The following is a 57,295-nucleotide window of genomic DNA, read 5'->3' on the forward strand; positions in this document are numbered from 1 at the left end:
ACTCGATCAGCAAGTCGGGCCGCTCGTCGCCCAGGCGCGTGACCACCTTGGCCGCCGGCGCCAGCGAGGACACCACGCCGCGCGCGCTGTCCATGTGCGCCTCGGGCACCACCACCATGTCGAAGGCGACCTCGGGATCGCACTTCAGGATCTCCATCACGCCGGCGCCGATGGCGCCGCAACCGATCATCGAAACGTGCAGCATGACCGGCTCCTTATGCCGCCGTGGCGGCGTTGGTGGCGGCTTCGACCACGGCGGCGGCGGCAGCGGCGGCCTTTTCCTTCTCGTTGACCGGCGGGCCGGCGAAGGCGGTCTTGAAGCTGCCGATGGAGAGCATGTCGATCTCCAGCAGGAACGGGCCCTTCTGCGACAGCGCCTCGTCCAGGCCGGCGGCGACGTCGGCGAGATTGCTGATGCGCTTGTGACGCAGCTTCAGCGCGGCCGACAGCTGTTCGTAGTCCGGCGTGTGCAGGTCGACGTAATGACGGCGGCCGCCGTATTGCACGTCCTGGATGTTCTTGATGACGCCGTAGCCCTTGTCGTTCATCAGCACGATGACCATGTCGGCCTGCTCTTGGACCGCGGTGGCGAGTTCGCCCAGGTTCAGGATGAAGCCGCCGTCGCCGGCCAGGGTGAAGGTCTTCTTGCCCGACTGCGTGACGGCCGCGCCGATGGCCGCGCCGATGCCCATCGCCAGGCCCTGGCCGATGCCGCCGCCCAGCGCATGCACGCCGGCGCGCGGATCGAAGATGCGCAGGTAACGGTTGCCCCAGGTGCTGTTGGAGACGGTGACGTCGCGCACCCAGTTGAATTCGCGGCCGGCCGCCTTCTGCAGTTGCTCGACCAGCGCGCTGTAGGGGCCGAGACCATCGACCAGGCCGCCCACGGCGGTGTCGCGCGCCTTTTTCAGGTCGCCCATGAAGGCCGGGTCGACCTTGAGTGCGGCCAGGCGATCGGCCAGGCCTTGCAGCACCAGCGCGGAGTCGCCGCAGACGAAGTAGTCGCTGGTGTAGCAGCGGCCTTCGGCGGCCGGGTCGGCGTCCACGCGGTACAGCGGGCGCGGCAGCTTCAGTTCGTACTTCAGGGTCTCGTTGCCGCGCAGGCGCGAGCCGATCACCAGCATGGCGTCGCAGCTCTGGTAGAAATTCTCGACCGGCTTGTGCAGGTTGAAGGCGCCCAGCGAACGCGGATCGTCTTCGGCCACGATGCCGCGGCCCTGGGTGCTGGTGACCACGCCGAAGCCGAGTTGCAGCAGGCGCTCCACCTGTGCGCCGGCATGGCGCGCGCCGCCTCCCAGCCACAGCAGCGGACGCTTGGCCTTTAGCAGGCGCTCGGCCAGTTCGTCGAGGGCGCGCTCGGAGGGCACGTTCTGCGGGATTGCCAGCGGCTGCAGGTCGGACGGCATGGGGATCAGCGCGGCCTGGATGTCGATGGGGATTTCCACCGACACCGGCCCCATCGGCGGCGTCAGTGCGGTCTGCACGGCCAGCTTGATGGTGCTTACCGCGGTCTCCACGCTGCGGATGCGGAAGGCGGCCTTGGAGATCGCCTTCAACATGGTCAGCTGGTCCGGCGCCTCGTGGATATAGGCCAGGCTCTGGTCGAGGTAAGGCGTTTCGATCTGGCCGGTCAGGTGCAGCAGCGGGGTGCCGGCGGTCAATGCTTCGACCATGGCGCCCGCGGCGTTGCCGGCGGCAGTGCCGGTCGAGGTCAGGCATACGCCCAGGCCACCGGTGGTGCGGGCGCAGGCGTCGGCCATGTTGGCGCCGCCGGCTTCGCCGCGCGCCGGGATGAAGCGGATCTTGCCGCGCTCGCCGAAGGCGTCGAGGATCGGCATGTTGTGGATCGAGATCACGCCGAACGCCGCCTTGACGCCGACTTGCTCGAGGAAGGCGGCGATGGCGCAGCCCACGGTTACTTGGTTGGTGGTATTAGGCATGGCGGGAAAGTCCTCCTGAAACATCGATATGGCTGCCTGTTGTGTACGAGGAAAGCGGCGAAGCGAGAAACAGAATCGCGCGCGCGGCTTCCTGGGGAAGGCCGAGACGGCCGAGTTGGATATTCTTTTTCTGCGCCAGCGCAGCGGCCCATTGCTGCCAGCTCTGGTCTTGCTGTTCGGGAGGACGCGCCTGGTAGCGGCGGCGCCACTGGCCGGATTCGACCAGCCCGATCAGGATGCCGTTGACGCGCACCCGGGGCGCGTCGCCATTGGCGAATTCGGTGGCCAGCGAACGCACCAGGTTGTGCACGCCGGCGCGGGCGGCGGAAGTGGCCACCATGTGCGGCTCGGGCTGGGTCGCCAGCAGCGAATTGACGCAGACGATGGCGGCGTCGCCGTGCGCCGCGCTGCTCTTCTGCAACTGCGGCAGGAAGGCGCGGGTCGGGTAGATCACCGAGAAGAACTTCAGCCGCAGCTCTTCGCTCCAGGCCTCGTCGGCGGTGTCGGCGAAGGTCGAGACGCGACCCTGGCCGGCGTTGTTGACCAGCATGGCGACCGGGCCGAGCTCGCGCTCGACGGCGGCGGCGAAGGCCTGCACCTGTTCCTGCGACAGCACGTCGCAGGTCGCGGTGTACAACCGGGCCTGCGGGAAGCGCTCGCGCAGCGCGGCCTCGGCCTGTTGCAGGCGGTCGGCGTCTCGGCCGCAGAAGGCGACGGCGGCGCCGGCCTCCAGCAGCTGCTCGACGGTGGCCAGGCCGATGCCCGACGAACCGCCGGTGACTACCGCCACCTTGCCTTGAAGGGAAGTCATGGCCATCTCAGCTCCGCCATATGTTGACGACCTTGCCGTCCGACTTCTCGGGCGAATGGTCGAGCAGGCGCGACAGTTCGCCGGCGGTGTCGCGCACGCGGGCGACGATGCCGTCCAGCTGGCTGGCCTCGATGTGCGGCGACGGAATGGTGGCGCCCATGGCCGCCACCACCAGGCCGGAGTGGTCGCGCACCGGCGCGGCCACGGTGGAGATGCTGGTCTCGAAGAAACCTTCCTGCAGCACGAAGCCGCGCTCCTTGTCGGCCTGGACCATGTCGAACAGCTCGACCACGGTCTTGGGCGTGTTGCTGGAGAAGACCTCCAGGTGCTCTTCCGGATACAGCTCGCGCAGTTGCGGCAGGGTCAGGTCTTCCAGCAGCACGCGGCCCAGCACGGTGGCATGCGCCGGCAGGCGGGTGCCGACATTGACGTGGCTGGTGAAGGCGGTCTGGGTGACCGCCTTGGCGACGTAGACGATGGAGCGGCCGTCGCGCACCACCAGGTTGCAGGAGTAGCCGATCTCGTTGCGCAGGCGGTCCAGCAGCGGGCGGCCGATCTCGGTCAGTTCCAGCGAGGCCAGGTATTCGAAGCCCAGGCGCAGCACCGACATGCCCAGGCGGTATTCGCGGCCGCCGTCGGTGCGCTCGACAAAGCCCATGCGCTCCAGCGTGGCCAGCAGGCGAAACACGGTCGAACGCGGCACGTCCAGGCGGCGCGCCAGCTCGGGCGCGCCCAGGGTCTTGTCCTGGCGGCTGAATTCGCACAGCAGGCGCAGGCCGCGTTCCAAGCCGGGCACGGAATACTTGTCTTGCGATTCTTCTTCTGGCAGCACTGGTTTGTTCATGATTGTTTGTTCTTGGTTGGGTTATTCGGATTGTTCGCGGATCAGCGCCGCGAAGGCCGCCGGCTGTTCGATGTAGCAGGCGTGGCCGGCGGCATCCACCAGCCTGAAGGGCAGCGCGTGGCGTTGCGCCAGCTGCTCGCTGGCCTGCGGCGTGGTTACCACGTCCAGCGCGCCGCAAGCCACCGACAGGCCCTGCCGCGGCGCCACGCTCAGGTAGCCGTCGATATCGTCGCCGCACAGCAGGTGCACGGCCTGGGTGTAGCCGGCCGGATCCAGCCATTGCATGTTCCAGCACACCCAGGCGTGATGGACTTCGGCGGCGTGCTCCGACAACAGGCGCGAGCGCTTGGCGGCCATACCTTCGATGCCCAACGCGGCCAGCGCGCCCAGGCGCTCCTGTTCCACTTCGCGCGCACGTTCGCGCTTGCCCGGCGCGCCGTAGCCCTGCGCCGGATCGGCCAGCAACACGCGCCGCGCACGGCGGTCGCCGCCGGCAAGATAGGCTGCGGCCATCAGCGCCCCCAGCGAGTGGCCGACCAGCACGCAGTCGGTGATCTCCAGCGCGCGCAGCATCTGCTGCAGCCGCGCGGCGTAGTCGGACGCCTTCGGACGCGCCATCGGCAACGGCGTCGAGCGGCCGTAGCCGGGCGCGTTCCAGGCGATCACGCGGGCGCCCGCCTCCAGCCTGAGCGCGCACTGCAACCAGGATGCGGCCCCCGAGCTGATCCCGTGCAGCAGCACCACCGCCGGTCCCGTGCCGCAGCTGCGGTAGGAGGCCACGCCGCCGTCGACGGCGACGGTGCGTTCGGCGAAACGGCCTTCCAGCAGCGCGAGCTGGTCCTTCAGCTCTTCGGCGCAGGTGACGGTGGCGGATGCGTTCATGGCGTGGAGGTCGGTGCGATCAGCGCTTGATCGAGGCCAGCGGATGTTCCGGTGGATAGGTCGGGGTGATGGGCTTCTTGGCGCCCAGCATCACGCACATCAGCGCGTCTTCGTCGCCGATGTTGATCTCTTCGCGGTACACGCCCGGCGGCACCGACACCACGTCGCGGTCAGTCAGGATGGTTTCGAAGCGCTCGCCGTCCTTTTCCAGCACCAGCTTCAACTTGCCGCGCAGGACGAAGAACACTTCCTCGACGTCGATGTGCAGGTGCGGCGGGCCTTCGTGGCCGGCCGGGATGATCATGGTCGAGAAGGTGAAGTGCTCGGACGGGATGACGTTGGTGTCGTGCGACACGCCGGTGCCGCCGGTGCCGATGTAGCGCATCTGCGCGCGGCGGAACTTGGGGTCGTAGTCGGCCTGGAACTTCAGCGCGTTCCAGTCGTACTTGCGCGTGGACAGGCGCGCCACGCGCGACTCCATCCAGTCGGCGAAGCTGGCGCCTTCGGGGCGATCCCAGCTCCGGGCGATGTTTTCTTGTTCGGACATGTCGGTCATGCTGTTCTCCTTGCAATAAATGATGGAAAGCCTTAGTTGAGGACAAAACCGCCGTTGACCGCCATCACCTGTCCGGTGAAGAAGCGCGACATGTCCGACAAGGCGAACACGACGGCGCCGCACACGTCCTCCGGCAACTGGTCGCGCTGGATGGCGCGGCGGTCGAAATAGGTCTGGTGGCGCGCCTGCGGCACGTACTCGGTGGCCTCCACCAGGGTCAGGCCGGGTGCCACCGCGTTGACGGTGATGTTGTCGCCGCCCAGCTCGCGCGCCAGCGAACGGGTCATGCCGATCACCGCGCTCTTGCTGGCGACATAGGCCAGCAGATTGGGCGCGCCCCACAGCGGTGTGTCCGACGACAGGTTGACGATGGCGCCGCGGCCCGAGGCGCGCAGCGCCGGCAGGCAGGCGTTGGTCATCAGCCAGGTGCCGCGCACGTTAACATCCATGACGCGGTCCCACATCTCCACTTCCAGCTGTTCGCTGCTCTTGCCGCCGGAATTGGTGATGGCGGCGTTGTTGACCAGGCCATCCAGGCCGCCCAGCCAGCCGGTGGCGGCGGCGACGCAGGCCTTGATCGATGCCGGATCGGCCAGGTCGACGGCGAAGCCTTCGACCTTCAGGCCGCGCTCTTTCAGCGCGGCCACCGACTTGCCCAGCTGTTCCTGCAGAATGTCAGCCATGGCCACGGCGGCGCCCGCTTCGGCGATGGCGGCGACGAACGCCAGGCCGAGGCCGCGCGCTGCGCCAGTGACCAGAATGCGCCGTCCCGCCAAAAGGGTTGCCGTGCTTGCTACGGACATGAATTCGCTCCTGTTGTGGTTGGATCAGACGGTGCTGGTATTGGCTTTGGGCAGGTAATGCAGGACACGGCGTTCGGCCCATACCACCACGCCATAGGTAACCACGCCGATCAGGGTCAGCGCCACGATGGAGACGAACACGGCGGCAGTGTTGCCCTGCCCTTCGCCGTCCACCAGCAGGTAACCCAGGCCCTGGTTGCCGCCCACCAGTTCGCCCACGGTCACGCCGATCACCGACAGCGTGGAGGCGATGCGCAAGCCGGAGAACAGCGCCGGCAAAGCGGAGCGGAACTCGACCAGCTGGAAGATCTGCCAGCGGCCGGCGTTGAGCGTGCGCACCAGGTTGACCATGTCGGGGTCGACGGTGCGGATCGCGGAGAGCACGTTGATCATGATCGGGAAGAACACGATCAGTACCGCGACGATGATCTTGGGATAGATGGTGTAGCCCAGCCACATCACGAACAGCGGCGCGAAGGCCACCTTGGGCGCGATCTGCAGCGCCAAGATGTAAGGCGAGAGCATGGCCTCGGCGCGCGGCGACAGGCCCAGGGCCACACCCACGGCCAGGCCCAGCAGAGCGCCGAAGAAAAAGCCCAGCACTACTTCCATGGCGGTGATACCGAAGTGCTGCAGCAATTGGGCGTTGTTCCACATCACCACCGATTCGCGCACCACCTGCATGAAGTTGGGCAGGATGTATTCGGGCATGCCCAGCAAACCCGGACCCCATTGCCAAGCGGCGATGAACAACACCAGCAGGGCCAGGCTGCCGCACACGGTGCGGGCTTTTTCGGTGATCGCCGGACGGCGCGCTGGTACGGCGGGCTCGGGGGTGGGCATGGTCAGGTCTTTCGCTGTCGTGGTATTCATGATTACTTCGCCACTCCGACGAACTGATTGGTAAACAGGTCGTTGACCGGCGTGGCCTTGGTGACGATGCCTTCGCTCACGTAAAACTTCTGCACCGCGTCCATGCGGCCAGAGTCGATCTGGCCCAGGGTCTTCTGGTTGGCGTAGACGTACTTGTTGTACATCTCGAAGGTGGACTGAATGCTGGCTTCCTTGCCCTTGTAAGTGGGCAGTGCGGCGACGTAGTCGTCGGCGGCGGCCTTGGGGTCCTTCATGATGTCCTGCATGCCGCGCAGGGTGGCGCGCACCAGCTTCTTCAAAAGCTCGGGGTTCTTCTTGATGGTGTCGTCGGAAGCCAGGATGGCCTGGGCCATGCTCTTGAAGCCGCCGTTGTCGAGCAGCTCGACCTTGGCGCCGGCGTCAGTGGAGTTGACCACCCAGTCAGGCACACCGGCGAAGGCCGACGATTTGCCTGAGGTGAACAGCTGCCACACGCCTGCCGGTCCGGCGGCCTGGATCTGCACGTCGGTCTTGGTCAGGCCGGCGGTCTTCAGGCTACCGAGGAAGGCGTAATAGGTGGTGTCGGTATAGGACATGACGGTGACGGTCTTGCCCTTCAGGTCCTTCAGGCCCTTGATGCCGTCAGCCGGGTTGGCCGCGACCATGGTCACGGAGCCGGCGCCCAGCACAGCGATGGCCTTCACGGGAATGCCGTTGGCGCGTACCACGATCGGGGTGTCGCCGATGGCGCCGCCGATGACGGCGTTGCCGGCGCCGATCTGCTTGGCGACGTCGACGCCGCCCTTGGCCACGATGAAACTGACCTTCAGGTTTTCGTCGGCGTAGTAGCCCTTGTGCTGGGCCAGCACCCAGGGCGCGAAGGCCGGCGAGTTCGGCGGGGCAGGCAACAGGTAAGTAACTTCTTCCGGTGCGGCGTGGGCAACGGCAGGCACGACGGCGGCGCCGATGGCGGCGGTCAGGGCCAGCGCGCTACAGGCGGATGCGAACAATTTTTTCATGTTTCCAGCTCTCCCTTTGGGGTCTTCGTTGACGTAGGTTGCGGCTTGAATCAGTGCAGCTCGGCGGTTTCCTTGCCCACTTTGAGCAGTTCCATCAGGCGCCCTTGCAGTGGTCCGATTTCGGGCAGCTTGCGACGCTCCAGCGGGTTGTCGCGGAACGGCAGGTCGACTGTGATTTCCTCGACGATGGTGCCGGGACGCTCGCTCATGACCAGCAGGCGATCCGACAGGGCGATGGCTTCCACCAGGTCGTGGGTAATGAAGAGCGCGGTCTTCTTTTTCTCGTAGAGCATCTTGGCCAGGTCTTGCTGCAGCACCATCTTGGTCTGCGCATCCAGCGCCGAGAACGGCTCGTCCAGCAGCAGCACCTGGGGATCAACGGCCAGCGTGCGAGCTAGTGCGGCGCGCTGGCGCATGCCGCCGGAGAGTTGGTACGGATAGTGCTCCTCGAAGCCCTTGAGATGGCACTTGGCCAGCAGCTCGTCGGCGATGCGGCGGCGCTCGGCCTGGGCCATGCCATCGATCTCCAAGCCGAGGGTGACGTTGGCGCGGATATTGCGCCATGGCATGAGCAGATCCTTTTGCAGCATGAAGGCGACCTTGCGCACCGGCTTGGTCACCTTCTCGCCGCCGACGAAGACTTCGCCTTCGGTAGGCAGGTACAGGCCGGCGCCCATGTTGAGCAGAGTGCTCTTGCCGCAGCCGGAGGGGCCGATGATGGAGACCACCTCGCCACTCTTGATGGACAGGTTAACGTTGGTGACGGCAGCGCGGGGTTGCGCCGTCTGGCGGTCGACGAAGCTCTTGCCGACCTTGCGGAATTCGATTTCGATCATGTTGCCTCTGCTGATTGGCCTGGCGCCTTGTGGCGCCCCAGCTATTCTTCCCGGCTTGCCGCTTCTATCGAGCGGGTGTCTCCAGCCGGGCACCGAAACGTTCCATATATAAAACAACAATTTATATATGGGAGATATGTGCATTGAATATAGCAGATATTCCCGAACAAAATGATCTATTTTGTTCCATATATAAACTGATGATTTATATAAAAACCGTTTTCCCTTTTCAAAGCAATGTATGTGCCAGGCTGAAAGCGCCGTTTCAGCGTGGATTTCCCCAGCGCCGCGCACCAAACGGGTTCGCAGAAAGCCGCGCAGGTGCAAAAAGCGCCCAACTTTAAACTTGTCGCGTAAAGGAAACGAACGGGCGGAGCCGCACGCCCTCGGAGTCTCGTTATTGAGTTGAGTGCAGATTTGCACCCGCTATTTCCCCAACCTGCCATTGCTACCAAAGGTGTCATGTGGATCGTGCGATCCTAATACCCCACCTCTTTCAAGTCCGGGATAGCTACTTTGGGGTCTTCTTTGCTGGCAGGGCTGGAGGCTGCCGAATGCACTGCTCCGAGCGATGGAACGCCTTGCGATATGTGAGGGGCGGCTCACTTGGGTGCGAATACAGCGAGGGACTATGTTGCGTCGGGCGCCAAGCCTAGGGCGGGCGCCCTTTTTGATCAAAATGCGCTCTTTGATATACAAGCGCCGAACAATTCCTAGTAAGCGCGCATTACTATCTGCGGCCCTCTCCCTCCCAGCTCTGTGGGAGCTCATGGCCTGAACATGAAATAACTATGGAGCAGCTTCCGGCAAAGCTAGGAAGTTTTCAGCCGGCACAACAGCTGCGACAGGGAAGTCTCCGATATATGAAGTCAGCTTTCGGCCAGAAGCAGACGTTCCCTACTAGGAGGAAGATGGAGGCATCAGCTCCACACAGAGCTAGCCGCTAATTCTTCCTGGCTTCGACAGGCCTGACATCCTTTCTGATCTTCGCCACGTCCGCCGCGCTGACCTTGCCGCCGCGGTTGCCCCATGCTGTCTGGACATAGGAAGCGACGTCAGCGACCTGCTGGTCGTCGAGGATGTTCGCATACGGCGCCATCGTCAGGCCGGCGGTGGCGGCGTGCGTGGATGGCTGCACCCCGCCCGACAGGATGATGTGGATGGCGGATGTGCCGTCCTGGCCCTGCAGCACCGGATTGCCGGCCAGGGGCGGGAAGGCCTTGCCGTAGCCGGTGCCGTTGGCGCGGTGGCAGGCCGCACAACGGTCGAGATAGAGCGTCGCGCCGGCTCCCTGCGGACGGCCCTCATACGCGGCGACCGCGCTGGCGTCCTCGTACTTGTAAGCCGCGGCGCCGTTCCCGCCCGGTAGCCCCAGCAGATACTTCGCCATCGCGTTCAGGTCGGCCTCGCTCATGTATTGCATCGAATGCTCGATCACGTCATTCATGGCGCCGAACGAGGCCGCATGGCGATTGCGGCCGGTGCGCAGGAATTCCACCAGCTCGGCCTGGCTCCAGCCGGCCAGGCCGCCGCCGTGCTCATTGCGCAGCGAGGGCACGGCCCAGCCGTCGATGACCTGCCCGCCGGAGAGGAACAATTTGCCATCGTCGTCGGACAGCGCCTTCTCCTGCATCGTGACCGAGCGCGGCGTGTGGCAGCTGCCGCAGTGTCCCAGCCCCTCGACCAGGTAAGCGCCGCGCGCCAGCTGCTGGTCGGTGCCAGCCGGCGGCGTGTAAGGCGCGGCGGTCGGCGCAAACACCTTGCGCCAGATGCCCAACGGCCAGCGCATCGACAGCGGCCAGGGAATGCCATTGTCGCGATTGGCCTGCGGCACGGGCGGTACCGCCTGTGAGAAATACGCGTACAGCGCATGCACGTCTTCGTCGCTCAGGCGCGAATACGAGGGGTACGGCATGGCCGGATAGGTGGTGTAGCCGGCCTTGGTGACGCCGGTGCGCATCAGGCGGGCGAAGTCTTCGTAGCTCCAGTCGCCGATGCCATGGATCTTGTCGGACGTGATGTTGGTTGAGTAGATGGTGCCGATCGGCGAATTGATCGGCAGGCCGCCGGCGAATGGCGCCCCACCCTTGGCCGTGTGGCAGGCAATGCAGTCGCCGGCGCGCGCCAAGTAGGCGCCACGTTGCAGCTCACGGTCGGCGTCGGTCAGCGGCTGGCCGGCGGCGGCCTTCTTATCTAGGCGCTCACTCAACGCCGCATCGGCAGGCTGCAGCGCCAGCGGCTGGTGGCGCGTCACTTCTATTGTCTCCAGCCGTTGGGAAGGTGCCGGGGCGGGCGGCGCGGCCACCGTCAGCGAACCGTCGGCCAGGGCCAGCCCGCAGGCGGCGCCTGCCAAAACGAGGACGACGCCGAAGGCGGCGGACAATCTCAGGGTGCGTTTGCTCATGGCAGCCTCGTCCTCAGGCGTTGACTAGCGGACGCGGGTCTTTCAGGTAGTCCTCGCGGATCGCCCTGGCCGACCAGTACGCCAGCGCCACGGCCGCCCCGGTCGGGTTGTAGCCGATACCCTGGGCGAACACGCCGGAGCCGACAGCGAACACGTTGTGCACGTCCCAGCTCTGTAGGTAGCGGTTCAGCACGCTGGTGCCCGGGTCCATCCCCATGGCCACGCCACCAGCCCAGTGCGTGGTCTGGTAGGAGCGCAAGTCGGGCGCGTCGCCGACCTGCTTGACGGTGACGTTAATGGCCTTGGGATTCAGGTTGTGGGCAATCTTCACCGCTTGGTCGGTGACGTAGCGGCTCATGCGGATGTCGTTGTCCTTCCAGTCGAAGGTGAAGCGCAGCAAAGGCTGGCCGAAGGCATCCTTGTAGGTGGGATCGAGATCGACATAGACATCGCGGTACACCATGTTGGCGCCGTGGGCGTCGAAGGACATGGTGTTGAGGTAGCTGTCCTTGACCGCCGTCTTCCATTGCCGGCCCCACTTTGGGGTGCCAGGCGGCACCGGGATGCCGGAGATCGGCTTGGAACCGGCTGGGTTGGACCAGATCGGCGAGCCGCCGACGAAGCCCAGCGGGCCGTGGTCGAAGTGGTCGCCGTTGAAATCGTCGATGGCCACTCCGTTGCCACCGGCACCGATGAAGCCGTTGATATTCTTGCCCGGCTCGAAGAAAGCGTTCACGGTGGCCATCATCTGGAAAGCGACGTTGCGACCTACAACCCCGCTGCCCGACACCGGGTCGTAGGGCTTGCCAATGCCGGACAGCAAAAACAGGCGCGCGTTATTGTAGGCAAAGGTACTGGCAATGACGATGGTGGCCGGCTGGAACACGGTATCGCCGCGACCGTCGACGTAGGTGACGCCGGTGGCTTTCTTCTTGCTGTCGTCCAGCTCGATGCGCAGCACGTTGCATTCGGTGCGCAACTCGAACAGTGGCGTCTGGCGCAGTGCCGGCAGGATGTTGACGTTGGGCGAGGCCTTCGAATAGTTGTAGCAGGCGTAGCCGGAGCAAAAGCCGCAGAAGGTGCAAGGCCCCATCTGGCAGCCATATTGGTTGACGTAGGGCGCCGAAGCGTTGGCCGAAGGCAGCGTGAACGGATGGAAACCGGCCTCCTCGGCCGCCTTGCGGAACAGCGCCGACTGGTACTGCTCCTTTTGTGCCGGCAGCGGGAAGGCATCGGAACGGTTGGCCTCGAACGGGTTGCCCTTGGCATCCACCACCTTGCCGCCGACGCGGTAGGCGGTGCCGGAGGTGCCCATCATCTTCTCGCCGAAATCGAAGTACGGTTCCAGTTCTTCGTAGCTCACGCCCCAGTCCTGCAGGGTCATGTCGGCCGGGATGAATTTCTTGCCGTAGCGCTCCTCGTAATGGCTGCGCATGCGCAGCTCCTCGGGCAGGATACGCCAGTGGCAACCGGACCAGTGCAGCCCGGCGCCACCCACGCCCTCGCCCGGCTTGAACATGGCGATCTGGCGGTAGGGAATGGCGGTGTCGGCCATCTTGCGGCGGAAGGTGAAGGACGATTTTGCGATGTTCTGGAACAGCTTGAAACGCTGCTGGTATTCAAGCTCATCGATGGTCTTGGGATAGGCACCGTCGGGATAGGTGTCGCGATAGACGCCGCGTTCCAGCGCCACCACGCTCAGTCCGGTCTCGGTCATTTCCTTGGCCATGATGGCACCGGTCCATCCGAAACCAACGATGGCGACGTCCACTGGCTTCATGTTCTTATGTGCCACGTTCTTGTCCTTGTTCTGGTCGATCGGGGATGCAGCGCACGCGCCGCTCAGCCGCGTGATACCGGCGGCAGCGGGTATTTCTTGCCGTACTGTTCGACCCAGTCGAAGTAATCGGCGCGCGCGCCCGGGAAGCCGATCATCTTCCACGACAGCATGCCCTTGTTGCCTCCGTCGGCCGGGTCGCAGAAATAGCCTTCGCGCACGTTTTGCAGCAGCTGCGTGAAGAACGCGCCGGCGGGGATCTCCCCCATCTGCAGCGAACCCTTCTCAAGATTGCCGATTGCTTCGATGCGCTGCGCCTCCGCCAGCGCGGCAAAATCCTTGCCGTATTGCTGGCGGATCGCGGCCGCGAAACCGGCCAGCGCCTTCCTGTAGAGCTCGGTCGGCGGAAACGGCAACTGGTAGCCGAACGCCGCCGGCGCGCCGGGGTCGAATGGGCCTTGCATATACCAGAGCTGGCCTTTTCCGTAGGGGGTATTCATCTGCGCATCGATGAACTCAGGGACGCCTGCTTGGATCGCGCCCGGACCGGTCTCATCGGCCGGAATCATGGTGTCGGCCATGGCGCCGAGCAGCGTGAATTCTTCCAGGCTGAAGAAAGTGGGCGTGTAGGGCGCTGTACCTTGCGCTTGCCCGCGTAGCGCCGGAGCTGCCACCAAGGCTACTGCCGCAGCCGGAGCGGCCGCAAGGGCACCGCGCAGAAAGCCGCGGCGGTTGGCCGAAATGCCGATTTTTTTCATGGGTAATTCCCGCTCGAAAAGAAGTCTTATTGCATTCTTTATTTCATCGCCGCCTTGTTTGGCGAGAAGGGGCGCGCGTTCATTCGCCTGACTAGGATAGGAGATGCTCTCTTGTCCGCTTGAATTGAGGCTTTCTTTGGCCAGATAGTTCCGATAAATCAGTTCACCGAGAAGCAACTCTTAATTGGGAGGAAATGCGCGCCGAACTGATCGACCAGGGAGACCCCTAAACCGCCTTGCGTAAGAAGGGGGGATGTGCCGTTGCGAGAGGTGAAAAGGCAATCCTGGAGCGTAACGACGAATAAACGTTCAGGGAAGGGAGTACGGGATGAGGTTGCCACTACGTACGCTTGATGCCGACCAGATGTTGGAGCAGCGCGGCCAAACAAAAACGGTTAGCGCAAGATCTTGGCCATGCGAACTATTCGGCCGTGTCCGTAACCAACGGCTATTCACTTTTCTACGAGGCCGCCATGTCTGAACGCGCAAAACAGCTGTTCCGCCCCGAATTTCGCTTTGGTCTTGGCGGCGTCCCGCTCGGGAATGAATTTAACAAGCATACCGACAAGGAAGCGGAAGCGACACTGGAGACGGCGTGGGATTTGGGAATCCGCTACTTTGATGTCGCTCCCTGGTATGGATTTGGCTTGGCGGAACGCCGCTTTGGACACTTTTTGCACAATAAAAAACGCGACGAATTCCTCCTTTCGTCCAAGGTGGGCAAGCTCTTCAAGGCCTCACGTCATAACCGCCACACCGAAATCTACCCGCTCTCCGACTCTCCCAATGATGTGGTGTTCGACTATTCTGCCGCGGGCGTACGCAGATCTATCGAAGACAGCCTTCAGCGCCTCGGTGTATCGCATCTCGATATCGCCTTCGTCCACGATATCTCCTCTGACTTCGCTTACTTCCCCAATGGGTGGGAAGAACAATATGAAATTGCCCGCAAAGGTGCATTCCCGGAGCTGTCGAAAATGCGCGATGAAGGTATTATCGGCGCGTGGGGAATAGGCGTGAATACGCCTGAACCTATTCTGAAGGTCATCCAAGACGCTGATCCGGACGTATGCCTCTGTGCACGCCAGTACTCCCTGATCGATCACGAACGCGCTGTGAATGAGCTATTTCCGGCAGTGCATGAAAAAGGAGTGGCGCTAGTCATGGGCTCCTCGCTCAACGCTGGCTATATCTCAGGCAGCCAACGCTTCAACTACGGTCCAGAAAACTTTAAGGTGCCTCCGGAAGTGATCGAGAAGCGTGAGCGACTCCGTGCTGTAGCTGCCCGCCATGCGGTTGATCTGCGCACCGCGGCATTGCAATTCTCACTCGCCGCCGCGGAAGCGGTTGCTCTGGTAGTTGGAGCCCGTAGCCCCCTGCAAGTCTCCGAGAACTTCAATTCGCTGCAGTTGAAGATTCCTGAGCAATTCTGGGTCGAGCTGCGTCACGAGGGGCTGATTGCGGAGAACGCTGCACTTCCCAAGTAAGCCACCGAGGCCAGGATCAATTGACGACGGGCCTGATTTCGGTAAGAACAGATACAGCATCTTCAGCCCCTGTCTGACAAGACTCTTGGCAAGTCCGGTGATACCGTCGAGCCATTCCAGTCTAAAGGCTACCCATGCGGGCTATCGTCTTCAATTCCGGCTACGATGTGCGAGTCGAGCATGTACCGCCTCCCTCTCTCGACTTACCTGACGATATCATTGTTCGCGTCACAGCCGCTGCCATAGGCGGAGCTGACCTGCACATCTATCGTGGCCAGATCGCCGGCATGCGTGAACGCGACATACTTGGCCGAGAATTTATTGGGATCGTCGAACAAGCGGGTCCCGAAGTGACAGCGCTGAAGGTTGGAGATCGCGTAGTCGTTCCTTCTGTCGTTGCCTGTGGAAAATGTTTCTTCTGCAAGCGCAGGCTCTACTCGGCCTGCGAAATCAGCAACTTCGATCGCAGTACGGTAATGAATGAGAAAGCGATCCGATCAGGGGCCGCGTTCTTCGGCTACGGACATTTTCACGGTGGTTTACCCGGCGGGCATGCTGAACTAGTTCGGGTACCATATGCCAATACCGGGCCAATGGTATTGCCCCCTGAAATTGATGATGATCGCGCGGTCTTCCTTTGTGATGCACTTCCCACCGCATATCAGTCGGTACTTAATGCCGGCATCGAGGAAGGCGATACCCTGACCATTTTCGGCGCTGGCCCTGTGGGTCAACTGGCTGCCGCCTGCGCCCGCGTGATGGGAGTGGGCCGCATCTACATGGTAGATCGCCACGACTACCTTCTCAGATTCGCCGCCGACCATTACGGCGCCATCCCCATCAATTTCTGCTCAACTCAGACCGAGCAATTCATCATTCAACATACCGGCTATCGAGGAGCCGATTGTGTGATCGACGCGGTAGGCTTTGAAGCCAAAGGAAGTCCCATAGAAACGGCCCTATCGGCGGCGAAATTGGAAGGTGGGAGCGGCAAGGTGCTACGCCGTGCGATAGCGACGGTGCGCCGAGGCGGGCGCATCAGCGTGGCGGGTACCTATCATGGCGTCACTCACGGTTTCCCCTTTGGCGAGATATTCGAGAAGAATGTGAGTTTGCGCGCTGGCAGAACGAATATTCATGAACATCTCGGTGATTTGTTGCGCTGGCTGCGTGAGAAGAAGATCGACCCGACACCGATCATTTCTCATCATTTACCATTGGAAGAAGGCCCCCGTGCTTACAAAATGGCGCATGGCCACCTTGAAGAACGTCGCAAGATATTGCTCGTTCCCAGCTTAATGTAGCGTTAAGTTTCTATTCGTTGGACCGGACGGTGCTTGCAAGGGCCTTTTTCAGGCCCAACCGCAGATGCTTCCTTAGTCCTATCTTTTCGCAGACTTCTTACGCCGTATCCAGAATGTTCGCAAACGGCCAGAAGTAGACATCCTGAAAGAATAGTATTAATTGACGATAGCCATAAACGACGCCGACCCAGGTTCGAAAACGTAGATCAGCGGCAGAAGTGGCTTTTTGCCGTGGAGTATGCGCCGCCCCGATGTGCGGATTTGCACCGGAGCCGTTAGACCTCGCAACTGGGATAGGCAATTCTGCGAGTCAGCACTGTCTCAATAGTGTCTTTTCGACAGCGGAGATCAATAAATTGACGTCACATGGTTTGAAGAGGACTTCTACGAAAAATCCCAACATGAATTCCAAATCAGCCAATGGTGTCGCCGTCACTCCAATGATGGGTAAATCTCGAAATCTCGGCGAGTTTTTGAGGGTTGAGGCGAGCTGAATGCCGCTCAAACGCGGCATCCTGAGATCTGTAACGATAACGTCAATCCGATCGTTCTCTATCGTTACAAGAGCTTCGAAACCATCGCCGGCCTGCAAGACCTTGTAGCCGTTGTTCTCCAAAGCGGATGAAAAGATCTCCCGCACCTCGATGTTATCTTCAACAATCAGGATTGTTGCCGAATCTAGCTTGAGTCTCATGTCTCGATATCTATTTGATTTATGCGTGTCTCAGTCGATTGGATAGATCCTAAACTAAAAGATTCACTATTATGTCGCCGCATGGCGACATAGCCTAGGTTATTGGCCAGGAGCAGAAAATAGGCCCGATAGGACGCTCCAGAATTTCTGGCCTTGCCGGAGATGGCCCTTCCAATCGAGCGTCTGCAATAGGATAGCTATCGCCCCCGATACGGATGAAATCTCGTCGGGCCCCACCGGAGCCCACCTGTCGACTCCAGTGCGGCTGGCCGCCATCCTTATCAGGCCAACGCTTCGCGTCCAAGCTCGCGTTGCCCGGCAAGCGCTTCGGCGAATTGCTGCAGCAACTCGGGTAATTGACCGGCCTCGCCTACCGCTAGCGAAAAATCTTCGTCGCCATTAGGCAGCACGTCGGGCAGTTCAGCCTTGTCGATCACCTCGGTCGCGCTGCCCGCCGCGAGCAAGGGCTTGCAATGGCGATACTGATCACGCACAAACTCGGCCACTAGCGGATCGGCCGCCAGCAGCGTCGTGGCCTGTTCTCCGTCGGGGATGACCACCGCGTCATACAGCGCAGAAGGGGTGGCCGACAGCGTGATCTCCACCTGAAAGGGCTTCCCGGCCGAGCAGGTGATCGCCCCCAGCTTCTGGCCCACCAGCCGCGGCACCGCTCCTTGCTGCAGCAGATGCTCGTAGACCTGGGTGACCATGGCACCATCGACACCATCGGCCACCAGCAGCGCTACGCGACGGGTGGCGATGCCGGTCTCGCCCGGACAGGCCGTCAACGACAGTGCCGGCGAGGCCGAGTACTCCGGCTGGACGTCTACCAATACTGGCGCCGCCTCCGGCACGTCGAAGCCAAGCCCATCGGCAACCTGTTGTGCCAACATGGGGTCGACATTGACCAGCAGCGACACCACGCGCTGGCGCACAGACGGCGTCTGCACGCGGGTCAGCTCAAAGCGGAAGGCATTGACGATATGCAACTGCTCAGCCAAGGTCTGGCTTTGCCAAAACAGGCGAGCTTGCGAATAGTGATCTGCGAACTTCTCGGGCTTGGCGCGGATCTTGTCACCGTCGACCGGCTGCGGGAAACTTTTGAAGCCCGCTGCTCCGGCCTGGAACGGACAGCCGCCCCCCAGCGAATTGGGCTCGTAGGCTACGCGACCGCGATTGAGGGTCTGCCGATGCATGCCGTCGCGCTGGTTGTTGTGCACGGCGCGCAGCGGCGAATTGATCGGCAGCTCGTGGAAGTTGGCCCCTCCGAGCCGGCTGATCTGAGTATCCAGATAGGAGTGAATGCGTCCTTGCAGCAGCGGGTCATTGGTGAAGTCGATCCCCGGCACGATATGCGCCGTGCAGAATGCCACCTGCTCGGTCTCAGCGAAGAAGTTGTCGGGGTTGCGGTTGAGCACCATGCGACCCACCGGTATCAGAGGCACCAGCTCCTCGGGCACGATCTTGGTCGGATCCAGAATGTCAAAGGGCATGCCGTCTGCCTCATCTTCCGAAAAGACTTGCAGGCTCAACTCCCACTCGGGCGCGGCGCCGGCCTCGATGGCTTCCCACAAATCGCGCCGATGGTAGTCGGGATCGGCGCCGCCGATCTTGACCGCCTCGTCCCAGATCAGCGAATGCGTGCCGGCCTTGGGCGTCCAGTGGAACTTGCAGAACACCGACGCGCCGTCGGCATTGACCAGCCGGAAGGTGTGCACGCCGAAGCCCTGCATCATGCGATAGCTGCGCGGAATGGCACGGTCTGACATCTGCCACAGCAGCATGTGGGTGGATTCGGGCATCAGGGAGACGAAGTCCCAGAAGGTGTCGTGCGCGCTGGATGCTTGCGGCATGCCGAAGTGCGGCTCCGGTTTCAGCGCATGCACCAGGTCTGGAAACTTCATCGCATCCTGGATAAAGAACACCGGAATGTTGTTGCCAACCAGGTCCCAGTTTCCTTCGTCGGTGTAGAACTTGACCGCAAAGCCGCGCACGTCGCGCACCGTGTCGGCCGAGCCCGCGCCGCCGGCGACCGTCGAGAAGCGCGCGAACACCGGTGTACGCTTGCCATCCTCGGCAAAGGGAGCCGCGCAGGTAAGTTCGGTCAGCGCCTTGTAGCACTCGAAGTAACCGTGCGCTGCAGATCCACGAGCGTGTACCACGCGCTCGGGAATGCGCTCGTGATCGAAATGGGTGATCTTCTCGCGCAGGAGGAAATCTTCCATCGCGGTGGGGCCGCGCAGCCCGGCCTTGAGCGAATTCTGGTTGTCCGAGACAGGCACGCCCTGGTTGCTGGTCAACGCCTGGTCGCTATCATCGGCGCGCACACGATCCAGTGAAGCGGCCAGCGCATTGGCACCGAGCACCGGTTGCTCTTCGCCGGTCTTGGCCGAACCATGGGCTTCGCTGACGGTGCTGGCATGCACCACCGGGTCGGGCGACTGGACGGTGGCGCCGGTCGGCGCAGTGCGCCCCTGAATGCCGATCTCGCCCGGCTTGGCGGGATTGTCACGCATGCCTGCCGAGACGGCGTTGGCTCCGGCAATCTTGCGCAGTAACGCCGTCGGCGAATGCTCGCCGGCAGCGAATGCTGGCTGACCGTCTGCAGGTCCCGCCATAGTGGAGAGCAGCGAACCCGAACCGGGCTTGCCAGACTTGGAGGAAGAGGTCGATTTTGCGGCAGGGGATTTCTTGGTCGGCATGGCGGACTCTCGTTTCAAATGTTGCGTGGGAGGCTGGCTGGGAAATGTGCGCGGTGCGCATGAAGAGCTGCCAGCATAGGCATACAGAGCACGTCAGACCATCGGACGGTGCCGCCATCGCCGGTCAGACAGGCTGAAGAAGAGTTGGGTTTACCAAATGCGATCTAGACAATTACCGAGGCCGCTCCGCGGGACACATCCCCCCCGGGAGCCTGGTACCGACAATCCTGATCCTTACCTTTAGCTATTGATGATTTCACCGCCGTTGGGGTGCAGCACCTGCCCGGTCATGTAGGAAGCACCTTCGCTGGCGAGGAAGACGTAGGCCGGGGCTACTTCATCCGGTTGGCCGGGGCGGCCCAGCGGCACGTTCTTGCCGAATTGTTCGACCTCTTCGGCGGTGAAGCTGGAGGGGATCAGCGGCGTCCAGATCGGCCCCGGGGCAACCGCGTTGACGTGAATGCCGGCCTGCGCCAATTGCTGCGACAGCGAGCGCGTGAAGGAAACGATCGCTCCCTTGGTAGCCGAATAGTCGAGCAGGTGCTTGCTGCCGCGATAGGCGGTGACCGAGGCAGTGTTGATGATGCGCGCGCCGCGCGTCAGGTAAGGCAGCGCCTCCTTGACCATGTAGAACATCGAAAAGACGTTGGTGCGGAAGGTGAGCTCCAGCTGCTCTACGGAAATCTCCTCAATGCTGGCCGCCGGATACTGTTGGGCGGCGTTGTTGACCAGCACATTGAGACGGCCATAGGCGTCGGTGGTGGACTGGATAGCCTGGCGGCAAAAGGCTGGTGAGGTAATGTCGCCCGGCAGCAGCAGGCATGACGCGCCCAGCGCCTCCACTTCGGCGCGGGTAGATTGCGCGTCCTCGTGCTCCTCAAGGTAGACGATGGCCACCTGCGCCCCTTCTTGCGCAAACGCCAGCGCCACCGCACGTCCGATACCGCTGTCACCGCCCGATATCAACGCGACTTTGCCTGCCAGGCGCTGCGCCGGGCTCGTCGCCGGTTTGGATTCGGGCTGCGGATCCATATGCCGCTCGCTACCGGGTTGATGCTGCTGGTGCTGTGGCGGAATGGATGCTGGCTTATGCGTGTCATGCGTGTTCATGGTCGACCTCCCGGCATACCTAAATCACCATGATAGGTAGCGACGCTTCAAGGGTATGTCGGAGAGAGGCCCAACTTACGCCAGCCGACCTCCTCATTTCAAATGGCGGTCGAATGAAGATGAGCTGATTTCGGGCGGCCGTCAGCCGGCAGCGAACTTATCTGCTCCTTAAAATCCGGTCGTATTCCTACGGTGTTCTCCGCCATCAGCCGACATTCAGGCGCTCCGGACCTGGCGATACTTCAGCTTGGTACAGCCTTGTTCCCATTCTCTTCTCCATCAGGAAACCATGCCAGCAACCGACGGCTCCACCATCAATTGCGCACTCGATGAGCTCATCGGTGAGCGCATTGACCAGTGCTCCCAAGAGGCGCTGCCATCATTAGTGGGCGACATGCTGTGCGAGATCGTCGACAAGCACCTCGACCTCATCCCTTTACCGGGCAGCGGCACCACGCTGGAGCGATGGCGTGTACTGGCGGCCATAGCCGGTCGCGACCTGAGTCTGCTCAAATTGTATGAAGCCCATACCGATGCCTTGGCCATCCTGGCCGAAGCCGGCGTCACCGACCTCCCGCCGCTGTCGGTGTGGGGCGTGTGGTGCGCGGAGCCGCCGGGGGCGCTGCTGAATGCGCGCCACGTCGCGGCCGAAGGCGCGCTAGTGCTCGACGGCGAGAAGCGCTGGTGTTCCGGCGCGATGTTCGTCACGCACGCACTGCTGAGCTACCGAGACGAACAGGGGCAAGCCTGCCTGGCTGCAGTGGACCTCGGACAGGAGGGTATCTCTGTGGAAGACGATGGCTGGAAGGCAGTAGGCATGGCCGCCACCCGCACTGCCACCGTCAGGCTCTCCGGAGTGCGTGCCACCGCGATCGGAGTACCTGGCTTCTACCTGGAACGACCGGGCTTCTGGCATGGTGCCATCGGCATTGCCGCCGGTTGGTACGGTGCCGCCGCCGCCCTGGCCGAAAAGCTGCGGCAGGCGCTGCACAACAGGAAAGATCCACACGCATTGGCGCACTTGGGCGAGGCCGACTGCCGGTTGAGCGGCGCACTGAACCAGTTGCGCGAGGCCGCGCGCTTCATCGATGCGAACCCGGTCGCCGCCGAGGCTGCCACCATTTGTCGGCTGGCCTTGTCCGCCCGTTTGCAGGTCGAGGCTGCGAGCCAGGCGGTGCTTGACCATGTCGGCCGCGCCTTGGGCCCCGCCCCCTATTGCCTGGATCGCCACAGCGCACGTATCCTGGCCGATCTCCCGGTCTTCCTGCGCCAGAGCCATGCGGAGCGCGATTTGGCTCAGCTCGGCACCCTCTGCATCGAAAGCGGGGAGTCCCCATGGAAACTCTGACTGCTCGCGACACAGACGCCCCGTCCCGCCACATCGACATCGAAGCTGGCACGCCGGAACACGCTTGGCAAGCGTGCGACAGGCTCGGCGCACTGCCGGCTGTCGAGCTCTGCGAACTGGTCCCCTCACGTTGCCGCGCGGTTATCCTGGCGCCCCATCCGGACGATGAGACATTGGGCTGCGGCGGCCTGATCGGCAGCCTGACAGCGCTGGGCCGGCAAGTCGTCGTAGTGGCGGTCAGTGATGGCGAAGGCAGCCATCCGCAAGAATCGACGTTGTACGCCCGGCTGCCGGAGATACGTGCTTACGAAAGCGCAAACGCCCTGCGTCATCTGGGCCTCGAGAACGCTGCGCTCCAGCGTATGGGCATTCCGGACGGTGAAGTGACGGCGCATTTGCCTGAGCTCAAGCAGTGGCTGCGCGCCAGATTGCAGCCAACCGACATCCTGTTCGCGCCCTGGAGGCTGGATGGCCATCCCGATCACGAGGCCGTGGGGCACGCAGCGAGCGAGATGGAGCAGGAGCTCGGTTGCAAGCTGATCGAGGTACCCATCTGGACCTGGCATTGGGCTCGCCCGGACGATGCGCGCCTACCCTGGGGCCGGGCCAGAAGCCTTCACCTGACACCCTCAGTAGAACAAAACAAGCGCCTGGCAATGCGATGCTACCGCAGTCAGATCGGCGAGGACGAAGGCCGTACGCCGGTGCTGCCAGCCAATGTTCTGGCTCACTTTGTCCGCCCTTACGAGGTGTTCTTCCTATGACCACGCCAGTGACGACCGCCGAACACTTCCGATCCTTGTATGCTACCAGCGCAGACCCTTGGCACACTGCCGACAGCTGGTACGAACAACGCAAACTGTCCATCCTGCTTGCCGTTCTGCCCAAGTCGCGCTTTTCCAGCGTGTACGAGCCGGGCTGCGGCAATGGGGCCCTCACCCTCGCGCTGGCCGGACGCTGCGAACGCCTTCTCGCTTCGGATTTCTGCGACGAAGCCGTGCGTTTGACGAAGGAACGCGTCAGCGCCCACTATCATGTGCAAATCTCCCGGGAAAGCCTGCCGGAACAATGGCCCTCCGGCGGAGAGCCGGCATTCGAGCTCATCGTGCTATCCGAGCTGTGCTACTACCTTGACCACGAACAGCTACGCTTGACCGTCTCACTGTCCGTCGGCAGCCTCCTGCCCCTAGGCCACTTGCTGGCCTGCCACTGGAAGCGTCCTTTTGACGACAGGCAGCAAGACACCGCAGCCATCCACACCCGCTTTGCAGCGCACGCCGAGCTACGCGCCTGCGCGCACTATGAAGATGAAGAATTTCGCCTTGACCTGTGGCAGAAACGAGGCACGGGAGAAGCGGCATGATCGGCATTGTCATTCCAGCCCACAATGAGGAAGCGTTGCTGGACGGCTGCCTGGCCGCTGCTCGCACATGCGCCACTCATCCGGGGCTGCTGGCAGAACCGGTGCGCATCGTGGTGGTGCTTGATGCCTGCACCGACGACTCTGCCGCCATTGCCCACCGCCATCCCGTAGATATCGAGACAGTCGACGCCATGAACGTGGGCCATGCCCGCGCGCAAGGGGCGCGGCACATGCTGGCAGCCGGCGCGCGCTGGCTGGCTTTCACCGACGCCGATACCTTGGTCGCGCCCGATTGGCTCACGGTTCAGTTGGCCCTGCGCGCCGACGCGGTATGCGGCACGGTGGACGTGTCGGACTGGCGCGAGCACCCACATCATGTCTGGGAGAAATTCCGTTCGGAATATTGCGACCGCGATGGCCACGGCCATATCCACGGCGCCAACTTCGGCATCTCGGCCGAGGCCTACCAGCGGTGCGGCGGCTTCAAGCCGCTCTCCTGCCACGAAGACGTCGACCTGGTACACGCGCTGCAAGCCACCGGTGCCACCATTGCGTGGAGCGCGGCACCGCGCGTGACCACCAGCGCACGACTGGCGAGCAAGTCGCGCGGTGGCTTCGGCGATACTCTGCGCAATTGGGCGCAGCCCGTGCCGCTGCCACCAGGAGCATGAAGCGAGATGCGAACGCATCGATACGCGTCCAGCACTATTCGCTATTGCTGCTCTGGCGTCGGTTGCGCAGAAATAGTACCTGTCCCACCAGCGCCGTGACCAGAAGCATCACGTTGGACGCCACGAAGACCCAATCTCCCTGCAGCACGGAATAAATGACGAAGCCGGTCGAGGCCGCCAACTGACCGGTGAACAGCCAGTGCGAGACGCCGCGCACCGAGCGCGTACGCCATTGCTCATAGACTTGAGAGGAGACGGTGAGCAGGAGGATCAGCGTCGAACACCACCCGATCAGGTTGGTCAAGGTCTCTGACATCGATGGCCCCTCTAATTGATCGTCTTTAGTGCTGCCAGGCAGAAGATGATGCCGCCACATCGCACTTCGGAGCATCGGTGGGCTATCCGATTCATTGTTCTTGGGAGAAACATACCCGAATGGAAAGTTGCAACGCTCGCAGCGATCAGCTTCCTGAAATTTCTTTCGAGCCCGTCGACATCAGACATGTCTTGCTAATCGGTGCAGAGCCTAATTCAACGCTTTCCGAGAAGAAGTCATAGTCTGACCAAAGTGAACCCATATCGGCCGCCTGGATTCAACGACCACCGCCTGAACCGCCACCCGATCCACCACCTGCTGAGCCAGCGCCACTTCCCCCCATACCACTACCGCCTGCTCCGGCTGCTCCGCCAGATGCACCGCTCCCTGTGGTACCCGCCCCCCCGGCACCTGACATGCCTGTCGAACCGGTAGTGCCGGGATTACCGGCCGTTCCAGGAGTTATAGTGGCACCGGCATTATTGGTGCCGGCAGTCCCTGTATTACCCGTAGTAGCGCTTGCACCTGCCGTCCCGGCTGCGCCTGTAGTGCTGGAATTTCCCACTGCCCCTGGCGTTGTAGCAGTGCCTGCATTTGTCGTACCGGAAGTCCCGATATTGCTCGGAGCACCGGTCGAGCCTGGGGTGCCAGCTGTACCGGAAGTGCCTGCTGTTCCTGGCGCAATGGCCGTACCGGCGTTGTTCGTACCCGTGGTACCCACAACACCCGCTGCACCAGCGGAATTTCCGGGAACTGATGTGCCAGCAGCACCGCTGTTTGAGTTACCTCCGACACTACTGGTTTGTGCCACCGCCGAGAGGCTAATCAAGGCCGTTATCAAGGCTGCAACGGACTTGTTCAATCGCTGGTTCTTCATGTCTTCTTCTCCTTTGCATCGGGATCTAGGTCATCTAGGTCATGCCTTGATTTCAGTCTAGGCACGCGCGACGCCAACATAAGTCGGCGTAGTGCTTCAACTGACGTGAGACTGCATGCAAATTACGGTGGGCAGATACTTACAAGGCGTGCACGAGTCAGGCCTGCTCCATCACCTCTGCAACTAAACGGATCGGTACTGACTTTGCGGCCGGGACCTTGCTTTCCAGCGCGTGGTGCGCCAGTGGTATCAAAGGATTGAGCTCAGGGAAATAACCCATGATGCAGCCTGGGGGAATATCAAATGGCTCAATGCGCAAATGGCTGACGCTGCGTTTGATGCCATCGGTCGAAACAGTGACAGCGGTGACGAAATCGCCAGAATTCAGACCCAGAGTACGGATATCCTCACAGTTCATCAACAGCACTCGACGCGTCCCCCACACGCCACGGAAACGGTCGTCCAATGAATACACGGTAGTGTTGAACTGGCTGTCGCCGCGCACCGTCATCAAACGGAGAACACCTGGAGCATTAGCCGGCATATCGGGGTCAGGCTCATAGCCTCGCGGCGAAATGAAATTGGCGCGGCCATTTGGCGTCTTCCAGCTTCGCTCACGCGCGGCCAGTGGGCGCTGGAAGCCTCCGGGTTTCCACATGCGATCGTTGAAATCACGAAAAATGTCCGGCCAAGTAGCTTCAATGGCATCGCGAACGCGCGAATAGTCAGCAACCCAAGCGTCCCAGTCCACCCTCGAATTGAACGGCAGGATGCGCTTGGCCAATTCAGCCACAATTGCTGGTTCAGAGAGCAGTTGATCTGAGGCCGGCTTACTCATGCCTCTCGAACCGTGCATACACCCGGTGCTGTCTTCCACTGCTACTGCCTGTTCGCCGCTGGATTGGCGGTCTACTTCAATGCGTCCCAGGCAAGGCAAGAGATAAGAAGTTTTGCCGTGGATGACGCAACTGCGGTTAAAGCGCGTCACCACTTGTACAGTCAACGGGATTGCGCGCCATGCAGGTTCGATGGTCCCATGATCAGGAATGGCCCTTACAAAATTCCCGCCCAGCATAAAGAAGGCTGAAATGCCACCTTGCTGGATTGCTTCACAAGCTTCAACGGTATTGAGCCCCTTCTTCATCGGCGGCTCGAAATGGTAAAGCTCACGCAGTTTGTCGTTGGGTGCCAATGCCGGTTTCTCGGTGATGCCGACCGTTCTTTGTCCCTGCACATTCGAGTGCCCGCGTATCGGGCAGATCCCGGCGCCGGGCTTCCCGATATTCCCACGCATAAGGAGCAGGTTGGTCAGCATATGAATGGTCCGCACCGCCTCTCGATGTTGGGTGATACCCATGCCGTACATCAGCATCGCAGCATTCGATCTCGAATAGGTCTCTGCCGCTTGCTTCAACTCGGTACGTGAGACACCGGCATGACGTTCGATTTCATCCCAGTCGGCATCCCGAGCGGCTTGGGCAAACTCGGCAAAACCTTCCGTATGCTCTTCAATGAACGCAACATCGACGACACGTCTCATTCCTGAGGACAAGGCCTCATCATCCATCGCCATCAGGTGCTTGGCCATACCCATTACAGCTGCAGTGTCCCCGCCAACTTTGATCTGCACATATTGCGAACTGATCGCAGTACGAGCCGGCGTGAGCATTTCCAGAGGCGATTGCGGGTTGACGAAACTGACCAATCCACGCTCCCGCAATGGATTAAAAGTGATCACCGGCACTCCGCGCTTGCGGACGGCCTCCAGCGGATGAAGCATGCGCGGCGCATTGGTGCCGGTGTTATGGCCAAAGAAGAGAATACAGTCGGTATGCTCGAAATCATCCAACGTTACCGTTCCCACTGGCACACCGATCGTCTTTGGCAACGCCACCGACGTCGATTCATGGCACATATTCGAGCTATCCGGCAGATTATTTGTGCCATACATACGTGCCATCAACTGGTACATGTAGGACGTTTCCAGGGAAGCACGACCTGAGGCATAGAAGACGACCTTCTCCGGATCCATTATCTTCATCCGTGCACCGATGTCGTCGAAGGCCTCGCGCCACGACACGGGCAAGTACCGGTCGCTTTCGATATCGTATTTCATCGGCTCGGTGACGCGGCCAGAGGATTCAAGTTCAAGGTCGTTCCAACCCTCCATCTCCGTCACGGTATGTGCGGCGAAGAAATCGGGTGTGGCTCGCTTGTCGGTGATCTCCCACGCAGTCGCCTTGGCGCCGTTCTCGCAAAATTCAAACATGTGCGGATCAGCCGGCTTGGCCCACGAACAACTCACGCAAGCAAAACCTTGCGGCTTGTTCTGCTTCATCAGCACTCGTGTACCGGCGCCGAGCACCCTCTCTTGCGTCAGAATAGAAGCCAGTGCCTTCACTGATCCCCAACCGCCCGCTGAATTGGTGTACTCATGGAAACTGGCTTGCTCTGGATTGTCCTTGGTTTTCATCTTGAATCTCCGTACATCAAGTAACCAACGCATCGACGGTTCTCGTTCTTCTACGCAAATTGGACGTTTCGCGCCCTGGATTCGCAGCAAGCCAAGCAGCTACGCGCAGCACTATGTTTACTGATCCTTCTTGATCTTGCCTTCCTCCGTCAACACGCCACCAGGTCCAGGCTTCTGCACTCCGGCGGGTGCATGCAAAGGTGTCTGACCACCCATCGTTCCCTGCTTACCTTCTCGTTCCTCCTGGTAGTGTGTCTCGTTAGAGGACTTGCCCGACTTTTGTTGATTTGTCTGTTCGCGCATGTTCATCTCCTCAAAATTGCAGGCTAATCCCCTAAGGGCCTGCTTCCCATCGGGATACCTCGCTTTCATTTGTCAGAAAACTCCTCACAGTCTGCGATATAGCACCAACGCGGGAAAGACGAGCTCATCAACTTGATGAGTGGCGGGAAAAAAATCCAGCATCAGCCTGCTGGCATTGGGGCCTTTCGCGTGATAGGCAATGCTATCGTCGCCGCCGCTCCAGGCATGACCCAGCCCTTCTATTTCGATGGAGCGCAGCAGAAGCTTGCGCCCAGACCGGTAGTCACGGATCAGCATGCGGCGCTTGCGACCCTTTGCGGAAGACGACCGTCCAAATTCCTTGGTTACCGTTTCTTTCGCCAAAGGTTGCCAGGCTTGATTGAGACGGAGAAATTGCCGCTCCAGCTGGTGCGCGTTGATCGCTCGGACCACTTGGTCGTTATCACCCGAGATAAGAATGGCCGGCATGGGGCGGGTAGATGCACGCTTGTTCAGGATGTCGTCAATGGGCACCTCGACGTGAATGCCACCATGCTGCATGACGCGAATGCCTCCCGCTGCACCACGGCAGGCGCCGAATACCGGGCCGCAATGCATTCCGACCGCCGCGACCAGTTCCGGATACTGAAGGGCCAGAATATGTGCCATTGCTGCACCCGCCGAGATGCCACAGGCATATACGCGTTGCGGGTCAATCGGGTAGCGTGCGACTACCTCCCTGATCAGATGCGCAATGAGCGCAGCGTCTGCGCCCCCGCGCTGCGTGACGGCGTCATACCACCTCCAGCATCGCCGTGATTGGACGCCAGGTGACTGTTCCGGATACACGACGGCGTAGCCCCTAGACTCTGCCAGTGCGTTCATGCCGGTTCCTATGGCGAACTGATCTGCGTACTGCTGGCAGCCGTGCAGCATGATCACCAGCGGAATTCCAGCTGAGTTCTTGACTGCTGCAGAGGGCAAGAATAAGCGGTACTTCAGGCTTCTTCCGGAATCGCTTTCCGTGAAATGGCGCTGAAGCCAGCTACCCGACAGCGCAGATTTCTTGTTGGAGGTTTTTCTGGAAGAGGCGCCAGCGTCCGGCATGACGTCGCGCTTCTTTACGCTGGCGCGAATGCGCTGTCCCTGCTGTCTCACCAGCTTCTCGATACCGCGATACCACAATCGATTCAGCTTCTTGAACATAGGGGAGCACGCTGGATCTCAAAAGTGGGATGAGCAACAAAAGCAACGGGATACGACCCGCAGGCTCCTCATATTTCCGGAGTGGGCGTCACGCCGCAACGGGCGTCAAACCATGCTCTTCACGCATCCGGTTCTGCCCCTTGCGCAGCTCAGCGCCGATGAGAGACAAATCCAGCTTGGCCTTCTTTACTTTGGGGAACATCTCAGACTCTTCCTCTTCGACGTGACGCGTGATCTGTTCGCCCAGCACCTTGATCTTGGCGTCGAACATCGGATCGTTCGGTTTGAGCTGCCCGATTTGCTTGATCAGATCCTTGGCTCTCGCGTGCTCTACCATCGATTCGTTCATCAGGTCATCGTCGTCGATCTTTTTCCGCACTTGCGGGTAGAAAATCTTCTCTTCGATCTCCATGTGGATCAACAGCGCGCTGCAGACCTTTTTGGCGATCTTCATTTTCTCTTGAGCGCTGGCTTCTTCTTTCACCTTCTCATAATGATCGAACAAGGCCTCGGCTTCGCGATGGTCGGCTTCCAACAGTTGGATTGCATCCTGGCTATCCATGATGGCCTCCTATGAAGTGGCTTAGAGCAGTTGCTCCATCATGCTTGCGGCAAGCCCGCAACCGGCATCAGATATCCTCCGGTTATGGTGTGAGAAGGTTCTGACGTTGCTGGCTTGAAGCGCGTGCCAGGATTGGATGCACCGGGCTCCGTTCAATGCAAGACCACCTCCTGATACGAGACGACACGGAAAATTATCAAAAAAGAAAATTTTCATTCCTTTCTCTGCCGGAACAGCCACCTGCCCATCAAATATGCCGCTTGTCTTACAGCGATTTCAGATTGGCTCGCATAAAATCGCGCTATTCATCCTTAGGGCACGTCATGTATAGCGCGATTTCCCCAGAGTCAGCTTCGTTTGCGCAACCCGATGCAGTTGCGAACGCGTTCTTCTCGCTGGACGCTGGCTGGAAAATTATCTATCTGGACGGCCCGGCAAAAGTTCTTATTGGTCGCCCGTCACTCGCACTCTCGGCGAGCAGCCTGTGGGAGATGTGCCCCGAGTTGCTTGGCAGCGAATTTGAAGGGCATCTGCGCAACGTCGCGCAAGACAAGCAGCCTCGCACCTTCGTCCATCACCATGAACGTACCGGGCGCCCCTATGAGATCCATTGCTATGCGGATGCCGGCAATCTTTCGGTCTGCTGGCGCTACGCTGCGCCCGGCTCCGACGTCGCCGGATCAACGGACGAATCTGATCGCCGCCGCCGCTTCTATGAAACTTTTCTGTCCAACTCGCCTGATCTGGCCTATTGTTGGGACCTGAACCATCGCTTCATCTATGCCAACAGGGTGCTGCTGCAGATGTGGAATCAGACCTGGGACGGGGCCATCGGCAAGAATTGCCTTGAACTCGGCTATGAGCAATGGCACGCAGAGATGCATAGCCGCGAAATTGAGCAAGTGCGCGCGACCAAGCAGTCGGTGCGCGGCGATGTGCCTTTCAACGGTACCTTCGGTCGCCGTATCTATGACTACATCCTGTTCCCCGTCCTGGGGCCTGATGGTGAGGTGGAGGCTGTCGCCGGCACGACGCGCGACGTCACCGAGCGTAAAAATACCGAGGCTCGCCAGCAGGCGCTCTCCACGCTGGCCGAGCAGATCAGCGGTTCCAGCTCGCTGGAAGACATAGCGGCGATCGCGGCCCGTGTCATCGGCGAAGCATTGGCCGCGAAGTGGGTCTCTTACAAGATCATCGAGAGCGGTGACGGCCGACCCGCCCAGAGAGGCGACTGGAGCTTCGGCCCTCTGGCTCAGCCCGAAGCGCTGGCAGAGCTGCATGATGAACACAGGATGAGCGACGCGCTGTGCGGTGGCGCGGTCATCCAGGTAGGCGACGTCGGCGCCGATCCGCAAGCGGCCTCACTCTTGCCGCTGTACCGGCGCTGGGAAGCCGCTTCCTTCCTGGATTTTCCGCTCACCGCAAACGACGCCCTGGAGGCGGTCGTGCATGTCACCAACAACCATCCCCGAGTTTGGACCAGCCACGACCTGCAACTGGTCGCGGAGGTCGCCGAACTGGCGCGTGCAGCATGTGATCGCATTCACAACGAACAAGCATTGGCGGTCAGCGAAGCGCGCTTGCGTGAAATCAATGAGTCTCTCGAGGCGGAAGTCGACACCCGCACCCGTGAACTGATGGCGACCGAAGAGGCGCTACGCCACTCTCAGAAGATCGAGGCCATCGGCCAGCTCACCGGCGGCCTGGCGCATGACTTCAACAACTTGCTCGGCGGGATCACCGGTAGCCTGGATCTGATGCGCGTGCGGCTTGCACAGGGACGCAGCGAAGATCTTGGACGCTACATCGATATCGCCCTACGCAGCGTCAACCGGGCCGCCTCGCTGACGCAACGTCTGCTGGCCTTTGCCCGGCGCCAGACGCTGGCCCCCAAACCGACCAACGTCAACTCCCTTATTGCGGGAATGGATGACTTGGTCCGGCGCACCATCGGCCCGGGCATCGAACTGGAAGTCGTCGGCGCCGGCGGTCTATGGTCGACACTGGTGGATGCGCCCCAACTTGAAAGCGCACTGCTCAATTTGTGCATCAACTCGCGTGATGCCATGCCCGACGGTGGACGCCTGACCATCGAGACCGCCAACAAATGGCTGGACGACAAATGGGCGCATGAGCGAGATCTGCCGCCGGGTCAGTATGTTTCCATTTCAGTGACGGATACCGGTACGGGCATGACGCCGGAGGTGATCTCCCGAGCATTCGATCCGTTCTTCACCACGAAGCCGATCGGCGAAGGCACCGGCCTGGGCTTGTCCATGGTGTACGGTTTCGCGCGCCAGTCCGGCGGACAGATACGGATCTACTCGGAAGTGGGCCATGGCACCACGATATCGATTTATCTGCCGCGTCATCACAGGGATGCCGCCGAAAGGGAGGAGACAGAACTACATCTCGACCAAGAATCCGGCGGCAGCGGCGAAGTAGTGCTGGTGGTGGACGACGAGGCATCAATCCGGATGCTGATCGCCGAAGTGCTCAATGATGCGGGTTATGTGGCGCTGGAGGCAGTCGACGGCCCCTCGGCCTTGCTCATCATCCAGTCCAGCGTGCGCATTGACTTGCTTGTCACGGACGTGGGACTCCCCGGCGGCATCAATGGACGCCAGGTCGCGGACGCCGGCCGGGCACTACGACCGGACCTTAAAGTACTTTTCATCACCGGCTATGCGGAAAACGCCGCCATTGGTAACGGCCACTTGCAACCAGGCATGCAGCTCCTCACCAAGCCTTTCAAAATGGAAACTTTTTCACGGCGCATCCAAGGCATTCTTAAGGGGCCCGGTGAGAGGTATTGAGTGCTATAGAAGATAAATTCCGAAGGATTGCGATCCTTCAAATAACACGGAATGCCTGCTATCGACCAGAGGATGACCTTTTTAGCTACCGAGGAATATGCATGAGCAGCATCGGTTTTATTTTGTTGAGAAGCGAGAGTTGCAGGAGCTTCCTCAAAATTGGGTGCCGATACCACATGGCCTAATACTCATTTGGTAGACGATCGGTTGTCAGATGCGCCACTATTACTTCACACCACCGTACGCCTCGCTCAATTGCCTTGGATTCTTCCGGATATGTGCCTTCCAGCCTGCGCTTTGGCAAAAGTGCTTCACCTCGACGCATGATCTGTGCAGCGTCAACCTTCCAACCGTCGGCATATTCAGCGCAACGGATGACATAGCGGAATTGGGCGTCGTGAGACTCATACTCATGAACTGCCATGGCGTACCACCAGAGGAATTATCAAGACGAGCATACGCTCACTCTTTGCGATTGACGCGGGTCTGCTGACGTTTCAACTGAAGCTGCGCCAGGGTGTCAATATCGACGGGCTTTACAAGATAATCGTCTACTCCCGCGTCGTAAGCCTGCTGCTTATCTTCATCACTGCTGAATCCCGAACATGCCATCAAAAAAATATCGCGAGTCAATTCGTCACTGCGCAATGTTCTCGCCAAATCATGGCCGGTCATATCCTTGAGGCCGATATCGAGCATGATTGCGTCCGGAATAAGTTGCCGTGCAAGACGGATGCCTTCGTTGCCGCTGTAGGCAACTTCGACATCGTGACCGAGCAACTCGAGCAATTCCTTCATTGTGTCTGCGATATCGACATTGTCGTCCACAACCAGAATACGGACTCTTTGTGCAACGCCGCTGCTGTCGCCTTTGTTATTCTGGGTAGGCTCAGGTTTGGCTGTATCGGTTATCGCAGTGGGCGCCGAAGGAAGCTGTACCTTAAAAGCACTCCCAAGTCCGATACCTGGACTTTCTGCGGTGAGCGTCCCCCCATGTAATTCGGTCAGGCTTTTTGCCAATGAAAGGCCTATGCCCAAGCCGTCTTGCCGGTCCTTCCCGAGACCGTTAGCCTGCGCGAACATGCCGAAAATATCGCCCATTCTCTCCGAAGGGATTCCGCAGCCGCTATCGGCCACGCTGACGAAGACGGAATCACCAGCCCTCCCAGCGGACAGGACAATATTTCCACCTTCTGGCGTGAATTTCACCGCATTGTGCAACAGATTCATCAGCACCTGCACCAAGCGTACTTCGTCGCCAACGACCATAAGATCGTCATCTGCAATGTCCGTGCGCAATTGCTGCCGCTTGCGTTCCATCATCGTCCGTGTCGCTTCCAGCGCACTCTGCACGATGTCGCCCAATGAAATTCGGTTTAACTGCAATGCCAGCTTGTTGTGGGACAGGCGGGAGACGTCCAACAAATCGTCGACCAGTCGCACCATATGATCCAAATGGCGTGAAATGGTGGAACGTGCGCGCAGCTCCCATTCAGGTGCTTCCGGCGCGCGCGTGTTGAGAATACCCACTGCGTTGCGCATCGGTACCAGCGGGTTGCGCAGTTCGTGAGCAAGGATGGCCAGGAATTCGTCCTTGCGACGATCAATTTCACGAAGCTCATTCTCTACCTTGGCCAGGCGAAGCAATGCGTGGACGCTTGCCAAAAGCTCGGCGGGCTCGATTGGCTCAAAGAGGTAGTTGTCGGCGCCACCTTCCAGTGCCCGGATCTTGTCGGCCACACCGATATACGAGGCGGAAGTCTGAAGCACCATGATGAAAGAGGTCGCCGGATCCGCCTTCAGGCGGGCACATACTTCCATGCCATGAATGTCGGGCAGCTTGACATCAAGCAGGATCAAAGCCGGCTTCAATTCGTGCGCCATTGCGAGCGCCTCGGCTCCGCTGGCGGCTTCCACGACGTGTAACCCAGCTTTGGTCAAGATGCGCGTGCGCGCATAGCGGGCGGCGTCCGTGTCGTCGACATTGAGAATAAGTTGTTGAGGCGCGTTCATATGGCTGGCGGCGGTAAGTCTATGTAATGACTGCACGAGAGGGCATTTCGTTTCGGTCGCCCTCACTTCCGACCAGCGAGCGTAATGCCGCCAATAATTCGTCCCGCCCCAAGGGTTTCAGGAAATAGGCGTCCGCCCCCAGCCCCATGGCCTTGTTTTTGTCGTCTACGTCGGAGGCGATGATGATCGGCACGTGGCGACGTGATTCGTCATTCTTGATTTGCACCAACCAATGCCAAGAATCCTTTCCTTCCAGCAAAATGTCCAGCAAGACCGCACGCGGTTCTACGTTACGCCAGATCGTTTCGGCTTCGTTCAGCGTCGAAGCAGCCAGCAGACGAAACTCAGACTGGTGCAGATAGCGTTCGTACAGCAGCCTCAGCTCTGGTCGATCTTCTATTACCAGAACTGGCAGGCGGACGTCGTCCAAGGCAATACCGGTGATCTCCTCCCGCGGCGTCTGGGGAGCGGAATGCATCAGCGGAAGCGAAGCACTGAACGTTGACCCTGAGCCAGGACGACTGCTCACTGCGACAGACCCACCTAGCAACGTTGCAAGCTGACGGCACAGCGGCAAGCCGAGACCGGTACCTTTGACGTTGCGCTGCAGATGGTTCTCCACCTGGCTGAATTCTTCAAAAATAATGGCTTGCTGATCAATCGGAATTCCGATTCCGGTGTCGGTCACGGAGAAGCGCACCACTCCTGTCTTGGGTACGACCTCTGCTTTAACGAGGATGCTGCCGCCCTCAGTGAACTTTATGGCATTGGAGATAAAGTTACGCAAGATCTGCGATACCTTGCCCTCATCGCTGTACATCTCGCAATCAGCCGGGGCTTGAAAACTTAACTGCAGGCGATCAGACACCAGCAACGGCCGTAACATGCCACGTAAGGCGCTGAACATGTCAGCCACCTGGAATACCGAAGGTCGAATCTCAACTTTCCCGGCCTCGATCTTGGCCATGTCCAATAAGTCGTTGACGAGTTCTGTCAGTGAATTGGCGCCGTCAAGGATGAAGCGAACCTGCTTCTCCTGCTCCACGCCCAGATCACCGTCGACCCGATCCAGCAAAAGTTTGGCCAGTGCCCGTATGGAAGACAAGGGTGTACGAAATTCGTGGCTCATGTTGGAAAGAAAACGCGACTTGGCTTGGTCAGCCCGCCGCAAATGCTCAGCCTTCTCGTCCAGTTCCGCGTAGAGCGCCACTACACCACGATTGGTGTCTTCCAGTTCACGCGTTAGTTGCAAAAGTTCTTCCTGACGGCTCTTGAGCTCGGCCAGCGTCGTCAGGAGTTCCTGGTTCTGCTGCTGTGCCTCCGATAATGCCATGTCAACCGTAGCAGCAGCTAATGCTCCACCGACTTGCCCTGCGGCTTGGGCGGTAATCAGTTTTGCCGTACCAGGAAGCAACTTGCGCAAGGAAATATGAGTACCTTTCCCGGCGGAAGTGCGGACCTCAAAAGCGTCCATCAGCTTTCTGGCGCCGAGCAGTCCGAGTCCCATGCCGGTGCTGGAACGATAATGCCCGGCCAGGATCTCATCCAGATTAGGAATGCCAGGCCCTTTGTCGTGAACCTCGATGAGCAAAGTTTGCGGAGCGGTGCTTCCTTCTACCGAGAAATCTACGTGACCGCTGCCTACGTAGCGGAACACGTTGCGTGCGAGCTCGGAAACGGTGGTGGCAATGCGCACCTGGTCTTGTTGCCCGAAACCACACAATTCGGCGATCTGCCTCGCACGCTGGCGTGCGCCGACAACATCGACTTCACTCCGGATGGACACCTTCAGCAATCGCAAACTCATGCGGCCACCTCTCGACGGACGACCAGGATGCTGACATCGTCGCGTCCTCGGTAGAAATCACGATACAACACACCGGCGATCAGCGCGGGATGCGCCCGATCTAGTCCGGGATAGCCATCCAGCGACCAGCGGCTTACAAGTCCATCCGAATGCAGAATCAGCAATGCCTCATCCTGCCACGGTGAATCGAACTGCTGTGCCTTGCGCAAATTGTGTCCGACGATGCCGTTGTGCGACACCAAATGACGCCGCACTCCGCCAATAACGATGCAAGCCGCGATATTGCCGACACCTGAAAAACTAACTTTTCCGGCATAGGGATCAATTCGAGCAATCGCAAGCGCCGCGCCGCGTGTGCGCTGTAAGCCGCGATGCGCGCGCAACACCAGATCAGCCGGTTCCAGCTTAAAAGCAATTTCAGAAATCAGGGAGACGGCCGCATCTGAGGCCTCCGCCGCCGCCTCACCGTGGCCCAGCCCGTCACTGATCATGAGCAGCGCATTGTCATCGCTGACTGCTGCCCAGACCGCGTCACCACAAGCATGCTCACCGGCCAAGGGCACACAGATTAGCCCATTCTTCCATTGCTCGGTCGCGCCGGGCGTTTCCCACACAACTGCGCGCAGTATCGTTCCTTGGTCGGGCAACGTGAAGATTTCAAGCTCGTCGGATTGGCGTTGTATGGCACCCAAGCCGACCCCATAGCTACCGGCGGTAGACATGCCGTCAGCCATTGAGGACGGCATGTCGCTCATGCCGGCGCCTCCATCAATGGCCAGCAATTCGATCCCTCGCACATTTTTTCCATCGCTAGCCAGCGCGTGCACCGTGCGCAGCAGCACTTCGCCGCGTCCAGCGTGTTTGAGAATGTTGCTGGCGGCTTCGGTTACTACCAAGGCCAATCGCGCCGCTTCTTCCGAAGGGAAGTCCAACCGGCGCGCGAGGTCAGAACCGGCGCGACGCGCTGCAGCGACGTCAGCCGATTCATTGATGGCGACCACCTCCTCGGTGCGCGAGGCGGTCAGAACATTTTCCATTTTATGATGGTAACTTCAGTACCAGCGCCGGGCGCCGTGCGGATATCGAATTCATCAGCCAGGCGCTTGGCGCCAGACAATCCAAGACCCAGTCCACCTCCGGTCGTGTAACCGTCGGTCAGCGCAAGCTCTATGTTGTCGATACCCGGCCCTTGATCCGAAAATACCAGACGGATCCCGCGTTTGCTTCCATTGTGCATCTCGACGACATGCGCCTCTCCACCGCCACCATAGCGCAGCGTATTGCGTGCCAGTTCACTGGCAGCAGTAACCATCTTGGTCTGCTCCACCAATGAAAAGCCTAAGCGGATCAAATGGTCACGCACGAGTTTTCTCAATCGAACGACGTCTTCGTCCGACTGGAGTGGCAAGGTCAACTTGCCTCGTTCATCCACCGCGCACCTCGCGCGGCTCCGTAGGGAATTGCATCAACTTGCCTCCGACTCAAGCAGCTTGATGCCGCGTTCGACGTTCAAGGCAGTCTTAACACCTTCCAGCGTCAGGCCGAGTTCGACCAGCGTGATGGCCACCGCTGGCTGCATGCCGACAACAACAGTGCTGGCATCAAGGACGCGCGCCATGGACGCAGTATTGCTGATCATGCGGCCGATAAAAGAATCCACCACATCCAGCGCAGAGATATCGATCAGGACGCCACGAGCACGGTCGCTGACGATGCGCGAGGTCAGGTCATCCTGCAGCGTCATTGCCAGCCGGTCATGCATGTCGACCTGGATGGTCACCAGAAGCAGGCGCCCCATGCGCAAAATAGGAATGCGCTCCATGTCTTACTCTGCGCCAGCTTGCACTGCAATACGCGCGCCGGTCTTTTTGAGTGCGATCATGAACGCATCGGCCAGCGTCGCCTTGGTGATGACATCTTCAAGATTCACTCCCAAGTGCACGATTGTCTGTGCGATCTGCGGCCGAATGCCGCTGATAATGCAGTCGGCACCCATCAAGCGAGCTGCAGCAATAGTCTTGAGCAAGTGCTGCGCCACCAGGGTATCGACGGTCGGCACGCCGGTGATGTCGATGATGGCGATCATGGCGCCGGTCTCAACGATCTTTTGCAACAAATTTTCCATCACGACTTGGGTGCGCGCGCTATCGAGCGTACCGATCAGCGGCAGCGCCAACACGTTCTGCCACAACTGAACCACCGGAGTGGACAGCTCCATGAGCTCTTGTTGCTGCCGAAGGATGACCTGTTCACGCGCCTTTTGGTGCACCTCGATAGTAAAAAGTCCCAGCTTGTCAAACAACGAGCTGGTGTTGGCGATTTCTAAGGCGAGAGTTGCCGGTTCACTGTTCAACGCAGACCGCAAATGCTCATATAACGGTTCCTTCAAGGCGAAAACGAAGGATGCTGTATCCAGTGGCGAAAATCCCTGTACCGCACGTGTCCTCGATACTTCGCTCAGGAGATGACGCAGGTCCGCCCAATCATCGCCGTCGGTATCGTCGCTGGCAGTAGTCTGAAGTGTCTTGGTCAGGATCTGCAGGAATTGCTCGGCCTGGCGGCGGATTTCGAATTCACCGCCTTTTTCTTTGCGTCCCAACTTTGACGTTAGAGTCTGCAACCAGTTTTCGAGTAGGGATTGTTGATGCTGAACCAGGATCTGGGCCAGTTGTTCGCTACGTGTGGATGTCATCTTCTTTTTATCCTTAGCAGAGAGCGATGCCGGAGGTCTTTTGGCGCCTACGACATCGTTTGAGAGGGGGCCGTACGGTGCCGTGGCTAAACCGGCCGCGTGGCCGTCTCATTCTAGAAGGGGACACATTTCTTGCATGTAAGACATTGCCGACACGTCTTGTAGGAAAACAGTCCCATCTAGTTCTAGTTCCATTGGGCAATAAATTCTTGCTCTTTATTTAGGCCAGCACCTACGCAATCTCGATTGTCCCCTTTCGGCCAGAAGCGGACGTTCAAAAATAATGGGCTATCCATTCATCCGCCGCAGTTGGTTGATTACGGCGCTGTGGTCGAGATCGCCATCGCCAGATTCGATCATGTTCGAGAATAAGTTGTCGGCAGTGTTCAACATCGGAAGGGACAGTCCGGCTTTTTGGGCAAAAGCGACGGCCGTTCGAGTGTCCTTCAATTGATACTTGGCGGGGCCACCTGGGGCAAACTCCGCGTTGATCATTCTTAAAGCGTGCTGGCGCAACGCTGTCGAATCGGCGAATCCACCCAGTAGCGCCTCTCGAACTTTTCCAGGATTTGCGCCTCCGCGCTCAGCCAAAAGCATGGCTTCGGCCACACTGGCAATGTTAGCTGCGACCATCATTTGGTTCACCAGTTTCGCGAGCTGGCCACACCCTGCGGGACCGACATGTGTGGGGCGCCCCATCGTCTGCAGGACAGCTAGTGCAATCTCCCACGCGGTCGCCTCTCCGCCGGCCATGATCGCCAGTGTCGCCTCCTTTGCACCCTTTTCACCACCGGATACGGGAGCGTCTACATAGTGAACGCCATGCGCCTTTGCTACAACTGCTTGCTGTTGTGCTGTCTCGACGGGAATTGAACTCATCACAATCAACAAAGCGCCCGGCTTCATTGCGGCAATTACGCCTCCTTCGCCCAGCAAGATCTCGTCGCAGGTCGGCCCGGAACTGAGCATGCAAATCACAACATCTGCGCCACTTGCGACGTCTCGGGCATTGCCGACGATGTTGGCCCCCCACTTCCTAAGCGAGGATGCTTTGGCTGCCGTACGATTCCAGGCCTTAATCGAGAATCCCGCGCGAGCCAAATGCTGGGCCATTGGCAGGCCCATGATGCCAGTGCCGATGAATCCGATAGTCTTCATCCGGTCGCTCCTTGAAGATGGCGATGAAACTCGCCGAAGCGTACCGGCAGTTCGCGTACCACTAACGCTGGGAAGCCACCTTGGAAGCGTTTTAAGTGAGGTGTTTCCAGATGGAGGTCGAAGGCGCGACGATCATCGTATAACTCATAGAACAGAACGTGATTACTGCCGGGTAATTGCACCACGTCGAATCGCTGGCAACCGGGCTCACTGTTGACCGAGTGGTGGGCGTCATCGTGCGCTAGTGCGAGAAAAGCCGGCATACAAGCCGGCTTTACCTCGAACTCGGCGATGACGACAAATGCGTCAGCCTTTGTCATGCGCGCCCCTTAGCGAATATTTCCGCGAGCCTGCTGTTCCATGTCGCGGCGCAAGGCCACCACGTCCAGGTCGTTGAGCAACTCCACATCTTCGAAGCGCACGATGGTGTCTTTTGCCACTGCGCGCTTCAACTTGACATTGTGGGCGAGGCCGATCGGGAGGGCGCCGATGGCCAGGCTCTTGGTGGCGGGAATAGCATTGGCCCAGACCGCGTAGCCACCCTCGCCGTCGAGGAATTCGCCCGGCTTCAGGTCACGTTTGGCAGTTGCCACCGCATCACCGCGGAATTCCTTGGAACAGCCGGTCGATTCGCCACGAAGCACGGCCGACAGCACGCTGATGCTGGTTTCCAGGCCGATCATATGGAATGGACGCCACATCGAACCGTACCAGCCCGACTTGTCGACCAGGAGTCCATATTGCTTGAAGCAGGCGCGCGCATATTCCGTGGGGGCCTTGAAGGTGACAAAGACGCCGTAGCGGATGTTGTTGAACACCTCTCGGCCATCCGGCTCTTGGCTGGCAGCGATGTCCACGAGGCCCGAACGCGCCAGCCGGCCACCGTCTGCAGCTGGTTTGAACACGCCGGCCAGGTCATGAAGGCCTGTCGGCGGGAAAGCCAGGCCGTCGTCGGGGCAATCGAGGCCGGTACCGTTGGCGACCGCAGCCATTTCGATCGCGGCCTTGGTGCCATCGGTGAAGGAGTTGTACATCTTCGGGTTGAAGTCGCCCTTGGCAACTTCTTCATCGGTCCAGCCGAAGTAGCCCCAGACGGTGTCGGGCGTGGAATAGCGGTAGCGTGGCTCGAAATTCATGCCTTTGCCGGCCGAGACCAGCTCGAAGCCGCACGAGCGTACCCAGTCCACCAGTTCGCAGATGATGGCCGGCTGATCGCCGTAGGCCATGCTGTACACCAGGCCTTTGGCTTTAGCTTTGGATGCCAACAACGGGCCGCACATGCAGTCCGCCTCGACGTTGACCATCACCACGTGTTTGCCGCCCTCGATTGCGTCAAGCGCATGACGCACGCCGGCGATGGGATGGCCGGTGGCTTCGATAATGCACTCGATCTCTTCGCAGTCGGCCAGCGCGGCGGCATTTTCCAGCACACAGGTGGTGCCGTTCTTGACGGCATCACCCAAGGTTTTGGCTGCGTAGCGTTCTTTCGGCCAGCCCACACGATCCAGCGAGGCATGTGCCTTCTCGATGTTGAGGTCTGCCACCCCCACGATATGCATGCCTTCGATGTGCTGTGCCTGTGCCAACACCATGGAGCCGAACTTACCGGCGCCGATCAGGCCGACCCGCACCGGGCGGCCGGCGGCCGCGCGCTCGCGCAGCAAGCTGTACAAATTCATGTCTCTTCCTTCTCGTAATAGACGGCCACCGCCTGATGCGGGCGCCGATGCGACTGACTCGTCAAATGCGGCAGGGAGGGGTTCCTTGCCGAGTCTCCTTTTTCGGGGCACCTGCGATATAAATCGACGACGCAGCCAACCCGTGCGAAAAAGTTTAATCAGCGCATATTGTTAAAACAATTAACATTTACGAGAGGAATGATTAGATTTTCTACGTTATTTAAAATCCTTCATGCCAGGAGGGATGAATTGTTCCGCTTGCCAGTGTTTCACCTCCTCGCGCAACCAGTCGAGGAATAGGCTCACTTTCCGTTTGCGCAAGCTGTCCACCGGGCAAACTACCCATTGCGTGGTCTGAACCACGCGGGGTGGGTTCTTTATCGGGCACACAAGAGTACCGTCACGTAGTTCGCGCCACATCATCAGGGAGCTTTCCAGTGCCAAGCCAATTCCATCGGCCGCGGCATCGATGGCCATGTGGCTGCGGTCGAACAAGACACGACTCATCTGAGTTGACGGCGTGATCTTGTTGAGCGAAAACCAGGTCGGCCATTGCACCTGTGATTTCACCGACTGAATCAACCGGTGATGCACCAGTTCATCTACCGAGAGGCTACCAGCCGGGGCATAGTCTGGCCGGCAGACCGGAAAGAACAATTCTTCAGCCAGCGCTTCCGTGTAGAGCCCGGGCCATTGCCCGCGCCCATGGCGAATCTCCACATCAACGGTCTCGCGCGTGAAGTCGGTGACTTCGTTAGTACCGTTTAGACGCACCTCGAGATCGGGATTGGCGTCGAGAAACCCCTTCAAGCGCGGGAGTAGCCATTTGCTCGACAGCGTCGGCGTCGCCCGCACGGTCAACAGTGTGATCGGGCGCAGGCCGCGGATGCTCTGGGTAGCTTCAGAGATGCGGTCGATTTCCTCTGCAATCATGGAAAAATAGCGCTCTCCCGCTTCGGTCAGCGCCACACCACGACCGACTTTCACCATAAGCGATGTCCCCAGATGAGTCTCCAATGACTGGATCTGCTGACTTACCGCGGATGGCGTGACATTAAGCTCCTCAGCTGCCGCTGAGATGCTGCCGGAGCGGGCTGCTGCATGGAAGACACTTATTGCGCGCAAGGGTAGGTACATACGCTCACCGTTTAATTTTTCTACAAGTTAGTGAAAAATAAATTAATTGTACTTCACCAATAAACCTTTTAAATTCAATCACGAACTCATTTCGGCGCCATGTTGTACGGTACCCAGCGAGAGTCGCGCGCAGCCAGAGAGTTGCGCTTTCAGGACGCGATAGCATGCCCGGAAATCCGGCGGCGACGCTCCTCCGACACAAGAAAACAGGAGACAAAGCATGAGCAAAACCACCCCACGCAGCGTGTCGCGCCGTTCCGTCCTGGCAGCCGCTGCAGCCCTACCTCTGGTGACCATCTGGAGTAAGCCGGCGCGCGCCGCGGAGTTCAACTACAAGCTGGCCACCGGTCAATCGCTGGACCAGCCCATCAACGCTCGCCTGAAGCAGGCCACCGACCGCATCCGCGAAGCCAGTTCTGGTCGCCTCGACATACGATTCTTCCCGGCCAGCCAGCTGGGCTCTGATACTGACCTGCTGACGCAGGTGCGTACTGGCGGCGTGGAGTTTCTGAATTTGGCCGGCTCAGTGATTTCTACCGTGGTGCCGCTGGCGGCGATTACCAATGTGGGCTTCACCTATTCCGATTACCAGCAAGTATGGTCCAGCGTGGACGGCGAGCTGGGCAAGATCATCCGTGCGCAGATCGAAAAGACCGGCATGATCTCGGTCTCGAAGGCGGCCGACAACAGCTTCCGCCAGATCTCATCGACGTCCAAGCCGATCAAGACACCGGTTGATTTGGCTGGCTATCGCATCCGCGTACCGGTGTCTCCGATGTTCACCTCGCTGTTTAAGGCGCTGGGCGCCAACCCAACCTCCATCAACTTCAACGAGCTCTACACCGCCCTGCAGACCAAGTTGGTTGACGGCCAGGAAAACGGCCTTGTCGCCATCGATGCCGGCAAGCTTTACGAGGTACAGAAGTACATCAGCCAGACCAATCACATCTGGGATCCGTTCTGGTTGCTGGGTAACCGGCGTGCCTTCACTGCTTTGCCGGACGATCTGAAGGACATCGTGCGGCGTGAATTTGACCGCGCCAGCATGGAGCAACGCGGCGACGTCGAACAGCTCAACGCTTCCTTGAAGGAGCAGCTGACCAAGAAGGGCATCACCTTCGACACTGCCAACCGTGATGCTTTCCGTAAGGCACTGACTGATGCCGGCTTCTACAAAGAATGGAAAGATAAGTTTGGCGCGGCGCCGTGGGCGGCACTGGAATCGGTCGTAGGGAAAATGGCATGAGCGCCGCGCACAGCATCCAACAGAGTACGGCGATGGGAGCGAGTAACGCTCCGCGTAACCTGATCGACACCTGCCAGCATTGGCTGCAAAGGGGCGTGGAGTCTCTGGCGGCGGCTGTGCTGGTAGCCGAAGTAGTGATTTTGATGGCAGGTATCGTCGCGCGCTCAGTGCTGCACAGTTCGTTGGTGTGGAGCGACGAGCTGGCGTCCATCTTGTTCTTGTGGCTGGCGATGTTAGGGGCTGCATTGGCAGTGCAAAAGAACTGCCATATGCGGCTGACCTTCTTTGTCTCCAAGTTGTCGCCCCGCGCGCAAGTCTGGACCGAAACCTTGGCCATTGGCGTCACCCTGGTAATGCTGGCGCTCCTCTTGCATCCCAGCATGGAGTATGTGGAGGATCAGGGTTTCGTTGAAACGCCGGCACTTGGCTGGAGTGGGATGGTACGTGCACTGGCTTTACCGGTCGGCTTTGCAATAGCACTTGCAAGCTGCGCATTGCGTCTGCTCCAGCATAGTAAGCGTGACCTGATAAGCGTGGCAGCTGTACTCGCGGTCATCGGTGGCGCCTGTTATCTCGCAGCGCCAACACTGGCATCGATGGGGCAACATTCGCTGCCAGTATTTTTCTTGGGTATGCTGGGTCTGGGCGTGATGGCCGGTGCGCCGATCGCCTTTTCGTTTGCAATCGCCACCAGCGCTTACCTGCTATGCACGACCTCTACGCCGTTGGTGATTGTCGTCGGCCGCATGGACGAAGGCATGAGTAGCTTGATCTTGCTGGCGGTGCCGATGTTCGTTCTCCTGGGGCAGTTGGTGCATGCAACCGGATTGGCGAGGGTGATGGTGGAGTTTCTCGCTTCGCTAGTGGGGCATGTGCGCGGCGGCATGTCGTACGTGCTGCTGGGAGCAATGCTATTGGTGTCCGGTATCTCCGGATCCAAGACTGCCGACATGGCCGCAGTGGCGCCGGTGCTATTTCCGGAGATGCGCAAACGTGGCGTGCAGGACAGCGAGTTGATCTCACTTCTGGCTGCTTCGGGAGCGATGAGCGAGACCATTCCACCGTCGCTGGTGCTGATTGCGATCGCATCTGTCACCGGCATTTCAATCGCTGCATTGTTCACCGCAGGCATTCTGCCGGCCATCGTGCTGGCACTGGTACTGGCCGTAGTGGCTTGGTGGCGAGCAGGTAGCGATCATGTGGAAACTCCCCGAGCTCCTGTTAAGCGAGTATTGCAGACGCTGGCAATCGCTTTTCCTGCCTTGCTCCTACCGTTTGTAATTCGCACTGCGGTCGTCGAGGGTGTAGCAACTGCAACCGAAGTTTCAACGATTGGTATTGCCTATTCACTTATCGTCGGGTTGATCATTTATCGTGGAAGCCTGAAGTGGAGCATGGCTATGCCAATTTTGATCCAAACTGCTGCACTCTCGGGAGCGATTCTTTTCATCGTAGGAGCCGCTAGCGCAATGGGTTGGGCCCTGACGCAATCCGGTTTTTCTCATGACTTGGCCAGCATCATGACGCATGTGCCTGGCGGTGCGACCGGATTCCTTCTGGTCTCGATTGCAGCATTCATTGTGTTGGGTAGCGTGCTGGAGGGGATTCCGGCAATTGTGCTCTTCGCACCGTTGCTGTTCCCGGTGGCACATCAGCTCGGCATCCACGAAATTCACTATGCAATGGTTGTGATCCTGGCCATGGGATTAGGTGTGTTTGCACCACCATTTGGCCTGTGCTACTACGCCGCTTGCATCATCGGGCAGGTGCCGCCGGAAGTTGCCCTACGCCGGATCTGGCTATATCTAGGGGTGTTGCTGTTGGGATTGATCGCAATCACCTTCATCCCGTGGATCTCTACCTGTTTCCTGTGACATAGGCGAAGAGGTTTCCATGCCTGTCGCGATCGCACCAACGGGCCTGACGGGCATGCAATGGGCGAACGGTGAAATGCTGGGGGCAATTGCGGCAGAGAAGTTCGGCATCCCGTCAAGATGCCGAGCGCTAATTTTTCCGCTGCGACATCTCCTCAGCAATCCGACTTCGTTATTTCGTCAACGAAGCCAGATGCCTGTCCAGCGCCTCACGAGTGCGACGCCCATTATCAGCATCCACTTTCTCACCGAGAACTTGCGCGAACTGACCAAGCTGGCCAGCTGTCAGGCCAACGTTCATGCTGATGCGAATGTGCGACTGCAGCTGTGATTCGGCACCAGGGAGCGCCGATAACATACCTACCGTGGCAAGTTCACGACTCTTCCAGTCGAGGTTGTCGCGTTCGAAGATGTCGCCGAACAAGTGCGTCTTCAGGTATTCATCGATAGCGGGAGCAAAATCGAATAGCGGGCCCTTTACTGGCGCTCCAGCCAATTTGGTCTGGTTTGCCGTGCCCGCCGCCAACAATGCATCGCCCTTGGGATTGGGGCGGCTTGGGGAGGAACCAGCAGCATCCTGGACACCGTGTTGCTTGCGGGCCTCCAGCACTTTCATCAACTCACCCAGCGCATTCAGGCTGCGCGGGAAACCTGCATAAGCGTAGAGTTGAACCAGGATTTCCTTGGCATCGCTGACGGTAATTCCAGCATCCAGCCCCTGGTTCAATGCGGCATTGAGCTTGGCCATGTCGCCGGCGGCGGCAAAGGCGGCGATTGGGCCAATTGCCTGCTGGCGAGCGGTGAGCACTTCCGAAGCGCCCGATGTAGCTTGTGTATTGCTCATCTCTTTGGAATCCTTCACGTTGGTCGCCGCCTGGGTTGCCGAACTTGCCAATGCAATGGCAATGGCGATTGCGATGACGCCAGGAATACGGCCTTTAGCGTGTGTTGTATTGTTCATCGGATACCTTCTCCATCCAGGTTACGTTCTTGCCGTCGACCATCGCAGTGACAGCCAGATGCGTCATGGCAGTCGTTCCTGTCGCCCCGTGCCAGTGCTTGACGCCTGGCGGGCACCAGATCACATCACCAGGATGAATCTCCTGGACCGGCTTTCCCCATTCCTGTGTCAGTCCGACGCCTGACATCACGACCAGTTGCTGCCCGGCGGGATGCGTGTGCCAGGCAGAGCGTGCACCTGGCTCAAATGTCACCAGGCCGCCGGAGGCAGTGATATTTTTATCGGCGGGCCATACCGGATCAACCCGCACACGGCCAGTGAAGTAGTCCGTTGGTCCCGGCATTGACGCTTGAGCACCTGCGCGGGTAATTTTCTGCGCCACCGTGTCGACAGGGGCGTCGGCCGCCAAGGCCATTGAGCCCTGCAGAAATGCAGTGCACAGCAAGATCTTCAAACCTGAATGCATTGAAATCCCTTCCAGCTTTTTAGCAAGAATTGCGGGCGATTTATCCGCCCGCGTTTTTCACGCCGCTGAGATATTGCTCATCAGTGACATGCTCAAGCCAGATGACATTCTTTCCATCTAGCGCTTCCTGTACTGCGATATGCGTCATGGAGGTGGTGGAGGTAGCGCCGTGCCAGTGCTTGTGGCCCGGTGGGCACCAGATGACGTCACCCGCCCGGATCTCGACGACTTCCCCATGTTCACATTGGGTCCAGCCGCAACCGGCAGTGACGATCAGGGTCTGGCCAAGAGGATGGGTGTGCCAGGCAGAACGTGCACCAGATTCAAAGGTGACGCTCGCGCACGAGACACGCGCTGGGGCCGGAGGGTTGTTGAGCGGATCGATGCGAACGGTGCCCGTAAACCATTCTGCAGGCCCCTTGAGGGATGGCTGTGATCCTGCGCGCTTGAGTTCCATGTTGTGTTCCTTTCAGTGTTTGTCATGACTCCACCTTCAGGCTCTCTCGAGACTGGTTCCCGCTTGAATGCAGGAAACGCCAGAGACAAATATCTTCTCTGGCTTGGAAATCACTTCGGATGTGCCGCCGTGGACGACACTATTGGCGTGAATGAAGTCATTCAGCAGATGTTGCCAACGGCAGCCCTGCTACGAAAACCATTTGGCATGATTCTCATGGACTTCAATTTTTTAGGTATGGGAACAACTATAGCGAATCAGATTCACCGCGAATAGACGAGCTAATCAGCATAGTGCTATAAGATCTTCTCATTAATCCGCCACCGTCTTTTCCTGCCCACTGTGTCGGGAATGACGCCCGACAGAATTTCCGGCAAACAAACCGAAAACCGTGCTGGAAAGTGGTAGAGATATGTCGGCGGGCAATTTACTTGGTGTGCCGCAACGCATTAATGACCATCGAGATGGCACGAGATGAGCGACGCGTGCTTGCGTAAAAGATGTGAAGCCCCGGAAAAGTCTGGCCCCAATCCTCCATGACCGACTGCAGCTGGCCGTTCGTGAGATAAGGACGCGCCAGCTCTTCGGGAACATAAGCCAGCCCGAAGCCCTCCACGGCCGCATCAATGACAGGATAGATGCTATTAAACGTCCATGGCCCGTCAACGCGCACCTGAAGATTCTGCCGGCCTTTTCTCAGTTCCCAGGCATAGTTTCCTCCCCGCACTGAAAACCGTGTATTGATACACGCATGGCCGGTCAAGTCCGCTGGGACGATAGGTGCGCTGTGACGCGCCAGGTAGGCAGGAGCACCGACAATGGTCATACGAACCTTCGGTGAGATCTGAACTGCGGTCATGTCCTTGGCAATCTGGTCGCCGAAACGCACTCCCGCATCAAAATTCTCTGAAACGATATCAATCAGGCCTGATTCAATCGTAATCTCTATCTTGATATCAGGAAAGCTCCGCTGAAGTTGGGACAATTTCGGCCAAAGCACAGTTTTTGCGGCAAAGTCGGAGGCAGTAATGCGGACTTTTCCCGACGGCTTATCCCGCAACTCTGCAAACGATGCGAGCTCAGCAGCGATATTGTCGAAACGCGGTGCTACACGCTGGATCAAGCGCTCTCCAGCCTCGGTGGGTGAAACACTTCGCGTCGTTCGTGTCAGAAGACGCAGCCCCAGCCGCGCCTCCAAAGCGCGAATAGTGTGACTGAGTGCAGACTGAGACACCCCCAGATGTACAGCCGCTCGGGTAAAGCTGCGCTCGCGCGCAACGGCCAGGAATGCCACGATGTCCCGAAAATTCTCACCTGACATGGTTGATTGCTCCTCAAAAATGAACAAGAGCTGCCATCATCGATGGCGCAAGGCATCTACCAGCAGCGTCATTGCAAGTGATTGCTGGCGGCGATTTGGATAATAGAGATGGAAACCCGGCCAAACAGGGCACCAGTCCTCCAGGACTGAAATCAATTGCCCCTTCGCGACACTTGCCTGAACCATATCTTCGGGCAAGTAAGCCAACCCGAAGCCAGCCTTCACGGCTTCAAAAATATCGTAGGCATTGTTGAACACCACCGAGCCGTCGACACGTGCGCTATAGGCACGCTTGCCTTTGACGAACTCCCATTCGTACAGGCCACCATAGGTGGAAGTGCGCAGATTGATGCAACGATGGCTGGTCAGATCGTGTGGGGTTGTGGGGCGAGTGCGACCACTGAAATAGCTCTTTGAACCAACCACGGTATTACGGACATCCGGACCGATCTTCACGGAGATCATGTCCTGTGCCAACTCCTGTCCAAACCTGACACCAGCATCATAGCCACGTGCAGCGATGTCGACACTTTCGTATTCATTGATCAGCTCGACCTTGATATCCGGATATTGCGGGAGGAACTTCGCCAACTTCGGCCACAACACGCTCCTGATCGCATAGTCGATCGCCGTAATACGTATCGTCCCTTTTGGCGTATCACGAAAATCCGACAATGCTTCGATTTCAGATTCGATTTCATCGAACTCCGATGAAAGTCTATCCAGGAGTTGCTGTCCAGCTTCGGTTGGCACTACGCCTCGGGTGTTGCGCACAAGCAGTTGGATACCAAAGCGATTCTCCAACTCTCGCACGGTGTGGCTCAGCGCAGGTTGCGATATTTGCAATTTCGCAGCGGCGCGGGTGAAGCTTCGCGCGCGCGCTACGGCAATGAAGGCAAAGAGTTCACTGAAGTTTTCACGTAGCATGGATGGATTCCATTTAAAGAACACTTTTATTCTACAAGTACTACGCTATTCAATCTCGATTAATGAATAGAATTTATATTGGCATCAAAATTAAGACGGCTAGTACCTATCCCTCGCGCGACCTACACTTGGTTATCCGTGCGATGAGGACGATCTGCATGTAGTTGCTTTTTCCATGCCTCTTCGCAGCTTTCCATACAGCGAGGAGATTTTTTGATGAACGAGCAATTGACTTCCGGCCGACGAAATGTGCTTAGAGCCGGTGCCACCTTCGGTGCGCTGGCCTACGCTACCGCTGCATCGGCAGCACAACAGCAGAACCCCAACGCCCCTGCAAGTAAAGCAGATCACCACGTGATCACCCAAAGCCGAATTTTGGGCAGCGGCACATCGGGAATGGAGGTCTCAGCCTTGGGCTTCGGCGTGATGGGAATGAACTACAACCGCGGCCCCCACCCCGACAGGAAGGCCATGATCGCGCTTCTTCGACAGGCGGCCGAACGGGGCGTTACCTTGTTTGATACCGCCCAGGTCTACGGTCCGCTGATCAATGAAGAGCTGGCCGGCGAAGCACTTGAACCATTCCGTCACAAAGTCAGCATCACGAGCAAGTTTGGCCACCGCATTGTCGGTACCAAGTATATGGACGGCGAACTGGACAGTCGTCCAGCGACCATCCGCCGAACCGCTGAAGAATCGCTCAAACGCCTGCGCGTGGATGCCATCGACATGTTCTACCAGCATCGCGCAGATCCGGCGGTGCCCATTGAGGACGTGGCGGGCGCAGTCAAGGACCTTATCCAGCAGGGTAAGGTCAGGCACTTCGGTCTGTGCGAGGTAGGGGCGCAAACCATCCGCAGGGCACATGCCGTGCAAGCAGTGACTGCAGTCCAGAGTGAATACCACCTGATGTGGCGCGCGCAGGAGAAGGAAATCTTCCCTGTCCTGGCCGAACTCGGCATTGGCTTCGTCCCTTACAGCCCGATCAACCGTGGATTCCTTGGTGGCTCAATCAACGAGTACACCCGATTCGATTCAGGAAATGACAATCGCGCCACGCTACCCCGCTTCACCGCAGATGCGATCAGGGCAAACCTGGCCATTGTTGAAGTGCTGAACGCCTTCGGCCGCACCAGAGGATGTACATCTGCGCAGGTTGCGCTGGCCTGGTTGATGGCAAAGGCGCCCTGGATCGTGCCGATTCCCGGCACCACCAAACTGGCGCACCTGGAAGAGAACCTGCGCTCAGCCGACTTCAAATTGAGCCAGCAGGAAGTCAGCGAACTGGAGAACGCAGTATCGGCGATTCAAATCGTCGGCGATCGCTATCCCGCTGCGCAACAGAAACAGGTACAGGGATAACTATTCCTTTGCATCCAGAAGAAACAGCCAGGAAGGGAAAGCAAATGGCGTGGGAAAAAGATGTACTTGAAAAAATCGTCGAAGCCGATGACCTCAAGGTTTCACCGCTCCGTGACGATGGCATGACGCACGGAACGCCGACGTGGATATGGTGTGTGGCCGTCGATGGCAATCTTTATGTGCGTGCCTACAGCGGGCGGGAATCTCGCTGGTACAAGGCAGCACTACAGCAGAAGTCGGGGCAGATCATTGCTGCCGGCATGAAGAGCAAGGTTTGCTTCCATGCCGTCTCCGGGGACGTCAACGATCTCATCGACGAAGCCTACCGGGCCAAGTACCACGCCAGTCAATATCTTCGCCCAATGATTAGCGAACGGGCACGCGCGGCGACCGTAAAGATTACCCCACGGGATACTGGGAATTGATCACCGCGCAGTGTGTCTCCAACTGGCCGTCATGCGACGACATTCGCGAAACAAGGAACTCAACCAATGTTCAATCTGAGAAATTCACTGATTTCGACAGCGTTCTTCTGCGCCCTGTCCCTGTCAGCTGGCGCAGCTGAGCCACTCTCTGTTGCCCAAGGCGCCAACGTCGTCGGTTCCCAGAAAGTTACCTTCATCAACGGTACCATCAAGATGGCGGGCAATCTCTACCTGCCGCCAGCTTACGACAGTAGCCAAAAATATCCGGCGATTGTAGTGGCTCACCCTTGGGGTGGGGTCAAGGAACAGACTGCCGGTCTGTATGCACAGCAACTGGCGCGCAAGGGATTCGTGACCCTGGCATTTGATGCATCCCACTATGGTGAAAGCGGCGGCGAGCCGCGCGACCTCGAAGCGCCCATCGACCGCGTTCAAGACATCCGAAGTGCCGTGGGCTTCCTGAAGACCCTGCCCCAGGTCGATGCGAATCGCATCGGCTCGATGGGTGTATGCGCCGGTGGTAGCTATGCGCTCCACGAATCGCAAACTGACCCGAGAGTCAAGGCAGTCGCCAGCGTTGGTGCCTACGATATCGGGGATGCAACACGCACCGGAATCACGGGCATTCCAGTGACTGCAAAAGATCGCCAGAAACTGCTCCAGTCGACCTACGGGCAACTCGACAAGGAAGCCGCAGGGGCGCCCGCTCTCGTTCAGAGTCTGTTACCGCCGCTGAGCACCATCAATTCCGATTCGCCGAGCTTCCTCCGTGAAGCCACGCAGTATTACCTAACGCCACGGGGCGCTCATCCGAACGCCAAGAACCGCTTTGTCGTCACCAGCCCCGCCCTGCATGTCGACTATTACCCGTTAGAGCACATGGACCTGGTCTCTCCCCGGCCGGTTCTTCTCATCTCTGGCGACCGAGCGGAAACCATCAAGTTCAGCCAGGCGGCCTATGCGACCGCCAAGCAGCCCAAGGAGCTTTATGTCATTCCGGGCGCCTCGCATTTCGATCTATACGACAAGCCGCAATACGTCACGCCTGCCGTTGAAAAATTGGCCGAATTCTTCGGCAAGAGTCTCTGACCCTCTCCAATACAGGAACCAGCATCATGAAAATCTCGTTTGAAAATCAAGTAGCACTCGTCACCGGCGCCGCATCGGGCATCGGCCTTGCAACAGCGCAAGCTTTCGCCAAGGCCGGCGCTGCCGTCGCCATCGCCGATATCAACGGTGCCGCAGCGCGTGCCGCCGCAGCAGAATTGGAAAAAGCGGGCTACAAGGCCATCGGCATTGAGTGCAATGTGGCTGACAGCGAACAGGTCGAGGCGATGGTAGAGATGACCGTTTCCACCTTCGGCCGCCTGGACGCCGCCTTCAACAATGCCGGCGTGCAGAATATCCTCGCCGAGACCGCCGACGCAACCGAAGAAGACTTCGACCGTGTCACTTCCATCAACCTGCGTGGTGTATGGGCCAGCATGAAGTTCGAGCTGCGACACATGCGCAAGCAAGGCAGTGGCACCATCGTCAATTGCTCTTCACTGGGTGGCCTGGTAGGTGGAGCAGAACGCGGCACCTACCACTCTGCCAAGCACGGTGTCATCGGCCTGACCAAGAGTGCGGCACTGGAATACGCAGCACGCAATATCCGCGTCAATGCCGTCTGCCCCGGCTTGATCTGGACGCCCATGGCAGACCAGATGGTGGCCTCGGGCCAGGGCGACGCGCTGGCCGGCATGACCAAGATGATTCCGATGGGACGTCATGGGCGCGCAGAAGAGATTGCCAATTCTGTTCTCTGGCTGTGCAACGATGCGTCGAGCTACATCACCGGCCAATCCATTTCGGTTGATGGCGGCTTTATCATGCGTTGATGCGAAGCTGAATTACTTTCTTGACGGAGTGTCGAGCCATTATTGAGAAATAGTGGCTCTTTTTCGCTGTGTCACGGAATTTTCACCCCCTGCATTGCGCCGGAACATCCATATAATTGCGGCGGTGGCCAACGCGTTTAGCACAAACAGCACCCTCAGCCAGACCGGCCCCATGCGAACGCCTTTCTCTGTTCGTCTCCGTTGTGTACTAGCATTGGACAGAGATCAAATTTACATAAAGTCTAAGGCCGCGCCACGCTAGGCGCTGCCCCTATTGAGAGGCCGAGAATGGGAGTACGACTATAGCTTCGACGGAGACGTGGAAACCTTGAAGTCCCTTGTCCAGATGTCATAAAAGCTTTGGAACTATCCTGGGATAGGCAACAAGGCTGGAACAACGCTGATGGTGAGCTAGTTGCCCTTGCTGCGCAGGCACTGCGATGGAAAGGCGACTTTATTCGTCGTGCTGAGCTCAACGCATATTTGATTGCCAACCAAAAACAGCTATTTTTCCGTGGGTTCACGAATAAGATTTTTACGAATCAGAACTAATTGGCTCCGCTAGTCGACGTCAACTCCTCTGTACTTTGCACGCTAGATGGCCCACCTGTGGTTCTGTTGTTGATTTGCTCGTAGAATTGCCCCTCTCCATTTGACCCTCCTTCCATTGCCTCCCGAAGGCTGCCACGCGGTCATAAGCCCCTTCATACCTCAGCTCCCCTAAGTCCATGAACATCTGTTTCAGGGTTCGTCTCTGCTTGCGCGATTTGACTGCCTCAGCGCTGAGCCAGGCTGAAAGTCGAGGCGCGAATTTATCTAGGGCACTGGATGATTGCCTCGAGGGGTAGGAAGGCTCGATCGCTCCGGATCGGATAGGCTCGCGAAACTTTCGAAGAGTAGTTCTTCTCATTAAAAAAAATGGCGAGGCTCCACAGCCTCGCCAAAACACTACCAGAGGACAACTTCTATGACTTAACTGGTCGCCACTCGCCTGTCTTGTTGTTACCGCCTCGGGCCGAACGCGGACAGCCGTAGAAAGCAGCGCTCAGACATCAATCCAGTGTGAAGACGTTGACAAGCTCAGATAGCTTGAGTGCTTGCCCTTGAAGGGAATGTGCTGCGGCGGCCACTTCTTCCACCAGAGCGGCATTCCTTTGGGTCACCTCGTCCATCTGCAAGATTGCGGCATTGATTTCACCAACACCGCGATCCTGCTCCGCGCTTGCCGCACTGATTTCAGCCATCACTGAACTGACTCTTTGAACGCCGGCAACGACCTCGTGGATCGTTGTTCCCGCTTGCGTCGCGAGCAAGCTGCCTTCCGAAACCTGCCGCGTAGCGTCCCCGATCAAGCCTGCAATCTCTTTTGCCGCGAGTGCAGACCGCTGCGCCAAGACTCGCACTTCGCTCGCTACTACCGCGAATCCCCGTCCCTGCTCGCCGGCACGGGCCGCCTCAACCGCCGCATTGAGTGCAAGGATATTGGTCTGAAATGCAATGCCGTCAATCACCGCAATGATATCGACGACTCTTTTGGATGAGGCGTCTATGCCAATCATGGTATCGACCATGCGGCTTACCATGTCGCCTCCCTGAGCGGCAACTCTGGAAGCCCCTGCGGCCAACGTGTTCGCCTGATGGGCGTTATCGGAATTCTGTTGCACGCCAGAGGTAAGCTCCTCCATCGCGGACGCCGTCTGCTCCAGAGCACCAGCCTGGGATTCTGTTCTTGCCGATAGATCTGCATTGCCATGTGCGATTTCACTGGACGCGATCTTAATGATTTCACTCGACGCTCTTATTTCCCGCAAAAGATTCGATATCTTTTGAACAAACTGATTGAAGGCATGAGCAATTTGCGCAAGCTCATCGATCCCGCTTGCGTCGATTCTCTGCGTCAAATTACCTTCGCCGCTGGCAATGTCATTCAGCGCATCGCGCACCAGCCCCAGACGCACCAAAGCCTTCGCGATCAATACGCCCAGCAAAGCCGAGGCCGCGCAGGCAATCAGTGCAGCGATCAACACAGAAGAAATCAACATCTCTTTCAATGGCTGCATCGCATCAGCACGATCAAGGGCAATCAGCAATTTCCAGTCAGTACCGGGTACGCTAACTGCCTGAAGCATCACGGCCTTCCCGTCCAGCTCCACATATTTGCTGCGTTGAGAACGTTCTAAGTCAGACAAAAATCCGGAACTCAATCCTGGATCAATGTCCGATACCGGCTTTAGTGCAAGTGCAGAATCAGGATGGGCAATGATCTTGCCGGCACTATCAACCAAGAATGCAAAACTATTCGGAGTAGCTTTGATGCCGACGACGATCTGAACGACTGTGTCAAGGAGCACGTCGGCCGAGGCGACGGCGATGACTTTGTTCTCTGAGCGCACTGCCTCAGCAAATGTCACCAACAATTTTCCGATGCTGGCACTCACGTAAGGGGAAGTGACAACTGGGGTTGACGCCTCCGATGCCTTTATAAACCAAGGCCTTTTTGTTGGGTCATAGTCCGGAGCCCTGGTCCGCGACTGAGAAAACGAAGCACGCTTGTCCTGATAGCCGATGTAAGCGTCATCGAATCCGCCGGCCTGTCGAGCTGCCCTGAGTGCCGGACCGGCATCTTCCTCTCCAGCGGACTGCACGATGGAAGACACCACCAACTTTTTGGATTGAATCCAGGCCGCGATGGTCGCCGCGTGGCTATCGGCCAACTGGCGCGTCTGCACCTCCAGACGTTCAAGCAACTGTGATCGCGTTGTGACGTAGTTCGCGCCAACGACGCTCAACATCCCGGTCAGCACGGTAGCTACGCATACCGCAATTAAGCGCGCACGCAGTGTAGACAGCAACATCACTTCCTCATCTATGGATTGATTTTGGCCGAATGGCGCCATGTGCAGTTGGGCATCGCCAGCCAATGCGGCGCCGCTACCGAACCGCATGTGAGGGACCGATCAGATATCAGTCTGATTTTCGATATTCAAGCAATCACCCAAAAGGTCCGCACCTCATATGTGCGGACCTTGAGATAGATAGGATCAGCGCATAGCCTTGGCAAACGCATCGAACCTGTCCATTGCCTTTTCAAGAAGCGCCATTTCGAGGGAAATGGAGATGCGGAAGAAGGGGCTCAGACCGAATACTTCGCCTGGCACTGCTGCCATCTCACTTTCATCAAGAAGGGCCTCGGCAAT

Annotated in this window: 51 protein-coding genes and 1 pseudogene (2 of these 52 running past the window's edge); 14 read left to right on the forward strand and 38 right to left on the reverse strand. The window is 59.1% G+C overall.

Annotated features, from left to right (window positions below; genetic code table 11):
* The 13 genes from CEJ42_RS16060 to CEJ42_RS16120 all read right to left on the reverse strand — a co-directional run.
* Positions 1 to 205, reverse strand: the start of a protein-coding gene (locus CEJ42_RS16060) for an aspartate dehydrogenase (RefSeq protein ID WP_088751765.1). The gene continues 596 nt to the left of window position 1, outside the view; only the first 205 of its 801 coding nucleotides appear in the window; it begins with the start codon at positions 203 to 205; its stop codon lies beyond the left edge, outside the window.
* Between the two features lie 10 nt (positions 206 to 215).
* Positions 216 to 1,940, reverse strand: a complete 1,725-nt coding sequence (locus tag CEJ42_RS16065; RefSeq protein ID WP_088751766.1) for a thiamine pyrophosphate-binding protein — start codon at positions 1,938 to 1,940, stop codon at positions 216 to 218.
* Complete coding sequence (locus tag CEJ42_RS16070; protein WP_088751767.1) at positions 1,933 to 2,757, reverse strand: SDR family oxidoreductase; 825 nt, start codon at positions 2,755 to 2,757, stop codon at positions 1,933 to 1,935. Before CEJ42_RS16070 ends, CEJ42_RS16065 begins: the two co-directional genes overlap by 8 nt.
* A 1-nt stretch (position 2,758) precedes the next feature.
* Positions 2,759 to 3,595 carry an IclR family transcriptional regulator gene (locus CEJ42_RS16075; protein ID WP_088751768.1) on the reverse strand — a complete coding sequence of 279 codons (837 nt, stop codon included), beginning with the start codon at positions 3,593 to 3,595 and terminating at the stop codon, positions 2,759 to 2,761.
* Positions 3,596 to 3,616: 21 nt separating this feature from the next.
* A complete protein-coding gene (locus CEJ42_RS16080) occupies positions 3,617 to 4,477 on the reverse strand; it encodes an alpha/beta fold hydrolase (RefSeq protein ID WP_088751769.1) in 861 nt (286 codons plus the stop codon).
* 19 nt (positions 4,478 to 4,496) lie between these two features.
* Positions 4,497 to 5,033 (reverse strand): cupin domain-containing protein, encoded by a 537-nt coding sequence (locus CEJ42_RS16085; protein WP_088751770.1) that lies wholly within the window; start codon positions 5,031 to 5,033, stop codon positions 4,497 to 4,499.
* Between the two features lie 32 nt (positions 5,034 to 5,065).
* On the reverse strand, positions 5,066 to 5,836 hold the full coding sequence (locus CEJ42_RS16090; RefSeq protein ID WP_088751771.1) for an SDR family oxidoreductase: 771 nt from the start codon (positions 5,834 to 5,836) through the stop codon (positions 5,066 to 5,068).
* 24 nt (positions 5,837 to 5,860) lie between these two features.
* A complete protein-coding gene (locus tag CEJ42_RS16095) occupies positions 5,861 to 6,709 on the reverse strand; it encodes an ABC transporter permease (protein WP_207760444.1) in 849 nt (282 codons plus the stop codon).
* A 2-nt stretch (positions 6,710 to 6,711) separates the two neighbouring features.
* Positions 6,712 to 7,707: an ABC transporter substrate-binding protein gene (locus CEJ42_RS16100; protein WP_088751772.1), complete on the reverse strand. Its 996-nt coding sequence runs from the start codon at positions 7,705 to 7,707 to the stop codon at positions 6,712 to 6,714.
* Positions 7,708 to 7,757: 50 nt separating this feature from the next.
* Positions 7,758 to 8,543: an ABC transporter ATP-binding protein gene (locus CEJ42_RS16105; protein WP_088751773.1), complete on the reverse strand. Its 786-nt coding sequence runs from the start codon at positions 8,541 to 8,543 to the stop codon at positions 7,758 to 7,760.
* A 943-nt stretch (positions 8,544 to 9,486) separates the two neighbouring features.
* Positions 9,487 to 10,947, reverse strand: coding sequence for a cytochrome c (locus CEJ42_RS16110; protein ID WP_088751774.1), 1,461 nt, complete (start codon positions 10,945 to 10,947; stop codon positions 9,487 to 9,489).
* A 13-nt stretch (positions 10,948 to 10,960) separates the two neighbouring features.
* The gene (locus CEJ42_RS16115) at positions 10,961 to 12,742 is read right to left on the reverse strand and encodes a GMC family oxidoreductase (RefSeq protein WP_420840774.1); all 1,782 of its coding nucleotides are present in this window, start codon (positions 12,740 to 12,742) and stop codon (positions 10,961 to 10,963) included.
* Between the two features lie 47 nt (positions 12,743 to 12,789).
* Positions 12,790 to 13,482 carry a gluconate 2-dehydrogenase subunit 3 family protein gene (locus tag CEJ42_RS16120; RefSeq protein WP_088751776.1) on the reverse strand — a complete coding sequence of 231 codons (693 nt, stop codon included), beginning with the start codon at positions 13,480 to 13,482 and terminating at the stop codon, positions 12,790 to 12,792.
* A 473-nt stretch (positions 13,483 to 13,955) separates the two neighbouring features.
* On the opposite strand from CEJ42_RS16120, the gene CEJ42_RS16125 reads away from it, so the two are divergent.
* The gene (locus tag CEJ42_RS16125; RefSeq protein ID WP_088751873.1) at positions 13,956 to 14,969 is read left to right on the forward strand and encodes an aldo/keto reductase; all 1,014 of its coding nucleotides are present in this window, start codon (positions 13,956 to 13,958) and stop codon (positions 14,967 to 14,969) included.
* A 134-nt stretch (positions 14,970 to 15,103) separates the two neighbouring features.
* Entirely contained in the window at positions 15,104 to 16,273 is a 1,170-nt protein-coding gene (locus CEJ42_RS16130; protein WP_088751777.1) for an alcohol dehydrogenase catalytic domain-containing protein, read from the forward strand.
* Between the two features lie 310 nt (positions 16,274 to 16,583).
* On the opposite strand, the gene CEJ42_RS16135 is transcribed toward CEJ42_RS16130, so the two are convergent.
* The 3 genes from CEJ42_RS16135 to CEJ42_RS16145 form a co-directional block, all read right to left on the reverse strand.
* Positions 16,584 to 16,967 (reverse strand): response regulator, encoded by a 384-nt coding sequence (locus CEJ42_RS16135; protein WP_088751778.1) that lies wholly within the window; start codon positions 16,965 to 16,967, stop codon positions 16,584 to 16,586.
* 281 nt (positions 16,968 to 17,248) lie between these two features.
* Positions 17,249 to 19,669, reverse strand: coding sequence for a catalase (locus CEJ42_RS16140; RefSeq protein WP_088751779.1), 2,421 nt, complete (start codon positions 19,667 to 19,669; stop codon positions 17,249 to 17,251).
* A gap of 240 nt (positions 19,670 to 19,909) precedes the next feature.
* Positions 19,910 to 20,779: an SDR family oxidoreductase gene (locus tag CEJ42_RS16145; RefSeq protein ID WP_088751780.1), complete on the reverse strand. Its 870-nt coding sequence runs from the start codon at positions 20,777 to 20,779 to the stop codon at positions 19,910 to 19,912.
* A 289-nt stretch (positions 20,780 to 21,068) separates the two neighbouring features.
* Here CEJ42_RS16145 and CEJ42_RS16150 point away from each other — a divergent pair, with 289 nt between their 5' ends.
* Genes CEJ42_RS16150 through CEJ42_RS16165 form a run of 4 tightly spaced genes read left to right on the forward strand, consistent with a single transcriptional unit; the run spans position 21,069 to position 24,161 of the window.
* Complete coding sequence (locus CEJ42_RS16150) at positions 21,069 to 22,127, forward strand: acyl-CoA dehydrogenase family protein (protein ID WP_207760445.1); 1,059 nt, start codon at positions 21,069 to 21,071, stop codon at positions 22,125 to 22,127.
* Positions 22,115 to 22,891, forward strand: a complete 777-nt coding sequence (locus CEJ42_RS16155) for a PIG-L deacetylase family protein (RefSeq protein WP_088751781.1) — start codon at positions 22,115 to 22,117, stop codon at positions 22,889 to 22,891. Before CEJ42_RS16150 ends, CEJ42_RS16155 begins: the two co-directional genes overlap by 13 nt.
* Positions 22,888 to 23,490 (forward strand): SAM-dependent methyltransferase, encoded by a 603-nt coding sequence (locus tag CEJ42_RS16160; RefSeq protein WP_088751782.1) that lies wholly within the window; start codon positions 22,888 to 22,890, stop codon positions 23,488 to 23,490. Before CEJ42_RS16155 ends, CEJ42_RS16160 begins: the two co-directional genes overlap by 4 nt.
* A complete protein-coding gene (locus CEJ42_RS16165) occupies positions 23,487 to 24,161 on the forward strand; it encodes a glycosyltransferase family 2 protein (protein WP_088751783.1) in 675 nt (224 codons plus the stop codon). Before CEJ42_RS16160 ends, CEJ42_RS16165 begins: the two co-directional genes overlap by 4 nt.
* Before the next feature lie 34 nt (positions 24,162 to 24,195).
* On the opposite strand, the gene CEJ42_RS16170 is transcribed toward CEJ42_RS16165, so the two are convergent.
* From CEJ42_RS16170 to CEJ42_RS16190, 5 genes are all read right to left on the reverse strand, one after another.
* Positions 24,196 to 24,465 carry a PQ-loop repeat-containing protein gene (locus tag CEJ42_RS16170; RefSeq protein WP_243397876.1) on the reverse strand — a complete coding sequence of 90 codons (270 nt, stop codon included), beginning with the start codon at positions 24,463 to 24,465 and terminating at the stop codon, positions 24,196 to 24,198.
* Positions 24,466 to 25,511: 1,046 nt separating this feature from the next.
* Complete coding sequence (locus CEJ42_RS16175) at positions 25,512 to 27,827, reverse strand: FdhF/YdeP family oxidoreductase (RefSeq protein ID WP_088751785.1); 2,316 nt, start codon at positions 27,825 to 27,827, stop codon at positions 25,512 to 25,514.
* A 117-nt stretch (positions 27,828 to 27,944) separates the two neighbouring features.
* A complete protein-coding gene (locus CEJ42_RS16180; protein ID WP_129587758.1) occupies positions 27,945 to 28,130 on the reverse strand; it encodes a hypothetical protein in 186 nt (61 codons plus the stop codon).
* A gap of 84 nt (positions 28,131 to 28,214) precedes the next feature.
* The gene (locus CEJ42_RS16185; RefSeq protein WP_243397877.1) at positions 28,215 to 29,315 is read right to left on the reverse strand and encodes an extracellular catalytic domain type 1 short-chain-length polyhydroxyalkanoate depolymerase; all 1,101 of its coding nucleotides are present in this window, start codon (positions 29,313 to 29,315) and stop codon (positions 28,215 to 28,217) included.
* An 88-nt stretch (positions 29,316 to 29,403) separates the two neighbouring features.
* A complete protein-coding gene (locus CEJ42_RS16190; RefSeq protein WP_088751787.1) occupies positions 29,404 to 29,877 on the reverse strand; it encodes a hemerythrin domain-containing protein in 474 nt (157 codons plus the stop codon).
* A gap of 155 nt (positions 29,878 to 30,032) precedes the next feature.
* Between CEJ42_RS16190 and CEJ42_RS16195 the strand changes: the two genes are divergently transcribed.
* A complete protein-coding gene (locus CEJ42_RS16195) occupies positions 30,033 to 32,693 on the forward strand; it encodes an ATP-binding protein (protein ID WP_165774452.1) in 2,661 nt (886 codons plus the stop codon).
* 462 nt (positions 32,694 to 33,155) lie between these two features.
* Here CEJ42_RS16195 and CEJ42_RS16200 read toward each other — a convergent pair whose 3' ends face one another.
* From CEJ42_RS16200 to CEJ42_RS16245, 10 genes are all read right to left on the reverse strand, one after another.
* Complete coding sequence (locus CEJ42_RS16200; protein ID WP_088751789.1) at positions 33,156 to 34,706, reverse strand: ATP-binding response regulator; 1,551 nt, start codon at positions 34,704 to 34,706, stop codon at positions 33,156 to 33,158.
* Positions 34,707 to 34,725: 19 nt separating this feature from the next.
* Positions 34,726 to 36,513, reverse strand: a complete 1,788-nt coding sequence (locus tag CEJ42_RS16205) for an ATP-binding protein (RefSeq protein ID WP_088751790.1) — start codon at positions 36,511 to 36,513, stop codon at positions 34,726 to 34,728.
* Complete coding sequence (locus CEJ42_RS16210) at positions 36,510 to 37,550, reverse strand: SpoIIE family protein phosphatase (RefSeq protein ID WP_088751791.1); 1,041 nt, start codon at positions 37,548 to 37,550, stop codon at positions 36,510 to 36,512. The genes CEJ42_RS16205 and CEJ42_RS16210 overlap by 4 nt, the downstream gene beginning before the upstream one ends.
* Complete coding sequence (locus tag CEJ42_RS16215) at positions 37,535 to 37,927, reverse strand: ATP-binding protein (protein ID WP_217507533.1); 393 nt, start codon at positions 37,925 to 37,927, stop codon at positions 37,535 to 37,537. Before CEJ42_RS16215 ends, CEJ42_RS16210 begins: the two co-directional genes overlap by 16 nt.
* Positions 37,928 to 37,978: 51 nt before the next feature.
* Positions 37,979 to 38,335 (reverse strand): STAS domain-containing protein, encoded by a 357-nt coding sequence (locus CEJ42_RS16220; protein ID WP_088751793.1) that lies wholly within the window; start codon positions 38,333 to 38,335, stop codon positions 37,979 to 37,981.
* 3 nt (positions 38,336 to 38,338) lie between these two features.
* Entirely contained in the window at positions 38,339 to 39,205 is an 867-nt protein-coding gene (locus CEJ42_RS16225; protein WP_088751794.1) for an STAS domain-containing protein, read from the reverse strand.
* 288 nt (positions 39,206 to 39,493) lie between these two features.
* Positions 39,494 to 40,363 (reverse strand): NAD(P)-dependent oxidoreductase, encoded by an 870-nt coding sequence (locus tag CEJ42_RS16230; protein ID WP_088751795.1) that lies wholly within the window; start codon positions 40,361 to 40,363, stop codon positions 39,494 to 39,496.
* Positions 40,360 to 40,683, reverse strand: coding sequence for a putative quinol monooxygenase (locus CEJ42_RS16235; RefSeq protein ID WP_088751796.1), 324 nt, complete (start codon positions 40,681 to 40,683; stop codon positions 40,360 to 40,362). The genes CEJ42_RS16230 and CEJ42_RS16235 overlap by 4 nt, the downstream gene beginning before the upstream one ends.
* A gap of 9 nt (positions 40,684 to 40,692) precedes the next feature.
* The gene (locus CEJ42_RS16240) at positions 40,693 to 42,042 is read right to left on the reverse strand and encodes an NAD(P)H-dependent oxidoreductase (RefSeq protein ID WP_088751797.1); all 1,350 of its coding nucleotides are present in this window, start codon (positions 42,040 to 42,042) and stop codon (positions 40,693 to 40,695) included.
* Positions 42,043 to 42,258: 216 nt separating this feature from the next.
* Positions 42,259 to 43,179: a LysR substrate-binding domain-containing protein gene (locus CEJ42_RS16245; RefSeq protein ID WP_088751798.1), complete on the reverse strand. Its 921-nt coding sequence runs from the start codon at positions 43,177 to 43,179 to the stop codon at positions 42,259 to 42,261.
* A gap of 220 nt (positions 43,180 to 43,399) precedes the next feature.
* Between CEJ42_RS16245 and CEJ42_RS16250 the strand changes: the two genes are divergently transcribed.
* The 3 genes and pseudogenes from CEJ42_RS16250 to CEJ42_RS24670 all read left to right on the forward strand — a co-directional run.
* Positions 43,400 to 44,425, forward strand: a complete 1,026-nt coding sequence (locus tag CEJ42_RS16250; protein ID WP_088751799.1) for a TRAP transporter substrate-binding protein — start codon at positions 43,400 to 43,402, stop codon at positions 44,423 to 44,425.
* Positions 44,422 to 46,299, forward strand: coding sequence for a TRAP transporter large permease (locus CEJ42_RS16255; protein WP_088751800.1), 1,878 nt, complete (start codon positions 44,422 to 44,424; stop codon positions 46,297 to 46,299). Before CEJ42_RS16250 ends, CEJ42_RS16255 begins: the two co-directional genes overlap by 4 nt.
* A gap of 1 nt (position 46,300) precedes the next feature.
* Positions 46,301 to 46,414, forward strand: a pseudogene (locus tag CEJ42_RS24670) (alpha-hydroxy-acid oxidizing protein); the annotation flags it as partial.
* Between the two features lie 57 nt (positions 46,415 to 46,471).
* Here the strand turns inward: CEJ42_RS24670 and CEJ42_RS16260 are convergent.
* The 5 genes from CEJ42_RS16260 to CEJ42_RS16280 all read right to left on the reverse strand — a co-directional run bounded on the left by CEJ42_RS16260 (position 46,472) and on the right by CEJ42_RS16280 (position 50,431).
* Positions 46,472 to 47,143 carry a carboxymuconolactone decarboxylase family protein gene (locus tag CEJ42_RS16260; protein WP_243397884.1) on the reverse strand — a complete coding sequence of 224 codons (672 nt, stop codon included), beginning with the start codon at positions 47,141 to 47,143 and terminating at the stop codon, positions 46,472 to 46,474.
* 94 nt (positions 47,144 to 47,237) lie between these two features.
* Positions 47,238 to 47,726, reverse strand: a complete 489-nt coding sequence (locus tag CEJ42_RS16265; RefSeq protein WP_207760446.1) for a (R)-mandelonitrile lyase — start codon at positions 47,724 to 47,726, stop codon at positions 47,238 to 47,240.
* A gap of 40 nt (positions 47,727 to 47,766) precedes the next feature.
* On the reverse strand, positions 47,767 to 48,183 hold the full coding sequence (locus tag CEJ42_RS16270) for a (R)-mandelonitrile lyase (RefSeq protein WP_088751802.1): 417 nt from the start codon (positions 48,181 to 48,183) through the stop codon (positions 47,767 to 47,769).
* 427 nt (positions 48,184 to 48,610) lie between these two features.
* Positions 48,611 to 49,504, reverse strand: a complete 894-nt coding sequence (locus CEJ42_RS16275; RefSeq protein ID WP_088751803.1) for a LysR family transcriptional regulator — start codon at positions 49,502 to 49,504, stop codon at positions 48,611 to 48,613.
* A gap of 36 nt (positions 49,505 to 49,540) precedes the next feature.
* Positions 49,541 to 50,431 (reverse strand): LysR family transcriptional regulator, encoded by an 891-nt coding sequence (locus tag CEJ42_RS16280; protein WP_088751804.1) that lies wholly within the window; start codon positions 50,429 to 50,431, stop codon positions 49,541 to 49,543.
* Positions 50,432 to 50,647: 216 nt separating this feature from the next.
* Here CEJ42_RS16280 and CEJ42_RS16285 point away from each other — a divergent pair, with 216 nt between their 5' ends.
* The 4 genes from CEJ42_RS16285 to CEJ42_RS16300 all read left to right on the forward strand — a co-directional run bounded on the left by CEJ42_RS16285 (position 50,648) and on the right by CEJ42_RS16300 (position 54,098).
* A complete protein-coding gene (locus CEJ42_RS16285; protein WP_088751805.1) occupies positions 50,648 to 51,793 on the forward strand; it encodes an aldo/keto reductase in 1,146 nt (381 codons plus the stop codon).
* A gap of 44 nt (positions 51,794 to 51,837) precedes the next feature.
* Entirely contained in the window at positions 51,838 to 52,218 is a 381-nt protein-coding gene (locus tag CEJ42_RS16290; protein ID WP_088751806.1) for a DUF2255 family protein, read from the forward strand.
* Positions 52,219 to 52,284: 66 nt separating this feature from the next.
* Positions 52,285 to 53,307, forward strand: coding sequence for an alpha/beta hydrolase (locus CEJ42_RS16295; protein ID WP_088751807.1), 1,023 nt, complete (start codon positions 52,285 to 52,287; stop codon positions 53,305 to 53,307).
* Between the two features lie 26 nt (positions 53,308 to 53,333).
* Positions 53,334 to 54,098, forward strand: coding sequence for a glucose 1-dehydrogenase (locus CEJ42_RS16300; protein ID WP_088751808.1), 765 nt, complete (start codon positions 53,334 to 53,336; stop codon positions 54,096 to 54,098).
* Positions 54,099 to 55,150: 1,052 nt separating this feature from the next.
* Here CEJ42_RS16300 and CEJ42_RS25400 read toward each other — a convergent pair.
* Together CEJ42_RS25400 and CEJ42_RS16310 are read right to left on the reverse strand one after the other, a co-directional pair.
* Positions 55,151 to 57,043 carry a methyl-accepting chemotaxis protein gene (locus tag CEJ42_RS25400; RefSeq protein WP_276329112.1) on the reverse strand — a complete coding sequence of 631 codons (1,893 nt, stop codon included), beginning with the start codon at positions 57,041 to 57,043 and terminating at the stop codon, positions 55,151 to 55,153.
* Positions 57,044 to 57,139: 96 nt separating this feature from the next.
* On the reverse strand, positions 57,140 to 57,295 hold the 3' portion of the coding sequence (locus tag CEJ42_RS16310; protein ID WP_088751809.1) for a pyridoxal phosphate-dependent aminotransferase. 1,047 nt of this gene lie beyond the right edge of the window; 156 of the gene's 1,203 nt are visible here — the last part of the coding sequence; its start codon lies beyond the right edge, outside the window; it ends in the stop codon at positions 57,140 to 57,142.

Origin of the sequence: Herbaspirillum robiniae, from assembly GCF_002213415.1 — a bacterium.
Classification (GTDB): Bacteria; Pseudomonadota; Gammaproteobacteria; order Burkholderiales; family Burkholderiaceae_D; genus Herbaspirillum; species Herbaspirillum robiniae.

Excerpts from the sequence above, each read along its gene's own strand:
- CEJ42_RS16155 (WP_088751781.1), top strand. The coding sequence starts at position 22,115 with ATGGAAACTCTGACTGCTCGCGACACAGACGCCCCGTCCCGCCACATC.
- CEJ42_RS16260 (WP_243397884.1), bottom strand. The coding sequence starts at position 47,143 with ATGAGCAATACACAAGCTACATCGGGCGCTTCGGAAGTGCTCACCGCT.
- CEJ42_RS16095 (WP_207760444.1), bottom strand. The coding sequence starts at position 6,709 with ATGAATACCACGACAGCGAAAGACCTGACCATGCCCACCCCCGAGCCC.
- CEJ42_RS16225 (WP_088751794.1), bottom strand. The coding sequence starts at position 39,205 with ATGACATCCACACGTAGCGAACAACTGGCCCAGATCCTGGTTCAGCAT.
- CEJ42_RS16085 (WP_088751770.1), bottom strand. The coding sequence starts at position 5,033 with ATGACCGACATGTCCGAACAAGAAAACATCGCCCGGAGCTGGGATCGC.
- CEJ42_RS16165 (WP_088751783.1), top strand. The coding sequence starts at position 23,487 with ATGATCGGCATTGTCATTCCAGCCCACAATGAGGAAGCGTTGCTGGAC.
- CEJ42_RS16110 (WP_088751774.1), bottom strand. The coding sequence starts at position 10,947 with ATGAGCAAACGCACCCTGAGATTGTCCGCCGCCTTCGGCGTCGTCCTC.
- CEJ42_RS16150 (WP_207760445.1), top strand. The coding sequence starts at position 21,069 with ATGCCAGCAACCGACGGCTCCACCATCAATTGCGCACTCGATGAGCTC.
- CEJ42_RS16275 (WP_088751803.1), bottom strand. The coding sequence starts at position 49,504 with ATGTCAGGTGAGAATTTTCGGGACATCGTGGCATTCCTGGCCGTTGCG.
- CEJ42_RS16070 (WP_088751767.1), bottom strand. The coding sequence starts at position 2,757 with ATGGCCATGACTTCCCTTCAAGGCAAGGTGGCGGTAGTCACCGGCGGT.
- CEJ42_RS16230 (WP_088751795.1), bottom strand. The coding sequence starts at position 40,363 with ATGAAGACTATCGGATTCATCGGCACTGGCATCATGGGCCTGCCAATG.
- CEJ42_RS16290 (WP_088751806.1), top strand. The coding sequence starts at position 51,838 with ATGGCGTGGGAAAAAGATGTACTTGAAAAAATCGTCGAAGCCGATGAC.
- CEJ42_RS16200 (WP_088751789.1), bottom strand. The coding sequence starts at position 34,706 with ATGAACGCGCCTCAACAACTTATTCTCAATGTCGACGACACGGACGCC.
- CEJ42_RS16130 (WP_088751777.1), top strand. The coding sequence starts at position 15,104 with ATGCGGGCTATCGTCTTCAATTCCGGCTACGATGTGCGAGTCGAGCAT.
- CEJ42_RS16250 (WP_088751799.1), top strand. The coding sequence starts at position 43,400 with ATGAGCAAAACCACCCCACGCAGCGTGTCGCGCCGTTCCGTCCTGGCA.
- CEJ42_RS16270 (WP_088751802.1), bottom strand. The coding sequence starts at position 48,183 with ATGGAACTCAAGCGCGCAGGATCACAGCCATCCCTCAAGGGGCCTGCA.
- CEJ42_RS16245 (WP_088751798.1), bottom strand. The coding sequence starts at position 43,179 with ATGTACCTACCCTTGCGCGCAATAAGTGTCTTCCATGCAGCAGCCCGC.
- CEJ42_RS16295 (WP_088751807.1), top strand. The coding sequence starts at position 52,285 with ATGTTCAATCTGAGAAATTCACTGATTTCGACAGCGTTCTTCTGCGCC.
- CEJ42_RS16175 (WP_088751785.1), bottom strand. The coding sequence starts at position 27,827 with ATGAAAACCAAGGACAATCCAGAGCAAGCCAGTTTCCATGAGTACACC.
- CEJ42_RS16185 (WP_243397877.1), bottom strand. The coding sequence starts at position 29,315 with ATGTTCAAGAAGCTGAATCGATTGTGGTATCGCGGTATCGAGAAGCTG.
- CEJ42_RS16080 (WP_088751769.1), bottom strand. The coding sequence starts at position 4,477 with ATGAACGCATCCGCCACCGTCACCTGCGCCGAAGAGCTGAAGGACCAG.
- CEJ42_RS16265 (WP_207760446.1), bottom strand. The coding sequence starts at position 47,726 with ATGCATTCAGGTTTGAAGATCTTGCTGTGCACTGCATTTCTGCAGGGC.
- CEJ42_RS16100 (WP_088751772.1), bottom strand. The coding sequence starts at position 7,707 with ATGAAAAAATTGTTCGCATCCGCCTGTAGCGCGCTGGCCCTGACCGCC.
- CEJ42_RS16195 (WP_165774452.1), top strand. The coding sequence starts at position 30,033 with ATGCAAGACCACCTCCTGATACGAGACGACACGGAAAATTATCAAAAA.
- CEJ42_RS16300 (WP_088751808.1), top strand. The coding sequence starts at position 53,334 with ATGAAAATCTCGTTTGAAAATCAAGTAGCACTCGTCACCGGCGCCGCA.
- CEJ42_RS16120 (WP_088751776.1), bottom strand. The coding sequence starts at position 13,482 with ATGAAAAAAATCGGCATTTCGGCCAACCGCCGCGGCTTTCTGCGCGGT.
- CEJ42_RS16090 (WP_088751771.1), bottom strand. The coding sequence starts at position 5,836 with ATGTCCGTAGCAAGCACGGCAACCCTTTTGGCGGGACGGCGCATTCTG.
- CEJ42_RS16220 (WP_088751793.1), bottom strand. The coding sequence starts at position 38,335 with ATGGAGCGCATTCCTATTTTGCGCATGGGGCGCCTGCTTCTGGTGACC.
- CEJ42_RS16160 (WP_088751782.1), top strand. The coding sequence starts at position 22,888 with ATGACCACGCCAGTGACGACCGCCGAACACTTCCGATCCTTGTATGCT.
- CEJ42_RS16285 (WP_088751805.1), top strand. The coding sequence starts at position 50,648 with ATGAACGAGCAATTGACTTCCGGCCGACGAAATGTGCTTAGAGCCGGT.
- CEJ42_RS16140 (WP_088751779.1), bottom strand. The coding sequence starts at position 19,669 with ATGCCGACCAAGAAATCCCCTGCCGCAAAATCGACCTCTTCCTCCAAG.
- CEJ42_RS16280 (WP_088751804.1), bottom strand. The coding sequence starts at position 50,431 with ATGCTACGTGAAAACTTCAGTGAACTCTTTGCCTTCATTGCCGTAGCG.
- CEJ42_RS16210 (WP_088751791.1), bottom strand. The coding sequence starts at position 37,550 with ATGGAAAATGTTCTGACCGCCTCGCGCACCGAGGAGGTGGTCGCCATC.
- CEJ42_RS16240 (WP_088751797.1), bottom strand. The coding sequence starts at position 42,042 with ATGAATTTGTACAGCTTGCTGCGCGAGCGCGCGGCCGCCGGCCGCCCG.
- CEJ42_RS16075 (WP_088751768.1), bottom strand. The coding sequence starts at position 3,595 with ATGAACAAACCAGTGCTGCCAGAAGAAGAATCGCAAGACAAGTATTCC.
- CEJ42_RS16125 (WP_088751873.1), top strand. The coding sequence starts at position 13,956 with ATGTCTGAACGCGCAAAACAGCTGTTCCGCCCCGAATTTCGCTTTGGT.
- CEJ42_RS16135 (WP_088751778.1), bottom strand. The coding sequence starts at position 16,967 with ATGAGACTCAAGCTAGATTCGGCAACAATCCTGATTGTTGAAGATAAC.
- CEJ42_RS16105 (WP_088751773.1), bottom strand. The coding sequence starts at position 8,543 with ATGATCGAAATCGAATTCCGCAAGGTCGGCAAGAGCTTCGTCGACCGC.
- CEJ42_RS16180 (WP_129587758.1), bottom strand. The coding sequence starts at position 28,130 with ATGCGCGAACAGACAAATCAACAAAAGTCGGGCAAGTCCTCTAACGAG.
- CEJ42_RS16145 (WP_088751780.1), bottom strand. The coding sequence starts at position 20,779 with ATGAACACGCATGACACGCATAAGCCAGCATCCATTCCGCCACAGCAC.
- CEJ42_RS16065 (WP_088751766.1), bottom strand. The coding sequence starts at position 1,940 with ATGCCTAATACCACCAACCAAGTAACCGTGGGCTGCGCCATCGCCGCC.
- CEJ42_RS16205 (WP_088751790.1), bottom strand. The coding sequence starts at position 36,513 with ATGAGTTTGCGATTGCTGAAGGTGTCCATCCGGAGTGAAGTCGATGTT.
- CEJ42_RS16255 (WP_088751800.1), top strand. The coding sequence starts at position 44,422 with ATGAGCGCCGCGCACAGCATCCAACAGAGTACGGCGATGGGAGCGAGT.
- CEJ42_RS16235 (WP_088751796.1), bottom strand. The coding sequence starts at position 40,683 with ATGACAAAGGCTGACGCATTTGTCGTCATCGCCGAGTTCGAGGTAAAG.
- CEJ42_RS25400 (WP_276329112.1), bottom strand. The coding sequence starts at position 57,043 with ATGCGGTTCGGTAGCGGCGCCGCATTGGCTGGCGATGCCCAACTGCAC.
- CEJ42_RS16190 (WP_088751787.1), bottom strand. The coding sequence starts at position 29,877 with ATGGATAGCCAGGATGCAATCCAACTGTTGGAAGCCGACCATCGCGAA.